Origin of the sequence: Ruegeria discodermiae (assembly GCF_030758345.1) — a bacterium.
Taxonomy (GTDB): Bacteria; Pseudomonadota; Alphaproteobacteria; order Rhodobacterales; family Rhodobacteraceae; genus Ruegeria_C.
Window position 1 is genome coordinate 55,713 of sequence record NZ_JAVAMO010000014.1, and the last position, 57,671, is coordinate 113,383.

Here is a 57,671-nt window from a genome sequence, read left to right on the forward strand (position 1 = left end):
CAAGATTGTCATCGAAAATGATAGAGCTGTAGGGGTCGAGTACAGCGACAAGACGGGCCCGCACCGAGTGCGCTGCGATGGAGAGGTTTTGCTCGCTGCAGGTGCTCTGGTTACACCCAAAATTCTAATGCTTTCGGGGATCGGACCAGAAGCGGAACTGTCCACTCATGGCATAGACATTGCCTGTCCATCCCCCGGCGTCGGCCAAAATCTGATAGATCATCCCGAAGTGCCGATTACCGCGTTTGCAAATGGTCCTTACGGTTATTTCAAGCAAGGCGACGGCTGGCGGATGCTGCGAAACGGTATCCAGTTCAAATTGTTCGGCACTGGCCCCATTACATCCGCTGGCGTAGAAGCCGGAGCCTTCGTAAATCCAGCCAATCCGGACGATGACCCTACGATTCAGGCCTTCTGCGTGCCAATTGTTTACCTTGACCGCGATGCACTTGATGAAGTGAGCGATAACTATGGTCTCACTGTGACGACTGTTGTGGTCAAGCCTAAATCCCGAGGCGAAGTTCGTCTTCGTTCGTCTGATCCGAGCGTGATGCCCAGCGTCTCACCAAACCTCCTGAAACACGAAGACGACATGGCTGAAATGATCCGCGGGCAACGGTTCTTCCGAAGGGCTTTTTCGGCCGGGCCGCTTGCAGAACGTATAAAAGAAATCGTGATACCATCAACAGATGATGACGAAACTCTCCGAGCGCACTGCAAGCGCTTCGTGAAAACAAACTATCATCCAGCTGGAACGGCCAGGATGGGAAAAGATGGAGACCCTATGGCCGTACTTGACGCGCGAATGCGCGTACGCGGCATCGAAGGGCTCAGGGTATGCGATATGTCGGCCGTTCCCGACATAAACGCCGGAAACACCAATGCGCCCGCAATGATTCTCGGAGAAAGATGCGCTGACCTTGTCTTAGAGTAAGCTTTGACGGTTCCGTAACAAACTCTGGCGTTGATTGGATGAAGTCATTCAGCAGACTAAACAAACTAAGTTAAGTCGAAGGCCGTTCATGATCTCTTTCAAGGGTGCTGATTATCCGAATGAAGTTATGCTGTTCGCCGTGTTTTTCTATGTCCGATACGGGGTGTCGCATCGGGATCTGGAAGAAATCATGCACGAGTGAGGCGTGTCTGTGGATCACCTGACGGCATAGTGGCTGCACTCGAGATAGAAGTCGTTCTTGCCCTGTTGTGCTTGTGGGTTGCAGGCAGTGGGAGGCAAAAAAGGCTGGTATCACACTTCGCGTTATCGCGTAGTCTCCGGATTTGCACCACAGTGCAACTAGATTTTGTTTGTTGGCCATCCGCTCCTGGAGATCGGGTGGTCGCTTTATGCTTTCTGTCTTCAAGTCAGTCTATTTAGGCCAGGATTATTGGCGGTGAGTTATGACGTGAAAACCCTCGTCGGATGATGGTGGAACAAAACACTGCGCGATACGCCGAAACTGATCTTCCGTCGTAGCAAAGGCATGCGAGCCCTCTTGGTTACGCTTGTGTAGCCGGGCCAAGCATAGCTCATCAGGTACATCCAGAAAGTGGAGTATCTGCGCCGCCCCTGTACCTTTGATCAGCCCACGCGCCCACCTTCGGTTTTCGATTGTATTTGCCGGGAAATCGAGGACGACCGAAACCCCGGCGACCAGCATTGATGTCACATGTGGGCCCATGATCTGCCCAAGTTTTGATGCACATCTCACATAGTCCTGTAGTGATGACATCTCCTCGCCAAACAGTGCGCTCAGCCATTGATCCTCTGATATGAGAATTGCTGAATTTTTACGTGCCAGTTGTGCCGCCAGAGTGGATTTTCCGGAAGCGACTTTGCCGCACAGCAGGTGGAGTGTTGGTGTAACATGTGACATTTGAGGCTTTCTAGGTGTTTCTGCTTGTCCGATCGCTCAGCTGTTCCGCAAGCTGATCGAACACTAGTCGGATCCGCCGCGCCGTGTGCAATTCTGAATGCGTAGCCAGCCAAATCGGGAATTTGAAAGGCTCTCGGTCCGGCAAAACGCGCTCAACACCGGGTGTCAACGCGGCTATATCGTCCGACATCACACTGACACCAAAACCGTGGCGCACCATCTCCCACGAAACGATCCCGCTTTGCGAACCGATTCGGAAGTTCTTTCTTGTGACGTCGATGCCAGCTGGGTTTAGAAAGCCGACCATCGTGTCCACATCTCCAAAACCCACGAAGTCCAGTTTGGCGAGCTCGTTTTCGTTTCTGGGTCGCCCAACCTGTTCAAGGTAAGAAGGCGCCGCATAGAAATGTGCTGTGGCCTCTGCCACTAGCTTTGCAATCAGATCTAATTGCGTCGGTCGGACATGTCTGATGGCAATATCAGCTTCGCGCCGCTGAATATCTCGTAGGTCATTTGCAGCGACAACATCAATCTCAAGTCGTGGCGCCGCAATCCTGATCTGCTTCAGAATCGGCGGCAACTGAAAAGCTGACATCACGTCGGATGCTGTGATTCTGACTTGGCCTTCGATAGCTTGTGATTGGCTTGTCGCTGTCAGTGAGATTCTGTTCGCGACATCTGCCATTTCTTTGACGTGCAACAAAAGCTCAGTGCCAGCGATTGTGAGTTTCAGCGATTTGCCGACCCGTTCAAACAAGGTGATGCCAAGCGACTGCTCCAGCGCTGCAACTTGGCGACCTACCGTAGGCTGAGTTTGCTCAAGCACGCGTGCAGCCGCAGAGAACGAGCCCTCCTCCGCTGTTGCGAGAAAAGACCGCACCTGGTTCCAGTCGAAGTTGATGGCCTTCCAATTCATGCATTTATGCATAACAGTTCTACGAATTCTGGCAATTCCATAAGATCACGTTTAAAAGTATTGGGTGCGCCAACCAACTCATAATGCGAGAGCTACAATGGCTGCTTTATCCAAAGATGCTGCTTTCTGGAGCAAAATATCGCGCAAGTATGCGGCTGATCCTATCCGGAACATGGAAGGGTATTTGAACACGCTTGAGCGCACGAAGTTGTATCTGAATGCCAAAGACAACGTACTGGAAATTGGCTGCGGGACGGGTTCAACGGCGCTACTGCTTGCGGCGCAAGTTGCTCATGTAACCGCGACTGATCTCGCCTCAGGCATGATCGAGATTGCGAATGAAAAGCGCGCGGAAGAAGGATTAAAAAACGTCACATTCAAGGTGGCCGAGGTCCTGGAGCATCGACTTGATGAAGGATCATACGACGCTGTCCTCGCGCACAATCTGCTTCATCTTGTGCCTGACCTCGATGATGCGCTCGCGCATATTTCTTCGCTGACGAAGCCCGGTGGGGTTTTCATTTCAAAAACCGTTTGTGCGCCGCAGAACGGGGGCGTCAAATATACGATGATCAGTCAGATCGCGATCCCAATCATGCAGGCGCTTGGGAAGGCGCCATTTGTCAATTTCATCTCAGCGGAAGAACTGGAGCGGAAAGTTGTCGACGCGGGCTTCAAAATCGTAGAAACCTCGGATCAGGCCGGGATGCTACCAAGCCGATACATCGTTGCGCGAAGGTCTTGAGCACGTTGTACCTAGAATCCACGGGACATAAGATTGACGCTCTGGGCAAAACAGATCGGGCTTGCCTTTGGTTCTCCAAGTTGCTGCGTATTCAATGAGAAAGGACGTGCGCTGCATTGCGACAGACACCGATCTCAGGCCCCTTCTTCAAAACGTCTACGTTCGGCCTCCATGGCACGGCGCCATTCTTTGCGCAGCAGGTCCATACGGCGGGGAATGGGCATATTGAGCACCTCAGCCGGCTGTGTCGCAATCTTTGGCGTGGTTCAAAGCTAACGCTTTGATTGGGTGTAGTCATCCAGCGAGCCCTGCGAATTGACGGAATCCGTTTGTCGAAGGCCCAAGCTGCCCCTTGCGGATCATGTTGGCAGTCTCGATTCCTGCAAGTGTCGCTGCTGCTGAGACGAAGCTTTTGAAACCGAGCATAGGCCTCGTAAGCCGTTTGATGGACCGGTGATCCTGCTCAATAATGTTGTTTAAGTATTTTGATCTGACGGTGTCAATCGTAACCGGTATCCGCAATCGCTTGAACATTTTGTTGATCTCTTTGATCCCGGCCGCATTGCTCCTGCTTTGGTCAATGGTGATCCCAGCTACGCGTCGCCATCGATGGTGGTCGTAACCTCAAAAAGCGCCAACGATGCAGCGTCTCCGATGCCCGCTTTGAGCCCATACCTGAAGTGCTCCGGTCCGAACCCTCGCATGTGCTCAAATATCACCGACCTAAGACATCATGTGCGCCGCAAAGAGAAATGCGGCCATTCGTTCACAGCAAGGAGAAATTGGGGCTTTGATGTCTGAGACGCGGACTTTGCCTTCATCTAACGCTCCAGATTCGACGTCGGTTGTTCTGAAAGCCCTTAGATCAAATATAATTCAAGCATGACGGTTGAGCGCTTCGATTCCACCATTGATGAGCTAACGCAATGCCCGTCGGCTCTTCAGCGGTTCCTTGGCCACTGCAGCGCGTTGCAGAAAGAGCAGCTCGCCCAACATCTCGTGGACCGCTGCTTTTTTCGGGGTAGGTTCCAGAAAGTCAAACAGACGCAACAAGTTTGCCGGGTGTTTTACGACCAATGCTGCCAAACGCTCTTTCGCGGTATCGACCTCATAGGCCGCAATCATTTGCGCCGCGGCTTGCGTTGGGGTCAGCAGAGCATAATCCTGTGGCCGCATCGATGTTTCCCGCAGCGCGTCAAACGGCGATGCACCGAGCGCACGGAATTTCGGCATATGGATGCGTATGTCAGCAGCGCGGTTCTCAATCACCGAACCGGATCGCTGAAAGTATTCGAAAGGGGCGAGTTTTTTAAATGCGCGCCTTCGCATCGGCGCGGACAACATATCAAGATCTGCACGATCGTAGCGCAAATCGTCAAAGACGGAGATCAACCTCAGTCCAGCGTCGGCTACCATCAAGTAGGGATCGGCGTTCAGTACCGCCACCATGTCGGCAAAGTTTGCATGCTGCTGCGCAGCTTCATAAGGTACAACCAAGTCAGTCTTCCGATCAAAAAGACGTCTAAGTTGATCTATCATCAAGTCGAACCCTTCATTCGCTTCGACGCGACGATCCTCAATTGGTAGTCGCAGACAAGCAGATAGGCTTTACGAGGTGCAAAAGAACCCTAAGTGCTGAGTAGGAATCCTTAGGTAAAACTATCATGCTGCAAGACAAGAAATCAGAAACCGATGCCGAGCGAAGAAAGGCGCTGCTGCGGCGCTTGTTATCTGACCTGAGCCGGGCCAATCCCGAACTCTACTATCATTCGACGAGCCAGATTTCTCGGTTATTGAAGGATCATATTTCTGATGGCAAATCGCTAAACGGAGAAGATCGCAAACTTATGGAATCGCTCACCTGCCGCGACCTCGAAGTCCTCCTTAGTCTACATTAGCGGCAGAAGTCCCAGTCTTTCATTTTGAAGCGCAAATAGTGATAATCTCGGAATAACAGTCGTTCGTTCAAATTGCAGCATCAGTCAAGTTGAACGCGAAACCTCCTTGCGGCGACGCAGCGCGGCGCACCCAATCCCAATTTCGAGACGAGACATTGCGACTTCTGCGATAATCTTGTCGCTCTATTTGCTTAGCTTGGCTGGCCGACATTAAACTATCTGAAGCGGTCGTATGTACGAATCGTAACGACCGCCGACTGTGAGCCCAAACTTCGCGATATTGTTGGGCGGTCAAATGGCTACTTCAAAGAAAATCAGCTATTCTAAGTGTAACTCGATTGAGCTTTCGGCACACCGCTGGTCAAATGAGAGAGTTTCCCATGATTATTCGACACCTCGTTCTCTCTATTTTCCTTGCGGTCAGCCTGCCCTCACACACCCTGGCCCAGGGAATCGGCGCGGCGCCAGCCGAACTTGATGACGGCTGGATGGTCGCGGAACCTGCAGAAGCCGGTCTCGATCCGGACGCTATGGCCAGACTCGTCGAAATGATTGATGCAGGCGTGACCGTGCCAAACGTTCACGCCTTGCTGATCGAATACAAAGGCCATCTGGTCTTTGAGCACTATTGGCCCGGAGATGACTGGACGTTGGGTGAAAAGCCGCTTGGATACGTTCAGCATGGCCCCACCACACAGCACGATATTCGGTCGATCAGCAAGAGCGTGACCTCGCTGCTCCTCGGTATCGCACTCGACGAAGCCGGGGAAAATGTGCTCAAGCGCCCAATTACAGATTTTTTTCCAGACAGAGATAATTTCGGAAATGGGTTGGACACTGTTACTCTTCATCATGTCCTGACCATGACGGCCGGACTAAATTGGAACGAGAACTTCGTTTCTTATGCGAGCGATCACAACGACTTCAGAATGCTCGTAGCCGCTGGCGATCCGATCGGGTTCGTGTTGGCTAAAGAGGTTCGCGACACTCCCGGGAGCCAATGGACCTACAACAATGGGCTGACGCTAGTCGCCGCCAGAGTAATCGAGACAATAACGGGGGAGCCATTGGCAGATTATGCCGACAAGGTGCTTTTTGCCCCACTCGGCATCACTGACTACGAATGGCTCAGCCGCCCTTCATGGCAATCCAACACCGTTCCCGATGCTGGCGGGGGCCTGAGAATGCGTGCCCGCGACATGGCAAAAATTACCTCGCTCGTCCTCCATAAAGGAAGATGGAGAGGGCAGCAGATCGTCTCTTCAGGTTGGATATCGACGTCGACCGCCCGTCACGTTCAGGACAATCCGTGGGGGCCGCCGGGCGTCTACGGATACGGCTATTACTGGTATCCAGGCGTGCTCATCAGCGGTCAGCGCGTCGTTCGTGCCGCCGGATGGGGCGATCAGCGGCTCTATGTCTTGCCGGACAACGGTCTTGCGATCACGCTTTTTGCTGGAAACTACGAGAAGGGCTCGCGCGGCATTGGTGAGCGAATACTGGGTCGAATTGTCCGGGCGCAGCGATAGCGTGATAGGCCGTGCAGATTTACCTAATGTACACGGGCCGCCGTTTCACTTTGTAGTGCTTACAGGCGAGATTGGACATCCGCCGCCACGCGACGAATTTCGGCTTCGTCCGCCCGGCCGTCATCCGAACGCCTTCCAACAAAAGCCCAGAGTGAGCCCAAACTACCAAATGCTGCACTTTGCGCTAACGTCTGGTTACTGCGATAGCCCAAGTATTCCTCGATGTGTTGAACAGACGACTGAAGTTCGCGGTATCGAGAGCGCTGACAGACTCAGTCAACCGGCCGTTAGTTTGGTTTTGGAGCGAACAAGAGCTTCAGGTATGTTCGAAACAGCATGATTTGCTCGGAGGCATTGTTGTGCTCTCGAAGCGCGCGTTGAAGTACCAAGCCGCCCTCGACCACCCCGGAGACCATATCGCCCAAGGCATCCATATTGACTGGCTCTCTGGGTTCATATTTGGCTGCGATTTCTTCGAACATCCCCCGGAAGCGTTTGCGCCACCCCAATATGGCTTGGCGGTTCAACTCTCGCACCCCCTCATCGAAGAGCCTGTCCTGATAGGCCGTGGACGCAATCACGCACCCTGGGTGACCCTGGGGCATCTCCTCAAGCATTTCGGCCAGCAACTTCAAGCCGATCAGCATGCAGTGTAGCGGATCATCGTTCAGTTCGCGCGCGCGCGCAAATAGATCGTCATAAAGCACGTCTTCGGTTTCGATATAGCGCTCGAGCATTGCCCGGGCCAAAGCGTTCTTGTCTTTGAAGTGGTAAAAGAAGCCGCCACGCGAAATTTCCGCGCCTGCAACGATCTCTTCGATCGAGGTGGCCTCAAACCCTTTGTCCAGAACAGCCGCCTCGGCAATATCGAGAATCCGGCCACGCGTGTCGACTTTTTGCTCCAATGTCGGCCTCCCCCTGTACCACGAGTACAGTTGACCTTGTCCTGGCGAAAGGTGGGGTCAGTCTGCTTCGGGTTACCCCCTGAAATTACAGCAAAAAGACAAACTAAACAACCGGACTACGCGGCAACTATCTGTCGCGCGAAAGTTCGGGGTATCCCCTTGTCATCAACGAACAAGGACAGCTTTGATGCGTATTCAAAAACTAAAGGAGACCCGCCGTTTCTTCCTCTCTGACGGAGGACTGGAGACATTCCTGATCTTTGACAAGGGCTACGATCTGCCCTGCTTTTCGGCGGCAGTTCTGCTGAACACCGATCAAGGCCGAGCTGATCTACGCGCGTATTACCAACGCTTTATCGATATCGCGAAGGCGTCTGGTCGTGGTTTTATCCTAGATGCACCAACATGGCGCGCCGGCACGGCTTGGGCGGGACCACTTGGTTTGACGCTGAAAGAAGTGATGGAGACCAATCAAAGGGCTGTTTCCTTCGTGTCCGTGCTACGGTCTGAGCATGAGACGGAAACTTGTCCGATCCTGATCAACGGGCTCGTTGGACCAGCAGGTGACGCCTATGCGCCGGACGCCGAGATATCGCGGCAGGAAGCGCTGCTTATTCATGCGCCACAGATCCATGCGCTCGGCAAGGCCGGTGTCGACATGATCAGCGCCATGACGCTCACTTACGCAGGTGAAGCCATCGGCATCGTGCAGGCGGCAAAAGAGATCGATGTACCAGTTGCTATCGCCTTCACGCTGGAAACCGACGGACATCTTCCATCAGGCCAGCCCCTTGGCGAAGCGATTGTGGAGGTCGATGCCGCGACCAATGGCGGCCCGATTTATTACATGATCAATTGCGCGCACCCCGACCACTTCCGCGAGACCCTCGATACGACCGCGGCCTGGACTCTGCGCATCGGCGGTATCCGGTCCAATGCGTCCCGTCAAAGCCATGCTGAACTGGACGAAGCCGAGGTTCTCGACGACGGCGATCCGGTGGAGCTTGGCAAGCTTAGCACGGAGCTTCTGTCGCGCCTTCCGAACATCCGAGTACTGGGCGGCTGCTGCGGCACCGATCACCGGCATGTGGGCTGCATAGCGGGTCATGATCATCCGCTGACAGCTGCTTGAACTCTTCTCAATCAAATCTTCCTGAAAGGACTTCTAATGTTTAAGACACTCATCACCTCCACCGCGTTGTCGCTGGCAACTCTCGCTTGGGCCGAAGCTCCCACCGCGTTTGACGTGGCCGAAGAACACACACGTATCTTCATGTCTGCGCAAACCGTGCACGAAAACGGCATGCCCGCGCACGGCAATGCTTTTGTAAGCCAAGGCTATGTCTATCCTGAAGGCACGCTCGCCGATGGCACCGTGGGTGTCCTGGAAGATGGCAGCCCCACCTTCCCCGATCTCGTTCTGGGAACTTGGACCTGCGATGGATACTTCGTTGGGGAAGGTGGCAACGCTACGACCGGTGTCTGGATCATTAGCCGCCAGACCTTTGCATTCAAAGATGGCGCGACCCTCGTGACACAAGGTACAGAGATCGCCGATATCGGTCAGCCCAACCTGCGCCCAGTGACCGGTGCAACTGGCGATTTTTCGGATATCGATGGTGGTTTGATCCAAACAACCCTCGGGTTCAACGACTTCTGGGGCCTGAGCGCGACATACGCGTTTGAAGCGCACGAGATGGACGCGGCAAAGGCAAAGGATGCAGCTTTCAGCACCGAAGGTTATCAGTCGATCACGGGTAATGAAGATGACCACCTGGAATGGGATTCCGGTGCTCCGGTCGGGCCGATCTTTGGTAAACGCTTGATCCCGTCAACATGACGCCAAATGCAAACGGTTGGGTGGCAATGCCGCCCAACTAACACCCCAAAGTAAAAGAGAACAGAAGAATGAACACTCAGGCCAACGACTTCATCCGGCAAGCCGATTCCTCGGATGCCGAAAGCCTTGCCAAACTGATCAATCTTGCGGGCGAAGGCATCCCGAATTGGCTGTGGACCCGCGCCTGCGTCGAAGGCCAAACACCGCTCGAAATCGGTATCGAACGCGCCAAGCGCAAGACCGGCGGATTTTCTTACACGAATGCGCTTGTCGCAGAGTCGGGCGGCAACCCGATCGGCATGGTGCTGAGCTACGCGATCACCCAGGTCCCAACCGAAAACCCGGATGATTTGCCTGCGCCGATTGCCCCTTTTGTCGCGCTTGAAAAGCTATCGGCGAACACCTGGTTCATCAATGCGCTGGCCGTCTTTGCCGAAGCACAAAACCAGAGTGTCGGATCACAGCTATTGGCCGCTGCAGAGAACCTCGCTTGCTCGAATGGCTTCGACAAGATGAGTATTCAGGTCTACGCCCAGAATACTGGCGCCGTGCGCCTTTATGCACGGCATGGCTACAAGCAGGTCGCAAGCGATCCTGTACGTCTGCACCCAAGCCCGCCCTATTACACAGGCGACGTTCTGCTGCTGATGAAATCTCTTTCCGGTGCAGCCACTTGAACTCCCAACACACTCCGAAAGATATCGCGATGACTTCTTATGGATGTGTCGCAAACTTTGGGCCTGGATTGACGAGCATATAGATTTCGACTTTTGGTGTCCGCGCATTGTTCTCCAACAGGTTTCAGCATGATTTCCTTGAAAGGCTGCCATTTTCCCAAGGGTGCGGTTATGTACGCCGTTTACTTCTACCTGCGGTACACGGTTTCTTATCGCGATTTGGAAGAGATCATGGCTGAGCGCGGTGTGCGAGTTGACCACGCCACATTGAATAGGTGGGTTGTGAAGTTCTCGCCGATCGTCGCAGCTCGCGCGCAATCTAAGAAGCGCCCAACTCAGAGTTCATGGCGCATGGACGAAACCTACATTCGTGTGCGCGGGAAGTGGATGTATCTCTATCGAGCAGTCGACAAACACAGCAAGACCATTGATTTCATGCTGTCTGAGCGACGAAATCGTCCAGCAGCTACTAGGCTCTTTACCAAAGCACTGTCGTCAAACGGGATCCCAAACAAAATCGTCATAGACAAGAGCGGCGCAATTGCAGCTGGCATTCGAGAAGTGAACAGGACCCTGAAGCGGTTCGGCTGCCCAGCCAAAGTACAAACGATCAGGTCCAAATATCTCAACAACCTGATTGAGCAGGATCACAGATTCATCAAGCGACGCGTGCGGCACATGTGCGGGTTCAAGTCGTTCAGATCCGCGTCGGCTACTTTGGACGGCATTGAGGTCGCCAACATGATCCGCAAGCAGCAATTCTCCAGCACTACCACGTCGGGCTTTCGGCTATTTGCCGAGATCGCAGGATAGGTGTGTCCGGTAGGTCGCTGGCGTTGGCTGTTCTAAATGTTTGCGACACATCCCTGGCATCCATATGTCATCGAAGAAGACGGACGCGCGATACGGACCGGTAACAACAGCGCTCTCACCCAGCCAGGCGACAAACAGATCACCGGATCAGTGCATCCGAACCTTACAGATCATCGCTTGATAGCAGAAGGCGTCTATCGCGCTATGACTTCACAGTAGCGCGTAACTTGCCAAAACTCATACGTTTCGGTCATTGGCGAAAACGACCGTTTTGTCCAATGAGTTACGGCAAGGGGTTTTGGGCATGTGTGCGAGGTATTAGGACGCAGGCAATGCTGTCAGGTTTCGATTGAGGCGACACGTCTGATACCAGCCTAAACTGCATCCAGAGCACCGCGTGTCCTGCGGCGTGGCGATGACCAATTCTGTGCCACCTCATCTGAAATCCAGATCGTCACGTCGCCACGCTGCCGGAGACTTTCGTTGTATTCCGAGCTGTTCGTGACTCGGTACTTTGCTTTGGGAAATTTGTCGCGACGGGCATCATTGAATTTGTAGGGCATCTACCGTCGCTCGCGTCAGAGAAAACGCTGGAACTACCGCGACAGCTCGATCCCTGCAACACGCCCCTCAACAACATAATCGAGCAGGATCACCGGTTTATCAAGCGGCTCACGAGGCCGATGCTCGGCTTCAAAAGCTTCGCCTCCGCTGAAGCGACACTTGCAGGCATCGAGACCGCCAACATGATCCGCAAGGGGCAGCTTGGACCTTCTACAAACAGATTCCGTCAATTCGCAGAGCTCGCTGGATAACAATCGCCTGCCAATGCCCTAGCTCTGACCGACGCCAGAGTTTGCGACACAGCCCATTGTGTGATCGTCAGGATGTCAGCCGACGATGAGATCATTCGCGAACATGACATCCTCGAAATCAGACACACCATAAAGATCGATCTGATCGCGCCCTCCCTCGAGCTTGATCCGAATTGCGTGGCTGAACTCACGAACGCTTGCGATTTGTGCGCCAGCCAGGTCAATGAGGTCCTCAGACGTGTTGAAGTCGAGAATGATTGTCGTGTCCCGCGCCCGGTCTTCGGCCAGTTCCGCCGAGAACATGAAGGTGTCGGCCCCATCACCGCCCCAGACGATGTCGCGTTTGCCATCGCCCGCCCGGATGATGTCATCCCCGGCACCGGCAAAGATCAGATCGCTTCCGCTGCCGCCATCGATGTCGTCATTGCCCTGGCCTGTCAGTATCTTGTCCTTGCCGCGCCCGCCGGTGATCAGGTCATCTCCTGCACCGGCATACACGAAGTCCTTGCCGCCCATTGCATCGATCTGATCCCGACCCTTGGTGCCAAGCAGGATGTCACGGCCATTGGTTCCCGCGATCAGGTTGAAAACAGGGTCAAAGTCGAAACTCACGATGACAGGGTCATGATCGGAGTTGCGCGCCGGATTGTCGCCGTCAAACAGCGTAGGGTCGCGACCGAAATCAAGATTGTAATCCAGCGCATCAGCTTCATCCGCGTTGATGTGCCATTCCGTCACCCCGGCAACGCTGGCGGTAAGCGCATCATTGGCAAGAACGTAATCCAGTGTGCCGATCTGACCATCAAAGACAAAGGAATAAGCATCATCGCCCAGCTCAGCCGCCGCAAGGTCGGTATAGCCCGCATCCGAAAGCACAGTGAGCGGATCTTCCTTGGCGTAGGCATTCAGGTCGCCAAGGATCAAGACGTTCTCAGACCCCTGACCGGTTGGATCGCTGGCCAGCCAGTCGGCCAGAATATCCGCCGCCTCGGCACGGGTGGCGTTGTTGTTGCCCTGACCGTCGCCCTGATCCTCATCCGCTGCGATACCGGACAGTGACCCTTTGGATTTCAGATGGTTGACCGAAACCGTAAGGGTCTGCCCGGTGTCCAGATCTTCGAACGTCTGCGCAACCGCGGGTCGGTTCAACCCACGTCCTGCCCCCAGCGGATCAATGAAGTCCCGCCCTTCAAAGGTTTCGAGAATGGCCATTTCGCCCTTCAGGCCGACCTCGTCGATCTTGTAGATCAGGCCGTTTGCAATGGCGTCGCCACCAACAAATTCCTGACCGGGATCAACAAAACCATAGATCTCGCCGCCAAGCTCGGCATTCACCCGGTCAACGATGTCTTGAATGGCAAATGTGTCGCCTGCAAAATCATTCTCAATCTCCACCAGCCCCAGAACGTCAGCGTCGATTGCGACGATTGCGTTGACCAGCTTGTCGGCCTGTCGTTCGAATTCTTCGGCGGTATCGGCGCCGCGCGGGTCCGAGCCATTGTCGGTCGTCGCACCCGGCTCATCAATCGTGGTGAAATAGTTCAGCACGTTGAGGCTGGCGACCTTGAAATTGCCACCGATATCCTCGGGGGTTTCGGGGCGCGGGTTGGCCTGCTGATAGGTCCCCTCGGCCGCATTGATACGGAATTCGTCGAAGGAATATCCCAGAACACCGGTGACCGACGACACGCTGTCGCCCATGCGGAAACTGTCATCGGCGCTCAGCACGCCATCATTGCCGTCTATGATCCGCAATTCATCAGGGTTCTGAACGGTCGAGCCATCGTCCAGAACCAGAGTCCGGGCGGCGATATCCTGCAGATGCTGATCGAAGCCCGCCGCGTCGGGGGCGTTTTCCTGGGTGAACTGAACGGGCCTGCCATCAGACGTGATGTTATACTGCCCGAAGCGGTCCAGATTGAACAATTCCGAGACGGTCATATCCTGCGCCACGTTCACCAACATGCCTTCATAGGCTTCGAGGTTGGCGACATAATTGCCGTCATCATCCAGCATGATGCCAGCGGTGGGAAACACAACCTCGACCGAGGAGGGCACCAGCTGCTCTGTCTCGAAAACAGCGACCGTGGTCGCGGTGATCTGGGTCTGACCGAAGTTTTCCCCGACGACACCGGTGACCTGAACCAGATCACCCACATTGACATCGACCAGAGGATTGAAGCCATCGAAGATGAAAATCCCTTCGGATGTCAGCGGGTCTGCATCAGTGTCCGCATCTTCCTCCTGCAGGTAGAACCCGTTCAGATCCCCCTGACTGCCCAGCAGCCCATCCTGAAAATCCGCGGTCACGATCGCGCTGACGGTCACGGTCTGACCTTCCAGCAGGCTGCGGTCATCCACACCGATCTGGGCCATATCTCGGGTGCCGCCGCTGCCCTGAATTTCGCTGATCAGCGTGATCTCGACAGGCGGTTCGATAAAGTTGGAGCTGCCCGGCGTCGGGGTCTGCGCGACAAAATCACCGGTCTCGTCCGGCTGGCGCGCCAAGGCGTCGCCCGTTGCGTTTCCGTTTTCACCCTCGTTGAGCTGGGTGCTTTGCCCAAGGGCCGCCAGCAGTCCGGCATCATCCGTATCATTGGTGTCGTAAACCACTGCATCCAGCAGGTTGTCTGTTGTGGGCGTGGCAGGCGCGGGCCCCTCGTAGAGCGCAACCGCATCGGCGCCGTTCTGCAATCCGTTGGTGGTGAAGGCCACCAGATCGACATTGGGCACATTGGCGGACCCGATGACAAATAACCCGTCCGCATCGGTCGAGAACCCGTCCAGCGAGATGGTATCGTAAATCGTGTCGCCGTTGCCGTTGTAGAGCGCCACCGTCAATCCGTTGAGCGAGGCGTTTCCAACGCCCCCATCATAGATCTCGATAAATTCCGCACTGTCTGTCCCGGCCTGATCCGCGTCGATTTCATTGATCACGAAATCCGGGGCCACGACCACATCCTCAAACGAGGCTGTCGGGAACGGGTTGGCCGCGCTGGCATTGGTTACCTGTCCATCAAAGGCGTTCGGCCCGGAAAAGCTCCATTCGGAGATATCGAAAACGGGACTTGCGGTTGCGCCTGGATTGCGTGCAGCCCACCCGTCGAGATATTCCCAGGGCTGCCCGGTGCCATCGACATTGATATCACCAAACAGATCAACAACAGACCCGTTTTGAAATAGCTCGATTGCGTCATCCCCATTCACCGACAGCGCGCTGGTGGTGTAGTCGGGCCCAAACCCCATGAAACTCGTGAAGCCCGCCGCTTCGCTCGACACATAGAGATAGGTTCCGGCCGTTGCGGTTACCGCGGGAAAGGTGAACTCTTCCCCATCCGACCCGCCGCCATTATTCGCCGATCCAATGCCGTATTCCGAGAGATCCGCGATATCGGCCGCCACATAGAGCTCCACCGCCTTCGGCACTCCTCCACTTAGGGGGCCATCCAATACGCCGGTAATAATCAATGACATCTTTCTCTCCCGTTATTGGCGGCTGCGTCAAAAGGCAGTCCGTAGAAACCCATGGGTCCGAAATATTAGAGGCGCGTAACAAGCAGGTGTCTCAACATGTCAGCTGGAAATCATGGCGATTACGAGCAAGACGGCAAGCGCATAAATGGGTGATCCAGCCAAGCGGGAACAACGGCCTATGGTTCACAACAGCCAACCCTACGCTGCTTCAAATTACAACAACTAAAGGTAGATGTCCCCGACATCCTTCATCGTGCTACCACAATCGGGATGTGTCGCAATTGGATCTGTTGCGAAGTTTTGACCGACCATAGTTATAGCTTTGTACCGGCGGGCTAAGCCGCCAGCTCTGCGAATTGCCGAAACGGACAGATTCCGGGTGTGATTTGGCCTTTGCGGATCATGTGCGCCACTTCGATTCCTTCGAGCGTTGCCGCCGCTGAAGAGAATGACTTGAACCCCAGCATTGGCCGAATGCGTCTCTTGATGAAACGATGATCCTGTACCACGATGTTGTTGAGGTATTTCCGCCTAACCATCTCGATTGGGATCGGGCAACCAAAGCCTTTCAGCATCTTGTTGATTGCTTTGATACCAGCGGTGTTCGCACCGCTTTTGTCGATGACGATCTTTCGTGGAAGACCATTGCATTCCAGCATTCGAGCAAAGAACTTTGTGGCAGCCGGTTTATGTAGTCGATTTGAAAGCATGAAATCGAGCGTTTTGCCGTGTTTGTCGACGGCTCGGTAGAGGTACACCCAAGCGCCTTTTACCTTGATGTAGGTCTCGTCCATTCGCCATGAGCGGTCACACGATGCCTTTCACCTGCGCGCTACGTCGGCAATTGCTCCGGCGTATTTTGTCACCCAGCGGTTCAGCGTCGTGTGATCGACCGCAACGCCACGCTCGACCATTATCTCTTCAAGATCACGGTACGAGGCTGTGTCGAAAACGCTGGCGTCGGTCAGAGCTATCGCATTGGCAGGCAGTTGTCATCCAGCGAGCTCCGCAAATTGACGGAATCCGCTTTGCGGCGAAACGCTTCAGATCACCCGACGCAGCATGTAGGCCAGTTCCGAACGTCGCCGCACACCCAGCTTGAGGAACGTGGCCTTGAGATGAGCCGCCACCGTCCAATGGCTGATTTCCAGAAACAGCGCGACCTCTTTGTTCGAAAAGCCCTTGGCGACCAGCCGGGAGACTTCGAGCTCCCGTGCCGAAAGCAAATCGAATGCCGAAAGGTCCGAGGTCGCCGACAGCATGACCCGGTCCAGCGTGGGTGAGTCTTCGATGATCTTCCTGTAGGCCGCGACAACCATGTTCACTCCCTTCGAAATGTCATTTCATACAATAGGTCTCAGACCGAGCGCCTGCGCCTGACCGGCTTGAAATCGATGATATGGGCGGTTCCTTCGGCCTGGGCACGCTTGCGCAGCCCCAGCGAATTGGTGCTGGTCAGCCAGTCGTCGGCTGCATCGACGGTCGCTTCGAGCAAGGCTTCGAAATCCGTGCGGACATCGGTAAGGATATAGTCCTCGGCAAGCCAGCGCAGGATGTCCCGGCCAGTCACCGCCATGCGGTGTCGTTGCGACGTGATCGGCCGCTCGCCCAGATGGCGCTGCAGCGTGTCTTCCAACACTTCCCACGGCGTGTCGGCGCCAAAAAGCCGCTTGATGTCCTCGGAATTGAGGATCTCGAACGCGTCGCGCAGAAGCACCATGACCTCGGACCGCAGCACTGCGATATGCCCATAAGACACCTGTTTCAGATTGTGCCGCAGATCCAGCCCGGCGCGGCGCACCACTGACATGGAGCCAAAGCTCTCGCGGGTGTTGTCCGGGCGCACGACCTCGGAAACGCGTTTGTCCTGGAAGAAGTTCGAGACGTTTCGGGTGAAGTTGGTCATCAGCGGATGAAAGGCCGAGTTGGGCACCGAGCCGGCGGGCGGTCTGCCGTCGGTATATCCGAAAACCTTGCGGTAGGCCGCCTTGCGGTCCGACAATGTGTAGCGCAGGACGCGCTTGCGATCATACTGGAAGAGCGCCATCGCGCCGCGCCCCTCGGAGAGACGTACTTCGCCCGATTTGAAGAGCTGCTGCAGCTTGAGTACCGCGCGGAACGTGCCCAGACTTTCCATTTGATAGAGATAGTAGAGATCGGCAATCGCCGTGATCCTGTCACGATTGATCTGATCGTCGTAGTCGGGCACCAGCGGAGAGGAGGCCGACTGGCCAAGCGTGGTGGCAACCGCGTCACCCAGCCCGATCATCGGCATCATGCCCCCGTCGTTGCGCGGGGCGCCGGGCGGGGCCTTGAGGGCGGTCATGATGGCGTCTTCGGCCTCGGCAACGTATTGGTTGATCAGTTCCGCCTGCCCCGGCTTTTCGGTCAGTTCATCGCGGGCCTCTTCAACCAGTTGGCGGCGTAGGCTCTGGAGCCGCCCGAGGACACCGTTCAGTTCGCCAAGCGTGTCAATCCTTTCGTCGGTCATCTTTCATTCCTCCGTATCGCTTGGCACCTGGTCCGCTTGGGCAAGTGTGTGTGCCAGCTGGGCCGCCGTCTTGATGTGAAAAGCCAGTTCCTCTAGCTGCCGGGACGGACCCGGCAGTCGATAGGCGAATCCCAGGCGGGCACTTTGCCGTGTGACTGCATCAAGCGCCTGCTTTTGCCGGTCCAGCTCATCTGCGAGGATGTCCAGATCCCCCTGTTCCAGCGTCGATGACAGGTTCGATGCCGCGGTGTAGGGATCGGCCACCTCGACGATCCAGTCGAGGATCTGACCCAGCGATAGCGCCAGGCGCGGCAAGGCCTTGGTACCACTGCTTGATGTCCTTGCCTGCTCGAATATCGCGTCGATTTCGATCTTGATGCCGGACATGAAGAAATGGACATCCTGTTCCGGCAAGGACGAACCGCTGCGCACCAGAATATCGCTCAGTTCGCGCGCCGAGTCGCGGGCGACAGTCAGGCTTTGTTCCAGCCGCGCCGCCGTGGTCCCCAGCGAATGGGCAATGGGTGTCACGACCCGGATCGCCAATCTGGCGAAACCGGCCGCGACCTCGGCGATTTCACGCCGGATTTCCTCGGATTGTACAACCGACCGGCGCAGCCCGACCTCGTCGTCATCGGGTACGGGCTGGGGCAGATCAATCTGAAGGTGGCGCAGGTCGTCGAACCTGCCGAACTGCTCCACGAGTTCCCGCTCCAGATTGGCATAGTCGAAGAAGTCCAGCAGCGCCTTGACCGCGCGGCGCAGGGTAAACCAGGCGCGAGGCAGATTGACGCCGATGGGATCGGCCATGACCTCGTCGAGCTCTTCGAACCGGTCGGCGACAATACCGCGCGCGTCGCTCGCGGAAGGAACGCCCGGGCGGATGCGGAATCGCACCATCTTCGGCAACCGGTCGAGGATGTCGAGGATGTTGTCGGCTTCAGCCCGGACCAGACGGGCAGCAACTCGCGCCGCGCCGGACAGGAGCAGGCTGGTCCCCTTATCGATGTCGTACAACCGGCCGTCTTCCGTGCGGCCAGGCACGTAGATTACATTGCCGTCGCGTTCAGTCGCGCGATAGGTGTCAAGAAGACCCTCGATCAGATCGCTGCGGGCACCGCTGGTTTCTGCACCGGTCGCAAACTGCACGCCGCTATGTGGCAACCCTCTTGCGTCGAGGCTGGCCATCAGTTGCTGCGAAACCGAGCGGTGCGCGCCGCTGCCCGTGACACCGGCCCGCGCGATCACGCCGCTTCCGGTTGCCAGGAACGAAAGCTGACGTCCGATCCCCTGCAATTCGGCGACGATTCCAGCTTCCTCGTCATGCTGTGCCATATCGGCCTCCTTTCGATCTGTCTGTGCCGCCCGGCGGACCGCCGCCTGGAAGATGTCTTCGGCCAGGCCGGCCGCCGCGCTGATGGCACCCAAGAGTTTCTTTCCGTCCTCGATGAAGGACTTGTAGGGGTTCCTGTGTATTCCCACCCGGCTGGAAAGGTCCTCGGTGACCTCGTCCACGACCGCGTTCAGGTCGTCTGTGATCGCCTGCCGGGCAACGGCCTGGCGAATATGGGTTTGCAGGGCTTTGGCCTGGGCCCGCGTCTCGGACGCTCGCCCGGCCTCGATGGCCGCCCGCAGCGTGCCGATATTGTCGCGCGCCGCGCGCGCACCGTCTTTGGCGTCGGTGATGGATTGCGCCTCGCCAGCGTCCAGGCGCGACTCCTGCAACGCCTTTGCAAAAGCCTGGATATCGTCCAGATGCCCGACAAGCCGGGTCAGATCGGATGCAATACGCTTTGTCGAATTTCCCTTCGCCACGTCACCCCCTCCCCAAAGCCAGATAGAAATTACGAGAAATACTCGCGGCTTTGTTTCGGTGAGCCCTAAATGCGGCGCGCGCCGCTGAAATCAATAAACGTTCGGGCAAAACGCCGGTCGTTTCACCCTTGACCAGCCGTTGCGCCGCTTCGTGGACCAGTTTAGCATCTTTGGGGCTGTACCTCACAACTTCTGCGAGAGCTTTTCCACCGTAGGCGGTTTCTGGCTGAAAGCAGGAAACCTGAACGAGGATGTCGCAAGCGGCGTCAAAACTCTGTGCAAAGGGCGCTGGCAACGAACGCCTTAGCGCAGGTGGATAAATCCGATTCCAGGTTGCTTCGAACCGATCGGCCTGGCGGGAAAACCCGATCCGCCGCAGAAGGCGGCAATTGATCGGTACCCGCACAAGCGGTGTGGGATGGACGCCATCGGGGTTGAACCGCATGGTGGTCCGGGGCTGCTTGGCGACCACATCGATAAGCGATTCCACATAGGCCGGACCAATCAGGAGACAGCCGGCCAGATCCGCATAAGCCTCCTTGTGCCAGCGTGTCCAGGTGTCGATGGCCTCGTCGGGAATCTTGCCGTTCATGGCGGCGCGGATGCGTTTGGGCAAGACCTCCCACATCCCCAGGTCGTTCTGCAAATTATGCACCACTTCGTGCGGCACGGCACCCAGGGTCCACGGGTTCTGGACCCGATGCTGTGGAACTTTTATCAATGGAAAGGGATTGGGGCGTTTGCCCAGCGTCGTCAGACGCACGCCGCGCCGATACGTGGCCGGGCCGCTGCCGTCTTCGATATAGGCGAATGGCGCGGGCGCCGGAATGCTGCGGGCCACGCCCAACCCGTTCCAGACCGCCTGGTAGCAGTCGCGCCCGATCCGATCCAGCGGTTGTAAGAAGCGCCCGTATCGCCCGTGGCGCTGATCGAAAATCCCGCGATAGAACGCCATCAGCCGCTCTGCTTCCTTCGTCTGGGCGTAGATCTTGTCTTTTAGCCGAAGCAATGCCCCGAACTGCCCGGGGTCGGCCCGCTGCGCCAGGGCTTCGCCGAGCTTGCGCATCTGGCCGATATCCTGCGCGAGCCGCGCGCGCGCCTCGCCCGCAAGACGGTTGGCGGCCCGGATATGGGCAGGGCTAGGCGCGTGGGCCGACGATCCGAACTCGTCTTCGCGAAAGGGTGCGAGCCCTGCCAGATATCGTTCTGCATTGGCGATCTGCCGATGAACGAACCACGCGGGCGAATAGACCGCGCCCGGAGCGCTCGCCCCGGTCGGCGCCACGCGCGCCATCGGTGCGACAATCGCATTCATGACCCGGCTCCCAGGCGACGTTCAACCCGCAGAAGATAGCGCGCGGCCTGGCGCAATGCCTTGGCGCAATCACGCCGCGATGACATCCGCCCGCCCTGGCGGCGAGGCCTTGAAGCCTGCAGGAGGTCAAGTTCGAATGCTGCCTCTTCGTCGAGGTCGTCATCCTCGTAGTCGTCTTCCAGGAATGACTCGTCGTCCTCGTAAAACGCATCGTCGTCATCAAGGAAGTCGAGATATTCATCGTCATCTTCGCCGGAAACGCCGGATTTGATGGTCAACTCTATGAACTTTTCAGCGACCGACAGCTTCTGATAGATCTGCTTGCCCAATTCTGCCGCCTGCGCTTGCGAGTATCCCCGTTTGCGCCCGATCGGAGCGGCCAGCGCAGCCGCAAGGGCAGACTTTGCGGGGATCTTCAGCAGATCGCCAGCTGAAGTGGCACCGGCAGCATTCTCGGTGATCAACTGACTGAAGCGGTTGAAGTAAGCCGATGTCATTGCGGCCATAAGTGCGCTGGAAATGACGGTGCCGAACCTCGGCTCCCAGTGCCCGATGATCAGAGGCTTAATCCGCCGATCCCAAAGTCGCCTTGCATCTCGCTGCGCGGCTTTTTTTGCGGCACGGCGCGCATCTCGTTCCATTGCTCGCCGAGCGCTGGTGAGGATGGTCCGGTTGTCCTTGCGCACTGCCAAGCGGCGGGTCTTCTCGCGGCGGCTGGAGGAACTGCCAAAGTCGGCCTCGTCATTGTAGGCGGGCTCGCTCATCCCGTCGTCATAGGCATCGTCTTCTTCGAAGGCGGCGTCCCGAAAGCGGTCTTCATGGAATTCGTCGGGCATGATCCTCGGGCTCCTGAACTGGGCGTCCGGCCACGCGAAATGCCGTGGTCGGGGAATGGTTGCCAGAGGCCAGCGCCCCCGGCACCCGCTTGCTCAATAGTACTTTTCGGCGCGGGCAATCGCTGCCCTGTCCAGCCGCCGTTTCTTGGCGGCGTTGCTGGCGAGTGCGCGGGCGAGGCGCGACTGCGACCGCAAGGTCCGTTTGGCCTGCTTGGTCATGACGCGGGCGGCCGTGGCCTTGGTGACGGGCTTTCCCTTGCGCGCTTTCTGATTCAGCGTCGCTGCCGTCTTCTTGACGATGGTGGGCAGGGCGCGGATCAGTTGCTTGCCGCGCGGGTCCGACGCCATCGTCCTGGCCACACGTCCACCGGCACTGGCCAGCGCAGGTGCCACCGTTTTTACGGCCAATGGCGTTTTTGACATGATGGTAATGGTGATCGCCCCACCCAGAGCCTGCGCATCCGATGGCCTGGACTTGGTCGCCGCCGCTGCCATCGCCTCTGCCATGGCGTCATCCAGCGCCGGGATCGGCATCACGGCTTCCATTTCGTCTTCGGTGTCGAATTCGTCCTCGTCTTCGAGGTTCTTTACGATCCCGCCGATCTTGCCGCCGACCGCGGCACCTGCAGGTCCGGCAATCGCCCCACCAATGACCGAGCCAATCTTGCCGGCATGCCGCTTGGCGATGGGGGCGAGCTTCCTGGCAGCGCGCTTGGCCGCACTTCCGACCTTGCGTGCGATCTTCTTCAGACTGCCCCAGAATTCATCGCCTTCGAAATCCTCAAAGTCCTCGAAATCCTCATAATCTTCCTCGTCGTAATACGACTCGTAGTCGCCCTCATAAGACTCGTCTTCGTCGTCATAGTCGTACTCGTGATCGAGTTCATCTTCGAACTCCAGTTCCTCGTCGTGATACATATCAAGTTCTTCATCTAACATGCTGACCTCCGCTGCTGGACGTTGAAACCGGACGCGCGGCAAGCGCGAACGCCGATCTATAGAGTCTACCTGCGGGGGACCGTCGGCAATTCCGCATCCGGGGTACCCAAAATGGGTTACCCAAGGTCAACTTCCCCGATGGCTAGCTTGTTGAAGCTATAGCCGCCGCCTCCAAATGCAGGCTAGCATCGCGCCGGTTCCGCAAGAAACGGTGGAGATGTCCCATGCTTGAGTACGAATTCGATACGTTGGATGAGTTGGACGACTTCGACGAATTTCAGGACTCCGACCTCTGGTTGGGCGATTACCAGGCACCTCCGCCCGCCCCGGCCCCAAGCCCCAACCTGGTGCCGGTCGCAAATACGCGCAGCGTTCCATACCGCTGGGTTTGCAAGATTCTCGTGAAATACCCGCGCAGCGACCTGAATTTTCCGGTGGCCGGCTCGCCGATCAGAGGCGAGTGGCTGGCCGGCACCGGCGTGCTGATTTCCTCACGCCATATTCTGACCGCCGGACACAATGTCCGCGCGGTAAAGGGCAGCAAACGCTACAAGCCGACCGAAATTCACATCGTCCCGGCCCAGGTGCCTGCGGGCGATCTGGCTGCCAGCGCTCCTTTCGGGGTCTGGCGCTCGTCAGCGAAACAAACCCATGTACCGGCAGGACTTTTCGATTCCAACCGCGACAAGGCCCGGTTGTTCGACTATGCGTTGATCCGGGTCAGTCGCAAGAATTTCAAGAGCCTGGGAAAAATCCGCATTCCCGGCAAGAAGGAGAAATTCGGCTGGTTCGGGTCGAATGCTGGAGATTCAGTCAAGAAGTTCACCAATCTCTTTGGCGATACGATCGCTCATCGGAACGTCAACGTCGCCGGATTTCCGAAGATGGCTGGCGGCGTTCGCCAGATGCGACGGGGCTTCAACCTTATTGACGCGGTGCGACCCCCCTTGGGCCCGGGTGGAGCGCGCGCGCCGCTTCTGCGCTATCGCATCAGCGCGCAATCCGGGCTGAGCGGCGCGCCCATCTGGCTCAAGGAATCCAACGGCAAGAGGAAGCTTATCGCCATTCACAGCGGGCGGGTGGGAGGTAACTCCTTCGGGCTTCTGATACGCTCAACGGTCCTGAGTTTCCTCGCCCAGCACGGTGTTCCCGCTGATGAGCTGCGCGTGACCTGAATCCGCAAAATGATAAGAATTGAGGACTTTCATCGGCGGTGCCAAAGGTCGAACAAATGCCAACTGGAACGCATCTCAATAGCTCGATCACGCGATCGGTTTCCCAATCAAGAGAAGCCATCTGATTTCACTTATTTTTCCTCAAAGACTACTGATAATGTTAAGGAATGATGGGCCGGATTGAAGTTATCAATTGTATAGCCCAGTGCACTGTGTGGTCGTTTGGTGTTGTAGTGCTTCCTCCATTCTTCGATGATGATCTTCGCTTCTCTGAACGAGTAGAAGATTTCCCCGTTCAACAGTTCGTCGACTTGCTTCAGCTAGTTGCGGTGGAGAGAGGCTTTGTAGGATTTTGCCATTTTGCGAGCTCAACAGATTGACGGAACTCGCAAACACAGGGTTCGAGCTGGCTTGGGGCAGAAACAGGCCCGCCTGCCCCATCACCTCTACTCCCATGACCGGTTCCAGGTTGAACTACGCTTGAAGCGGTTCGAACTGGCAGGTGAAATGGCGCATAAGCCTGGGTTGGCGCGTAATACGGAAACCACTCAAATTGTCCTTTATCCGCGCGAGTTCCTCAAACACCTCAATCAGATAGTCCGCGTGGCTTTGGGTATATGTCCGGCGCGGAATCGCGAGACGCACAAGGTCCATAGCTGCGGCGGTTTCCCTGCCGTCGGGATGGATGCCGAACATCACCGTTCCGATTTCGCATCCGCGAATGCCACCAAGCTCATAAAGGGCAACGGCAAGCGTCTGCCCAGGGTACTCCAGCGGCGGGATATGGGGCAACCAGGATCGGGCGTCAACAAAGACCGCATGCCCGCCAGCCGGCTTCACAACCGGCACCCCTAATGCATCCAGCCGTTCGATGATGTATTCGTTGGTGCGGATCCGATACCGCAAATAGTCCTCTTCCACGATTTCTGCCAGCCCCTGGGCAACCGCCTCCAGGTCGCGCCCCGATAGGCCACCATAGGTGGGAAAGCCCTCGGTTCGGATAAGATGATTGCGGGCCTGTTCCGCCAAGTCGTTATCATTCAGAGCAAGCCAGCCGCCGATATTGCCAAAGGCGTCCTTCTTGGCGCTCATGGTCATCCCATCCGCCACAGCAAAGCAGTCACGTACGATGTCTGGAATGGCGCGCGCACCTTGTCCCTCTTCACGCTGCTTGATGAACCAGGCGTTTTCTGCAAAGCGGCAGCCGTCGATGATAAAGGGCTTGCCAAACTTACGTGCAAGCGCTGCGGTGGCTTGAATATTGGCGAGGCTGACCGGTTGACCTCCGCCCGCGTTGTTGGTGATCGTAGTCATGACGCATGGCACGCTGTCGCCATTTTCCAGCAGATAAGCCTCCAGAAGAGCCAAATCCATGTTGCCCTTGAAAGGATGCGCGCTTTGCGGGTCTTTTCCTTCAGCGATCACCAGATCATGGCCCTCAGCACCAGACGCCTCGATATTGCCACGGGTTGTATCGAAATGGGTATTGCTGGGTATCTTCTGACCCTCCCCACCAAAGATTGAAAACAGGATAGCTTCGGCGGCGCGCCCCTGATGTGTTGGGATGACATGACGGAACGGCATCAGCCTTTTGACGGCCTTCTGAAACCGGTAAAAGGACGGCGATCCGGCGTAGCTTTCGTCACCGCGCATCGTGGCAGCCCATTGCGCCGCGCTCATCGCGCCTGTGCCGCTGTCGGTCAGCAGGTCGATCAGAACGTCGTCGGAATGCAGCCCGAACAGGTTGTAATGGGCATCACGTATGAGCTTTTTGCGCTCATCACGTGTAGTGACCCGAATTGGCTCGACCGATTTGATGCGAAAAGGTTCAAATATTGTCTTCATATCAGGGCTCCTGAATTCGGCCCCAAGACATCGTGGCAACACATACACGAAAGGGCCGAAGCGCCGCGGTTGTCCTCAGCCGGACCGCGCTCAGCGCCCAATCTGTTGCGAAAGCAAACTTACCCGCCCAGCAAACCATGTCAATTCACCGTGGGTCAGCCTTGTTCTAGCTGGTTCTGTTGGTTTTTTGGGTTCCGTCGATTATCTGGATTGAGATGCGCCCCCTCGCAGGCTGGATTTCGGGATGTGTCGCAAACTTTGTTCTGTTTCAGAGCGATTACTGTGAGTGGCTAGAGTTGTCCAGCGAGGTCTGCGATAGAACCGCAACAGATCCTTTAATCCTGTTTCCAAGGCAATCCTGCCTTCTTCCATCCATTGACAAGACCACGATGACCTTGTGCATTCATTTCGCCTTCCATGCCAAACGCAACATTGGTGCAATGCACACTCACGCCACGCGCCTGCATCTGGCGCGAAAATTCATCTGCGGCGGAAATGGCCCGGGGACCGGCCCGGCACAGGAAAAATAAACGAGCTGGCATCTCGTCACCCAAGTCATCCAGTAGATCGGACAGAAAGCCAAGATTTTGGGTCATACGTGGCCAGATATGCCATTCGACGCACAATAAGCGACGATCAATAGAAGAAAGATCAGGGCGACCCACAAAATGCCATTCCGGATGCGTTCGAACGTCTACCATAACGGCATCTGGTATTGCTTTTAGTGCGTCCCAAACCTCGAGAGGGTGCAATTCATCAACAACAGTGTGGCTATTTACTTGTGTATATTCCATCGCATACTTCCTCTCGCGGATACTAATGAAGCTAGGAAAAAGATCTCGGCCTCACAGTAATTGAAACCAAACTAAACAGAACGGTGAGCAATTGTGTTCCTGAGTTGTTTGGGAGAGTAATTGAACAGTTAGGAGCGTTGTTGCACAACTCCCGGTTTCGTTGGCTAAACCTTCTGTTCGTGATGTTGAGACAGCTTTCCCATTATGAAGCCTACGACCATAGTCGGCGAGTGCCGCGCGATCGTAGTTCAGGTAGACCTAGATGGAGTGGATACCCCCGCTCCAATGCATTGCAATGTGCCAGAATGATGATGTACCGCTGCGCGACGAGGACGGTACCCACTCCATCTAGGTCGGGCGCCGCCAGGATTTAGTCCGACGGCGCTGGACCTGCGTCGATGTTGCCCCTTTTACGCGGCGCGTGCTTCAGCGGGTGGCTCTTTTGCACCCGTCATAAACGCCACTGCATCTGACATTGTGTAGTCTTTCGGATCAATGGTGCACAATCGCTTGCCCAATCTGTGGACATGGATGCGGTCGGCAACTTCGAACACATGCGGCATGTTGTGACTGATCAGGATGATTGGAATGCCGCGAGCCCTGACATCCTGGATCAGTTCCAGCACACGTCGGCTTTCTTTGACGCCCAAGGCTGCCGTGGGTTCATCCATAATGATGAACTTCGAGGCAAAGGCCGCCGCTCTGGCCACAGCTACACCCTGACGCTGGCCGCCCGAAAGCGTCTCTACCGCCTGGTTGATCGACTGCACCGTCATGAGGCCGAGCTCGGTCAGCTTGTCGCGGGCAAACTTTTCCATCGCGGGGCGGTCGAGTTGGCGCAAGTATTTGCCCATGAAACCAGCTTTCCGGATTTCGCGGCCCATGAACATGTTGTCGGCGATCGATAGCGCCGGGGACATGGCGAGTTGCTGGTAGACGATTTCGATCCCCATATTCCGCGCGTCGATCGGTGAGGTGAAGTTGACCGGTTTGCCTTCGATCAGAATTTCGCCTTCATCCGGAATAGTGGCGCCACAGATCGCCTTAACGATCGAGGATTTTCCGGCGCCATTGTCTCCGATGACGGCCAGTATCTCACCCTGGCGCAACTCGAAATCGGAATGGTCGATCGCGGTGACGTGGCCATAGCGCTTCACGATCCCGCGTCCCTGTACAACAGGTGTCGATGTGTCAGTCATTATGCTGATACCTTTCTGATCCATTGGTCAACCGCGACAGCGGCAATGATGAGAAGTCCGATGAGGAGGAAGGTCCACTGCGCATCGGCCCCCATGAGCCTTAATCCCAAGGTGAACACACCGACGATCAACGCTCCAAAGAGCGACCCCAGAATCGATCCTCGCCCGCCAAAGAGCGAAATACCTCCGATCACAACAGCCGTGATACTCTCGATATTGGCCAATTGACCTGAAGTCGGGGACACCGAGCCAATGCGCCCGATCAGAGCCCAGCCCGCAAACGCGCAGATGAGGCCTGAGAGCATGTATACAGACATCAGCGTTTTGTGGACGTTCACACCCGATAGCTCTGCAGCTTCAGGATCGTCGCCCACGGCATAAACATGTCGTCCCCACGCGGTGTGTTTGAGCGCATAGGCGAGCACAGCCACCAGAACCAGCATGAACACGACGCCAACAGTCAGAACCGCGCCTCCAACGCTGAACTTCGTCCCAAAGAACTGCAGGAACGCGGCACTTTCCTCGATTTCCTGGCTCCGGATGGTCTCGTTCGCGGAGTAAAGAAAATTGGTTGCAAGAACGATTTGCCACATGCCCAACGTCACGATGAACGGCGGGAGCTTCACCCGGCTAACGAGCCAACCGTTCAGTGCGCCAATAGCCGTACCAACCGCTAAACCGCAGAAAACCGCGATCGGTGTCGGGACGCCATAGCGGAACGTGAACTGTCCCATGATAACTGACGAGAAGACCATGATCGCCCCAACACTGAGGTCAATGCCCGCCGTCAGGATAACAAGGCTCTGTGCGGCGGCGACTATGCCTACGATCTGGACCTGCTGCAGGATCAGTGTCATCGCAAAGGGCGAAAAGAACTTCGATCCCAGCAGGAGTCCGAAAACTATGATCGCCGCAACAAGTACGATGAGCGGTACAAACGATGGATTGACATGTAAGACATGCTGGATCTGGCCCACAAGACCACGTCTGTGGTCTTCAAATTCAGCTACCGTCTCCGTCCGGGCTGCGGCAGCTTCAAAATCCTGGGCACTTTTGTTTGTGTCAGACATTACTCCTCCTTTCGCGACGGATGGACTCCAGATCGCGTGGTAGGTTTCAAAAGCATTTATTTGACTTGAAGGATCTGGGAAGGCACAAACACGCGCCTTCCGCTTATCCTGAGGGTGTTAGCCCCAACAGAGCTCAAGACCTCTTGCGACAGAGATCGATTCAAGCCCATCGACTGGCTGATCTGTAATCAAGGCAACACCAGTGTCAAAGAAGTCTTTGCCCGGCGTGTTTTCAGGTTTCACACCCTCATCGGCCCACTTCTTTACTGCTTCAACACCCAATGAGGCCATGAGTAGCGGATATTGCTGGCTGGTCGCCCCTATCACACCCTCTTCGACATTCTGAACCCCGGGACAACCACCATCCACGGACACGATCAATACATCGTTTTCGCGTCCGATCGCCTTTAACGCTTCATACGCGCCTGCAGCAGCGGGCTCGTTTATTGTATGGACGACGTTGATGGTCGGATCTTTGGCGAGGAGGTTCTCCATTGCACGGCGTCCGCCTTCTTCATTGCCATCAGTTACGTCGCTGCCCACAAGACGGGAGTCCGACTCGTCACCGATGACGTTTGGATCATTAAGATCGATACCGAAGCCGTCCAAGAATCCCTGGTTTCGAAGAACATCAACTGTCGGCTGGCTTACATTGAGATCGAGCGTAGCGATTTTTGCATCAGCAGCCGCGTCGCCCAGCGTAGCTTTCGCCCACTGCCCAATCAGAAGGCCAGCCAGATAGTTGTCGGTGGCAAAGGTTGCGTCTGCCGCATCCGTCGGACTCAAAGGTGTGTCGAGAGCAATGACGAGGATACCGGCATCACGCGCCTGTTGAACAGCCGGAACAATCGACCCGGTGTCCGAGGCGGTCAGCAGGATGCCCTTTGCGCCATCCAGAATACAGGTTTCGATAGCTTGAACCTGTGTCTCGTGGTCGCCATCGACTTTTCCGGCGAAGGCTTTGAGGGACATACCTAGCTCTTCAGCTTTCGCGCTGGCACCCTCCTTCATTTTTACAAAGAAGGGATTGGTGTCAGTCTTCGTGATCAGGCAGACGGTCTCACCAGCAGCGTGAGCACACGATGCGGCAACGGCAAGAGCCACTGCAGATGCACTTAGAGTTAAGAGACTTTTCATTGTTTCCTCCCGTTTGATTGCGGTCGAGGCAGGCCTATCCCGCCCCAGGCCTACACGTGTCGAGCGCGGTAGGTCGCCCTCAAGAAAGCTCATCGGGCTGATTCTGTCAATTAATAAATCAACTTTATTTATTAATTATAAAACCAACCTTTCCAATGGGATGATTGTGAAATATTACGAAGGATATGATGAACTTGGACTTCAGAGAGCTGTCAGGCGGAGTGAACCAGAGCGGCGTGCGCGACTATAACGAGCGCCTGATCCTTACTGTGTTGCAGCGCCGCGGCCCGACACCGGGTGCGGATATCGCCCGCATCACCGGGCTGTCGCCGCAGACGGTCTCGACCATCACACGCAGGCTCGAAAAGGACAAAATTCTCAGGCGCGGACATCCAATCCGTGGAAAGGTCGGAAAACCGTCGATACCGATGGAACTGAACCCCGATGGTGTCTTTTCCATCGGATTGAAGATAGGCCGGCGAAGCGCCGAATTGCTGCTGTTGGATTTTGTAGGAGTGCCCCGCAAGCAATTGTTCACATCGTATGACTATCCGTTTCCCGATGCCGTGTTTGGGTTTCTAAGAAGCGGGTTACAGAAGCTGCTCTGCGATCAACCGATCAAGGCAAGGGAACGGGTTTGCGGGATCGGTCTGGGAACGCCCTTCGAGCTGTGGAGGTGGCATGATCTGACCGGAGACGCGGCGGAGAAGTTTCGGTCTTGGAAAGATGTCGATATCTTGGCCGAAGTCACCGCGGTTACCGATCTCCCAGTCGTTGTCGTCAACGACGCAACGGCAGCTTGCCATGCTGAGCAACTCTATGGACGTGGGAAGGAGTTTCGTGACTATGCATACTTCTTCATCGGTTCATTCATCGGCGGCGGCATTGCTCTCAACGGTTCGGTCTATGAGGGCAATCAAGGAAACGCTGGCGCATTGGGTTCGATGCGGACAACGGGCCCGCTCGGAGAAAGCCATCAGTTGATCGACGTAGCCTCGCTCCACCTGCTTGAGGCACGGTTGGTTGCGGCAGATGTCGATCCGCGGGTGATGTGGCAGCGTCCTCAGGATTGGAGCTCGATAAATCGCTATGTAATGCCGTGGCTCGGGGAGACCGCCCAGGAACTTGCAAAAGCCTCGCTTTCGATCTGCTCGGTGATTGATTTCGAGGCCATTCTCATCGATGGCGCTTTTCCGACTGACATACGCGATGAGTTGGTTGCGCGGGTGAGCCGCTACCTTCTAAATCAGGACAAACGCGGGCTAATCACGCCAAGCATCCATGCCGGGAGTGTCGGCGAGAACGCCCGAAGCATAGGTGCTGCCAGCAGCCCAATCTTTAGGCAATTTCTGCTCAACACAAATGCTGGGCTGTCGATGAATTGAGCATTGGACAGCGACAGAACGACCTAGGTCCTTTTGGCGTGGTGAAGGTCTCTCCGGTTGGTTTCGGTTGGGCAGGCAAGTCCATATCGGGGCTTTGTCGCAAACTCTGGCGTCGGTCAAAGCTATCGCATTGGCAGGCCGCCGTTTTCCAGCGAGCTCTGCAAATTGACGGAATCCGCTTGTCGAAGCTCCCAGCTGGCCCTTGCGGATCATGTTGGCGGTCTCGATGCCTGCAAGTTTCGCTGCTGCTGAGACGAAGCTTTTGAAACCGAGCATAGGTCTCGTGAGCCGCTTGATGAACCGGTGGTCCTGCTCCACAATGTTGTTTAGGTATTTAGATCTGACAGTGTCGATCTTAGCCGGTATCCGCAATCGCTTGAAGATCTTGTTGATCTCTTTGATCCCGGCCGCGTTGCTCCTGCTTTTGTCAATTGTGATCCGTTTCGAGATTCCATTGTTGCATAATGCATTGGCGAAGAACTTCTTTGCAGCCTTGGTGTCTCGCTTCTCGGAGAGCATTAAATCAAGGGTTTGACCATCACGATCCACGGCACGATAGAGGTACACCCATTCACCGCGAACTTTGATGTAGGTCTCATCCATGCGCCAGGATTCAGCGGTGCCAGCCTTCCGTTTCTGAGCTGCGCGAGCGGCCAAGGGTGAATACTTCACAACCCAGCGGTTCAGCGTCGCATGATCAACCGATACTCCACGTTCTGCCAGGATCTCTTACAGGTCACGGTAGGAGACGCCGTACCGAACTAGAAGTAGATCGCTAACAGGATCACCGATCGCGGGTAATGCGCACCTTTGAAGTCGATCATCGGACATTCCTAATCTCTGTCAAAGACCAGCCAGCCATTGGATCAAACCGCGCGAAGGTGCAACACGCCGACCAAAGTTTGCGACACAGCCGGTCAGTTTCGAGAACGACGCATTGGATGGGTCAGCCGCGTTTGAGCCGCGGCTGACAAATCACGTCAGGGTCTATGACTTACTTCAATCAAAACACCGTGGACACATACAAAAATTTTGCAATTGCGGGGAAAGTCAGGTGTGCTTGGATTCGCTCGCCAATGACAAAGCAGTCATTGACATAAGACTGGAATCCTACTTCGGTCGGCACGTTTTCCTATAATCAACATCGGACGGCAGATACGTTTCCCATTCTTCCATGGTCAGGTTCCGGTTAACCATCCGGCAGGCGCGTTCAATGACTGGGACGGCAGGTATTTCCCAATATGCTGCTCCTCTGTCGTCTGTGCCGAGCGCAGCGACGGTTGTTTCGGACACAAAACGCACGTCAAATATGTTTCGCGCACCAATGAGTGGATGCTTGATCGCCCGGCTGGCATCATCAGGCCAGATTGCCAGCCCACCGCGGTCCGCATTCACCGTCAGACTACCGTTGCTTGCGCTTGGTGGCTCGGCATTCTCATCCTGTCTGTTTGTCTGAGTCCCGCTGCCGGCTCCACTTTGCGAAAGTTCTGGAATTTCTACAACGTCATCGCCGCTCAGATTCCAATCAAAAATCCTACCGTCAACGTCAAATATGCGAAGGGTGTTCAGGTTTGACCGAAATTCCAATTTACTGACTGCAGCAGGCAAAGTTGTTTTTCTGGCGCGCTGCGCCTTGTCGCCCAAATGCCAAGTCGCAACAGAATTGCCGTCACCAGCTGCCGCCAAGTACATACCAGTCTCGTCAAAGGCGAGACGCCTGACATCACCGCTGATCTGCTGGACGTTGTCGTGAAGCAATGTTCTGGTCGCGATCGTCCACATGGCCATCGAATCGTCCGACGCCACCAATAGTCGCGTACCGTCGTGGCTGAAGCGGGCACGGGTTCGCCTGTTTGTGGGAAACGCGAAAGTCTCGGACACCGTGTTTGCCGCCAACGACCATACGACATAACCGTCCGCAATTCGGATCGCAATTGAACCGGCATCGGGACTTATCGCAAAACTGTGGATATGCATTATCGATTCACGGGCCTGCGACTTCTCCGCGCGTATCATGTTGATAGGTAAGTAAATTTTTGTATTGCTTTCCAGCTTGAGAATGGTCATGCCAAACGGCGTTTCCATTGCAAGGATCGTTCCGTCCGACGACAGCGCCATGGAACCAATGGTCGGTGTACTAGTCTCCTGCGCGCCTTCGGGAAAGAAGTTTGCAGACCGATATAGTGCGCTCTGCCAATTATCGGTAACGCGGGTCCATATTAGGATCTGTTGGCCATCGGAGATAGCGACACGGTTACCGGCAGCGCCGAGGCTTAAGAGATATTCCTCGCCGTTCAGGGGCACGTCAGGCGATAGCCGTTCGATGAACGTGTCGCGAACCTCTGATGGCTCCTTCAGTAGCTCGGACAGTTCCATTCCTAGACCTGCTGCTCGCCGCCGCGCGCCGTTTAAGTCCACCAGGATAATGTCGCCGTCATCATAGGCTCCTGCCAGCCACTTCCCCTCGTTGTCAATTGCGGAAGCGATCGGTATGGCCTGCACGTTACCCGTCGGATTGTTGATGCGTAGCTGATCCTTTGCCTTTACGTTAAGGAACTCGATCCAGTTATTGCGGCCGCCTACTCCCTGCCGCGCAACGTATTCATGATTGCCAGTGACAAAGCGATCCGGGTTCACAAAGGCCCCGCCAAATTTTATTGTCGAACGCGCGTCCACCGCGTTTTCCCAGAGGACAACATTGCCGTAGCTTGTCGTTTTGACCGGTGCTCCATCTGCATCAATGTAAGCGTCAAGGAGTCTCGCCAAAGCACCGGGTTGACCCGATAACACCTGCTCGGGCGCGTTGGTCTCCGCGATGTTCCAAAAAATGACTAGCCCATCGGTCCCGCCGATGGCTAATTTTTTGCCGTCGGGACTTAGTGCCATAGCGCGCACGCGTCTGCCGTCATCTGTACCAGCCAAGCCACCCAATCTCCGGGGGATACTTAGATCCCACAAATACAATTCGCCATCTTGGGCCCCGGTGGCCAGAGTGCGACCGTTCGCGTGGACTGCTATCGAACGCGTTTGACCAATTGGGATTTCTTTCTGGGTTAGGGGTTTCGCGCGATCCACTTCCCACAAAGCAAGTTGGCCGCCTCCGCCCGTAGCGAAAAACGCCGTGCCGGGGATGAAAGAGACACCGGGGCGATCCCCGAGCAGATCCTTAACGAGTTTTTCGTCGAATGGTGTCTCTTCGCGTTCTCCTGTGCGCAAGTCCCAGATGGAAAGCTGCCCAAGATATTCCAGGATTGCTACAGGTCGATCAGGATGGAATGCGGCAGACCCAACGAGTTCCGGGCGGTCCGGGTCTGATGTCACTTCTACCCAGTCTTTTCTTTGGAAGTCCCACCGAATGATGCCATAGTAGCGGCAGGCTGAAAATAACTCTTCCTCTGCCACGAACGCTCCGACCGCCCAGGATACATCGCAGCCATTTGGAATGTTCTGAGATTTGCCCTCCGGAAGCCCGTCCGAAAAGATCTCCAAATCTTGACTGTGCCCGGTCGTTACCAGCAACTTGCCGGAGCGGTCATAACCAAATCCTGTCAAGCCACCCTGGAGATCAATATCGCTTTCCAACGCAAAGGAGTCCGTGCTCCATACCTTCACATGACCACCGAAGTCTCCTGACAACAGGTGCTCGCCCGTCGGTGTAAAGCTCAGCGCGTAGATTGTTTCATCGTGTCCCGGCAGGGGGCCTCGCAAGAACGGGTATCTCTCGATCATATCGAACAACACACTCTCGGCCTCGCGGGTTGCTGCGCGTTGATACCCTTCCGCGCTGAGGAGCATGGCGAGTTCGAACTTGTCGTCAGACAGTGCGAGTCTCGCGTCGGAGGCAAGTTTGCGGGAAAGGGCAAGGTTTGCCTGCTTGTCCGCTTCTTGTTGCGCAAGCTCAGCGTTGTCGCGCGCTATATTGGCCTGCACCAAACCAAAAACCGCAACCCCCGCAACAATCAGCAAAACGAACGAGGCAGCAACCGAACCCCAAACGATGCGGCGGCGCTGGCGGTCCCTGCGTCGTGTTTCGGCTTCCGCAGCTTCGATGCTCGCTAGGATGTACGACCGTTCAGTGGCAGACAGTTGATGTGGTCTGTCCGCCATCCAACCGCGCGCGCGATTGAGTTTCAGACCTGTGAGCAAGGCCGCCGGTTTATCAGCCGTGCGCGCTCGCTCCCAATCCTTGATATCGGCCTGAAGTTGCTGACGTCCCAACAAAAATTCGCGCGCATCGTCGAGCCAGTTTCGGAGGCGCGTCCATTTGCGCAGCAAGGCTTCATGCGCCACCTCGATCACACGCCGATCATCCTCCTGGCGAATGACCAGAAGACGGGCTTTGGTCAAACGCTCCAAAAGAATATGCGCCATGCCGGGCAGTTCATCCCAGAAAGCAGGGCGGCGGACGTATTCGCCCTTGTCATTTACCCAGACCATCGCGGGAACAAACGCGGACCGGAGCGCGGCCAAATCCTCTGGACCCGGTTGTGTTTGGTCCAGAACGTCGTCGGCGGCCTGACGGACGGAATTCTCTAGCGGTGTCAGGCCTGCTTGCACATCTCCAAGCGCGTCGTAGTCTTCGTGACTAAGACAGCCATCCGCCCCAAATCGGTCGTAGAGTTCCCGAAGCGCAAAAGCTAAGAGCGGCAGGGCATCCTCGGTTTCGGCGTCCTTTGTGGCCTGCATCACCAGACTGTCCTCTACCCTCAGTCCCGCAATTCGGGCGGGTCCTTCGATGATCTGCGGAATGCGGGAAAGCGGCAGAGGCCCCAAGGAGAACTCCTCATACCGCGCCTTCAGCCGCTGCGCTGACTGCAGTTTCTCCAGAAAATCCGATCTCTGCGCCAAGACGACCAAAAACGGCGACTCTTCGGCCCCAAGCTCGTTCAGAATGTCGAAGAACCGGTCCGCCTCGGCAGGAACCGATATCCCAAACAACTCCTCCGCCTGATCGACCGGAAGAAGGATTTGAGCTTCGCTGTGTCCGCGCTGAATCCGCAAGTCAATGGCAAGATCGCGCAAGGTCGCGCTAATGTCGCCGCAGCGCAAGGCCTCTCTCCACTCGCGCCACTGCGTTCCCTGTAACATGGCAAGTGCAAGAGTCCGTGCCAATTCGTCTACAGGCCGGGTCTGCGGACGCATGGTTGGCAACACAAGCCAATTTCTGGGGTCGCGCTTGATCCGAGGAAGGACGCCTGCCCGCAGAAGCGAAGACTTACCAGATCCAGACGCACCCAGCAGGGCGAGAACCTTCGGACCGCCCTGTATTCGACGCGCGTTCAACCGTTCCATCAAACGGCGGATGTCATCATCGCGACCAAAATACAGCGCCGCGTCTTCCTCCTGGAAAGCGCTCAAACCGGGATAAGGAGGCCGGCTGTTATCCCACCGGAACCCACCCTGCGCATTTAGCGCAATTTGCGTCAGTTCCTTCGACAGTCTCTGAAGGCCGCTCTCTCGATCGGCGCTGAGATCGAGTGTCTGAATGTCGTGCCCAATCGGTGCATGTCCTGGCTGGTCTTCGACAACTGGAAAAATCGGTTTCCCCAACGCACGGGCCTGCGTGTATTCCGCAAAGCACCATTTCGACTCGACCCAATTCTGCGTCTGAAGGATGATCAACGCTTCGGAGTTTTCAATCTCACGATATAGGACCTTCTCCCAGTTCGCTCCGGGTGGGATCCCGGAATGTTTGTCAAAGTCCAAAAATGGGGTTTCGAAACCTTCAGAGTGGAGCCAAATCTTCATCGCTCCGGCGAGTGCGTTGTCGCGACTTGAATGAGAAATGAAGACCCTGGCCATCGACCTGCTGAAATCAAGAAAACTCTTTCCATCAATACTATCAATCGGGGAAAAATGCACGTTGCCGAGCGTCAAGTGCGCGATAGCGCCAGAGCTCTCTGTCCAACGACGCGGCAAAACAAATGGGCGCAGGAACACTCACCCGCCACATTCTCCATTTGACCTTTTCCCGATATCCGGGCCGTTCGAACTGGAATTTTCCACTATTGAACGGAAGAAGTAGGAGGAAGACCTCTGAAGCCGAAGCGCTTTTCAGAGGCAAAGATCACCAGCTTGCTGAAGGAGAGCGAGGCTGCCACGAGTACCGATAACTTCCGTGGGCGTCACGGCATCGACGAAGGCTGGTCACAATCGCAAATGCGATCATCAAGTCCGGCAATCCCTGGCAACTTCAGTTGGGAGAATAGACACACTTGCAGGTGGTTCTTGTATGGACTTAAAACCTGATACGAAAACTGGCGCCTTGCTTTGAGGCCGTTACCTCGATTACTGCGCCCGCTTGTTTCAGTACAGCGGCGACAATGGATAGGCCCAGCCCGGTGCCGCCCTGATCCCGTCTCGTCGTGAAAAACGGGTCTGCGATGCGCGAACTGTTTCGCTGGGAAATACCCGTGCCGTTTTCGGAAACAATTAGGCTGTTCGAATCCGCATCAAAACCTATGTCGACGCGCGTTGTGCCGTGCTGGAACGCGTTTTGTAAAAGATGGTGCAGAACAATCTGACCTTGATCTTTGGACAAAAACAGGTGCGTTCCTGGCTGGGCATGCAGTTCGATAACCTTCTCCGAAAACGCGGCTGACGCAGCTTGGACAATATCAGCCAGTGACGTGGGGGTCGGATCGGTTTGAACGGCTTTGTCGCAAACTTAAGCGTGGTTCGAAGCTATCGCTTTGCCTGGACAAGTTTATACTGCGAGCTCTGCAAATTGACGGAATCCGTTTGTCGAAGGCCCAAGCTGCCCCTTGCGGATCATGTTGGCTGTCTCGATCCCCGCAAGTGTCGCGGCGGCAGAGGCGAAGCTTTTTAAACCGAGCATCGGCCTCGTAAGCCGTTTGATGAACCGGTGATCCTGCTCAATAATGTTGTTTAAGTATTTTGATCTGACGGTGTCAATCGTAACCGGTATCCGCAATCGCTTGAACATTTTGTTGATCTCTTTGATCCCGGCCGCATTGCTCCTGCTTTGGTCAATGGTGATCCGTTTCGGAATGCCATTGTTGTGCAGTGCATTGGCGAAGAATTTCTTAGCGGATTTCGTATCTCGCTTCTCGGAAAGCATGAAATCAAAGGTTTGACCGTCACGATCGACGGCCCGGTACAGATAGACCCACTCACCGCGAACCTTCACATAGGTTTCGTCCATGCGCCAAGAATCCGCTGTCTTGGCCTTCCGTTTCTGCGCCGCGCGAGCGGCCAAGTGTGAATACTTCACGACCCAGCAGTTCAGCGTCGCATGATCAACCGACACCCCACGTTCCGCCATGATCTCTTCCAGGTCACGATACGAGACGCCGTAGCGAACGTAGAAATAGACCGCAAACAGGATCACAGATTGTGGATAGTGTGCACCTTTGAAGTCGATCACTGGGCATTCCAAAATAGCGTTACAGACCAGGCACCTGTTGGATCAAACCGCGCGAAGGTGCAACCTACCGGCCAATGTTTGCGACAAAGCCCAATTTCTTATTTATTCTCTGATCCTTATTCCTGCAGAAGCTCGTGGATATTGAGATCCAACTGTGCCGTAAAGCCCGTGTCATTGCCAGGGTTGGCGGCGCAATGGCCCCATGGCGAGTCGTATGGACGGAAGATGGCGTTAGACATGTGGTGGGCTTCGATTTCATTGTCTTCGGGCGGGAAATATAGATCCTGCATACACGGCATCAGGATCGCACGAGCCTTGATCGCACCCAGTGCTTGCTTGTAATCCCCATTGTAGAGCGGTCCGGCAGAGATGTCGCCAGCTTGCCAGGTTGCAAGCTTGGCCAATAGGTCATTCGCGTCCCAGCCCAGCACGTGGTCGCGCTCCCAATCCTGCATCAGCTCTTCGATGGTTTGGAACCCGAGTTGGCGATAGAGCCCCTCGCGGTAAAAGGTCTGAGAAAAGGCCCAACCCGCGTACACGCGCCCAAAAGCCTTGAGACCTGCCTCGGGCGGCTTAACATAGTTGCCATCTTTCCAATTCTGATCCGCGCAGAGGGCGGCCTTGACCCCTTCGAGGAAGACGAAATTATGCGGTGAAGTTCGGGCCGACGCGCAAAAGGGCAAGATCGCCTGGACCATGTCCGGGTATTGCGCCGCCCATTGGTAGGATTGACAGCCCGCCATTGACCAGCCAGCGACAAGGGCGATTTTTTCGATCCCCAAGTGATCACGTATCAGCCGATACTGGGCGGCGATATTGTCCCACATCTGTACCAGCGGAAATCGAGGTCCGTCCTGCGGAGCAGGTGTATTCGATGCCGACGACGAACGACCATTGCCAAACAGGTTTGGACTGACAATGAAATGCCGCGCCGGGTCAATCGCGCGACCTGGGCCAAAGAAACCTTCGTTCCGAGAATTTGTACCTGTGTAAAAGGTCGGCAGGACGATGACATTGTCACCTGTTGCCGACAATGTGCCATAGGTCTGATAGGCGAGCTTGGCGTCCTTCAAAGTGTCACCCGACAGGAGTGGTAGGTCACCCAGTTCGTATATCTGAAATTCCGCCATCATCTGGTCCTTCCCAGGTTCAGTAGAGCCGCAGATATTCCTTCACTTCCCAATCCGTGACTGATTGATGATAGCGCTCCCACTCGTCGTTCTTGTATTCGAGGTATGATTTACGCATTACTGGCCCCATCACATGTTCGGCCATTTCGTCACTGCGCAAGGCTTCGATCGCATTGAGCAAGGTCCGCGGCAAACGCCGGATCCTCAGCTCAGCGAGTTCAGTTTCGGTTTTGGAATACAGGTCGAAATCTGTTGGCTTGCCTGGGTCTACCTTGTTTTTGATGCCCATAACTCCGCAACTCAGATGCATCGCCATTGCCAGATAGACGTTCATGGTCATGTCGCAGGCGCGGTTTTCGATGCAATGGCGGCTCTGCGGCAGGCGGAACTGGGCCGAGCGATTGTTGAAACCATAGGTGATATTGGTCGGGGCCCAGGTGACTGTGCCACCCTCAAACCCACCGACACGAGGCACCAACCCGTTATAGGAGTTCACCGTCGGACAAGTGATCGCAGTGATCGCTTCGGCGTGCTGCATCAATCCGCCGACGGCCCATCGGCTTTCGTCGCTCCATTCTCCGTCGGGGGTTTCAAAGATGTTTTCACCGGGACGGCTTTCATGCTGCATCGACATGTTGATATGCGCACCGGACCGCCAGTCGCCGACTGTCGGTTTTGGCATGAAGGTGACGAACATCCCGTGCTTTTTGGCGACCTCTTTCAGAGTTATGCGCAGGAATGCCAGCCTGTCAGACATCTCAAGCATGTTAGTGTAGTGGAAATCCAGCTCGAACTGCGAATACGCACCCTCGGCCACCACGTCATGCAGGTTCCAGCCCTGACCCTCAATGATGTCGATCATGTCTTTCAGAAATGCCATCGAGTCAATCGAGTATTCAACGTCGTAGCCAAAAGCCTGACGCCGTGGTCGGACACCGCGCGCCGGGTCGTCGTCAAACGCCTTTACCGGCTGACCGGCTTCGTCGTATTTCATTACGATGAACTCGGGTTCTACCCCGGCATAACCGGTGTACCCTTCCAGCGCAGCTTCGTGCATCGCGCGTTTCAGGGCCTGACGCGGGCAAACGTTATAAGGCGCATCTTCCCAGTAGAGGTCCGAGAATATGATCGCCATCGAAGTGTCCCAAGGACAGACATATACGGCGTCAAGATCCGGCACGACCACCTGATCGCTGTCAGCGGGGCTGAGTTCGGGCACGTACGAAATCGAATGCACCGCGAATTGTGGCCCTTTTCCAAGACATAGGGGTTCAAAGTCGCTCATTGGAACTGGTTTAGTTTTTGGAATACCGTGCAGGTCAATCCAAGCTGCCATCACATACTTAACACCTGCCTCTTCCAAATGCTGATGAACTTCTGGAATACGTGAGCGGTTTCGCTCAACAGCGTCGTGGAATGTCTCGTAGTAGATACGGGTGTTGGCATTGTCCTTGGGCATTCGGCGTCCTCCCATCGAATGGCAATCAGATTTGGTCCGCCGAGGGTAACGCCCCGACGTTTGCGCTGGTTTCTGTTGTCTTGTCGCTCAGCGAATAAGTGCTCAGCCGGGTACAAAATCGTCAGGGTCAATGCCTGGAACCTGGGTGATCCCGGCAAGCTGTTTCCAGTTGTGAGGGTAAGCGGCATAGAAGATCACGCACTTGCCGTCCGCCTCGTAGGAAATGTGATTGTCCTTGGGGACAAACAGCACGTCACCACGATTGCAGACATAGCTCTTGCCGTCGCAAACCAGCCGGAACGTACCCTCAAGACAATAAATGATCTCATCGCAGGTCAGATCCCACGGCACCTTGATGTTGTTCAGTACATTGATGCCGCCGCACATGGACTTGCTGAATTCACTGGTCACCATCGGTTTGATGTAGGTGTCACTGTCACCCATCGAGTCGTAGCGGTTTTGAACCAGATCGAATTTGAAAAGTTGAGGTGTGTCACCCATGTGATAAGCCTTCCTGTGCGAGGTGTTTCAGTATGGATTCGTTCAATTCGACCTTGTAACCGTCAGGGTCCTCGCAAAAGGCGATGACCCTTGTGCCGTTTTTCATCGGTCCCGGTGGGCGAATGATGTTTACCCCAGCCGCAGCCAGCTGTTCGCATGCGGCATAGACATCCGGTGTTTCGATGCAGATGTGACCCCAGCCGTTACCCTTGTCATAAGGCATGTCCTGATCCCAATTGGCGGTCAGTTCTAGCGTTGGAAACTCGGCCTCGGGCCCATACCCGATAAATGTGTTGGTGAATTTGCCTTCGGGGTAATCCGTGCGCCGCAGCACCTCCATACCCAGAATTCCGCAATAGAAGTCCAGCGACTTCTCCATATCTGTGACCCGCATCATCGTATGGGCCAGACGAAACCCTTTCGATATGGGTTTACTCATTGATTTTGTTCCTCTTAATTTATGCGCCGGCCACGTCACGCTCGATCAAATCCTGAAAGGCGCGCACGCTATCCTCCCAGGCAGGCGACAACAGGCCCCCATCCTTGGCGACCGGGGATTTGCGGCCCTCAAACATGCGCTCAACCATCTCGTGGTCTTCTTTATGGACATCCCACCATAGGTTCCTGAGAGCTTGTACTTCCTCGGCGCTCAATTTTTGGCCCTCGGTGGTATAAAGCGCTCGGTATTGGCGCATTTTTCCGGGGCCAATGGGCACGTTCAAATAAACGCCCAGCTGATCCGGGAAATAACGACCCAGAATGAAATTGGGATACAGCGTCAGATAGCGAGAGCTGACACCCAAGCTGCCGGATGTGCCCAGCTCTTCATTCAGGTCCACCGCGCTGCCAATACAGGTACCATCGATGATGGTATAGTGGTTTTCCAATGGCTGATCGGTGGTCGAGGCATGTACGAACTGGACATGGTAGGGCTCGATAAAATTCTCCATGATCAGCTTCCAATTGGTGTCGATCTCACCAAAATTGAGCAATCCAATTGGCTCCAACCTTTCAAAGTCCATCCCATCGAGGTGGCTGAACAAGGGTGCGGCATAATCTTCGAAATCCGGCGCATTCCCGTCCAGATTGACGAAGATCCAGTCGTGCCAGACATGAGTGCGGACCGGTTTCAGTCGATGGTTTTTGATGTCGAAACCGTCGAACTCCTGCTTTCCGGTTCCGGCAAAGTGCGGTGCAGCTCGCAGGCGGCCATCCAGATCATAGGCCCAGGCGTGATAGGGGCAGCGGATCAGCTTGCCGACATTCTTGGGTTTGTCGACCAGTGTCATGCAGCGGTGCAGGCAAACATTGTGAAATACATGTATGGCACCATCACGGCCGCGCACCGCCAACAATGGCAAGTCGGCGCAGGTAACAGGATGTGCGTCGCCGGGATCGGCTATTTGATGGGCAAACCCGATGAACACCCAATTCTTGGCCAGGACGGTCTGGCACTCCCGCTGCCAGAACTCTTCGCTGCGATACGCCTCAGCGATCAGCCCGTGCTGAGGCCCGGCAACTGCCCCTGCGCTTTCCTTGGCAATTGTCATTACTCCTCCCTTCGACGCTGCCCACTTGCGCCCGCCGTTGGAGAGCTAAGCGCAAGGTTTTCACCGTTTCTCGCGGATGGTCTGCTCGCAGACTTGTCCCTCCGCGCTGGTTTGATGGTCATTGCGAATATCGCATGTTTATGTTCCTGGAATCCGATATCCGCTGATTTTTTAGATCTTTAAGCAAGAATCAGAAGAAATCTGGTCAAAAAACGGCACAACAGTACGAATTTCGAATTTTGTGGCTGAATTCGTAGCTTGGTTCACTATTTCACCAGAACATTGCTGAAAACTCGACAATAGCCACGCAAGATGGTGCCTGGAAACTGCGGCTTTGAGGTCAAAAGATGTCGTTTTCCGCACTTCTGTGCATAGGTTTCCCAAGGGGTAATTGCGGAATTCGATACCCCAACTTAATCTGAGTTACGAATACAGCAAACGAGCATCATGCACATGTCAGTCAAAAAGCAATCTAACTTGCGCGTCACTCAGAGCATTCGATCCCCAAGGGATGATTTGAACCAGCAAATCATCCGGCTATTGCAGCAGGATGGTCGGATGGCGTTTTCTGAAATTGCGCAGCAGTTGGATGTATCCGAGGGGACCATTCGTAACAGGGTAAGCGGGCTGCGGGACAACAACATGTTGCGGATCGTCGCGATGTCTGATCCCGTAGCCACGGAATACACCACCGACGCAATGATTGGGTTGAATGTGGCCACAGGCGTGACCCCGCGCCAGGTGGCCGAGCGCCTTGAAAAGAACCCTCGGGTGGTTTTCATTCTATGGGTCGCAGGGCGCTACGATTTGATCATTGAACTCGTCAGCGACGATAGCGATGCATTACAGGATTTTCTTGAACAGGAAATCCACGCAAGCGATGATATCGCCAACGCCGACGTCATGCCGGGGCTGAAGAATTTTAAGAACCAGTTCCTGCTAAAGCAGGGTGTGAACGAGTGACGAGAAAAATTCGATCACAGAAGTATAGGAAGATGTGTCGCAAACACTGTCGTCGGTCAGAGCTATCGCATTGGCAGGCCGTCGTTATCCAGCGAGCTCTCCAAATTGACGGAAGCCGCTTGTCGAAGGCCCAAGCTGCCCCTTGCGGATCATGTTGGCTGTCTCGATCCCCGCAAGTGTCGCGGCGCTAGAGGCGAAGCTCTTGAAGCCGAGCATCGGCCTCGTAAGCCGTTTGATGAACCGGTGATCCTGCTCAATAATGGCCGTGTTGCACGGATCATAAGTGAGGCGAGATTGCCCCAAACCCCATAACTCTAGAAGAGGCGTTCATACTTCGCACCACCGAGACTTGTCATACGGTTGAGCGCAGTTGATGCAACTTTAGCTTCTGCTATCTGGCGGTCGAGCTCACGCGCTTGCAGGCGATTGCCTATGACCTGTTTCCATCTGCCGATCTGGGCTTCAACCCGCGATCTCTGGTTGTATCCCTATCAGCTTAAGACGAAGAGCCGTTTGCGCAGTAAACCCATCACCAAACCTTAGCCAAATTTCAGCAATATCTACCGCATAGCCTTGCAGTTGGTCATGGTGGCCGAACGACACGACGGGCTGAGTCGCAAACTTTGGTGGGCATGTTGCACCTTCGCCCGGTTTGATCCAACTGGTGTTTGGTCTGCAACGCTATTTGGGAATGTCCGGTGATCGACTTCAAAGGTGCACATTTTCCACAATCTGTGATCCTGTTCGCGGTCTATTTCTACGTTCGCTACGGCGTCTCGTACCGCGACCTGGAAGAGATCATGGCGGAACGTGGGGTGATGGTTGATCATGCGACGCTGAACCGCTGGGTCGTGAAGTATTCACCCTTGGCCGCTCGCGCGGCTCAGAAAAGGAAGACCAAGACAGCAGATTCTTGGCGCATGGACGAAACCTATGTGAAGGTTCGCGGTGAGTGGGTCTATCTGTACCGGGCCGTCGATCGTGACGGTCAAACCTTTGATTTCATACTTTCCGAGAAGCGAGATACGAAATCCGCAAAGAAATTCTTCGCCAATGCACTGCACAACAATTGCATTCCGAAACGGATCACCATTGACCAAAGCAGGAGCAATGCGGCCGGGATCAAAGAGATCAACAAAATGTTCAAGCGATTGCGGATACCGGTTACGATTGACACTGTCAGATCAAAATACCTCAACAACATTATTGAGCAGGATCACCGCTTCATAAAGAGGCTCACGAGGCCGACGCTCGGCTTCAAGAGCTTCGCCTCTGCCGCCGCGACACTTGCGGGAATCGAGACAGCCAACATGATCCGGAAGGGGCAGCTTGGGCCTTCGACAAGCGGATTCCGTCAATTTGCAGAGCTCGCAGTATAAACTTGTCCAGGCAAAGCGATAGCTTCGAACCACGCCTAAGTTTGCGACAAAGCCCCTCACAGATCGTTCGATTCCGAAGCTCGGGGTGAGGGTTGGACTTGGCCCAAGCCACGCAGCGATCCTCGAACCAGGCGTTGAGCTCGACGTAGCTCTTGAACTTCGGTCATGGGACGAAGAACCGGCGGCGCACAACTCCCACCTGTTTCTCCACGTGCAACTTCTCCCAGCCCGAGGCAGGTGTGCAGGCCACCGGGTCAACCTAGTAGTGCCCGCACATCTGCTGGAAACGGCGGTTGTAGGCGCGATCACGGCCAAGGAAGATCGTATCCACCGCGGTCTTCATGTTGTCGTAGATCCCCCGAGCGCAAGCTCCGCCAAAGAAGGCAAACGCCTTGTCGTGAGCGTCGAAGACCATCTCCTGTGTCTCACGCGGATAAGCTCGCACGAACAGCATCCGGCTGTGGCAGAACCGGACATGGGCGACCTTCACAGTGGTGGTTGCGCCACCGATCACTACGATCTCGTGGCTCCAATCGAATTGGTAGGCCTCGCCCGGATCAAAGATCAGTGGCACATAGGCGGCGCCGGATGCCACCTCTTCCTCCTTGGACCACGTGGCCGCGTATCGCCGGACCGCATCATAGCCACCATCATATCCTCGAGCCCGGAGTTCCTCGAAGATGCGGATGCGGGTCAGTCGCTCGCGCTTGGGCTACCGCGCGTTCACCGACAGCATCTCGTCGAGCATGTCTTTCCAGGGCCCGATCTTCGGCAACGGCTGAATGGTCCGTTCGTAGGTGAGCTCCGTCGCATCCGACCGGATCACCCTGCGAACCGTATTCCGCGAGACTCGCAGCTCCCGACAGATCTGCTTGATCGACTTCTTGTCCTGAAAATATGCCCACCGGATCTTTGGAGTTCGTCCCGATTTCCGGCATTCGCCGCACTTGCTCGAACTCGGCGGTATCAAATATCAGGACTGCCGGACAAGATAGACACTGGCTGCGAGTTCCCGAAAGGCTGCTTTGAGGCGCTATCCGGCAGCGCGCAAAGGGATCGAAGCGCGGAGCTCACGTGCGATTTCGTCAATGAGCGCCTTCACGGGTTCGGTTCTACTTCTGGGATGGATGCGAGCGACAAAGGTAATGTCAGGCGGGGGTGGAAACACACCCTCGATGATCTCGATTCCCTCAGACAGGTGCATCCCATTCAACAGCGCTACCCCAAGCCCAGATTGGAGGGCGGATTTTATTCCGGCGGCGCTGGGGCATTCCAACACCTTTTCAAAGTGATGCCCCTGCGCTTGGCCGTCAGCGAAGCCCCATTGCCTGTAAAAACAGTTTTTGTCGAACGACAGAAATGGAATCGGCCCCAAGGGGTTCAGGGACAGATCAGGAGATTTCACCCAATGCAGAGTGTCGTCAAAAAGAACGAGGTCGCCTTTCGCGACATCGGCATTGAAAATCTGCATCACTGCAACGTCCAATTCACCTGCCTCGAGCCAAGCTTGAACATTCAAACTTTGGCTGGTTCTGGTCCGCACGTTGACTGCGGGGTAAAGCCTTGTGAAACGCCCGAGAATCCGAGCGATGTCGCTGGTGGTCGTATCCTCCGTCATGCCTAAACGGATGGTCCCGGCAAGATATTTCTTACCCAAATCAGAAAGGGCTTCGTCGTGCAGGTCGACCATCCGGCGCGCATAGTCACAAAGACGCTTACCTGCTTCGGTGAACAATGGCCCACCCGCTCGACGCGCGAGAAGGTCGCAATCCAACGTTTGCTCCAAACGTCTCATCTTGTGACTGACGGCGGATTGCGACAGCGCCAGATGTTCGGCTGCCCGCGTAACACCGCCGTAGTGAGCGATGGCGAGCAGAGCTCGTAAGGAATCTATTTCAAGTCTCTTAGACATTCTCCATTCCCACCATGACAAATTATGATCATTGCATGAAAATCATTCATTTGCTTCATATGGTATCGCTTAGCTAAGCTTTGCGAAAGCCAAAAATCCAGAGCATCGCCATGACCCACCTAGTTAATCAAAATGTCATCATCAACGGCACACGTATCTCTCATGGTGTGCATGGTGAAGGGAGCCCCGTGGTACTTATTCACGGCACACCGTCCTCCTCATATATCTGGCGCAACATTTTGCCCTCGCTGGTCTCCGCTGGATACAAAGTTCATGTCTACGACCTGCTGGGATATGGGCTGTCGGAACGCCCTTGCGACCCGGCAATCGACACGTCCGTCACCGGCCAAGTGCCAATTCTTGAAGGATTGCTCGACATTTGGGGCCTGGATGATCTGCACGTCATCGCACATGACATCGGCGGTGGCATTGCACAGCGCTTTGGCATCCAATCGCCCAACAGGGTTCGCTCGCTCAGCATGATTGATGTAGTGAGCTACGACAGCTGGCCCTCGAAGCGCACGAATGAGCAGATGAAGGCCGGTTTGGACAAGCTGATCAAAGCACCAGACGCCGATCATCGTGAGCATTTCCGCGAGTGGTTCTATTCGACGGTTCAAAACAAAGAGCGTTTGGCAGAAACGTCGATGGAGACCCTTTTGGATTTCATCTGTGGTCCGGTTGGCCAGGGAAGCTTTTTCCAGCATCAAGTCATGCATTACGACCCCAAGCACACAGATGAAGTTGCCCCGCGTTATGCCGAGCTTGGCAAGAACCCAGTTCAACTGATTTGGGGGGCTGATGATGCGTGGCAGGTTGTCGATTGGGCGCATCGTCTGCACGACGCAATCCCAGGCTCAGAACTCCATGTGTTGCAAGACTGCGGTCACTTCTCACTGGAAGATCAACCCGAGAAGATTTCAGCCTTGCTGGTAGACTTTCTGCAAAGGCAGCGCTGAGCAATGACAGAAATCGCACAAACGAATGTCGTTGGGCGCGACACGCGAAAGCTCACATCTCTTTTCGAGATCATCGGTTCCGTCTTGGCAATGGTTTATGCGTTGTCGATTGCGCTCAACGTAGGGGCGGAAATGCTTGGATTTTCGCTGCTGCTTGTATCTTCAGCTCTGTTCGCGGGGTGGGCAATTTTAGATCGGCGTTGGACTTTCCTGCTGCTCCAAGTCTTCTACGCAACTTCGGCAATTATTGGGTTGATCCGTTGGGCCTGACGACGCGTCAGCGAAATCGTCAATACCAACAAGAAAGAGAGAAACTGTGAAACTGACGGACTTCAAGGTTCTGGCATTCGACGTTTATGGCACGCTGATCGACTGGGAAAGCGGCATGGTCACAGCTCTCAAACCATTGACGGACAAGGTCACACAAAACCTGACACGCGACGACGTTCTGGAAGCGCACGCCTACCATGAATCCACGACGCAATGCTGGACACCCAACAAAAAATACTCCGATCTTCTTGCAGTCGTTTGCCGTCGTTTGGCTGAAGAATGGGGTGTCGAAGTGACTTGGGAAGAATGCCAAGCATACGGCCTCTCGGTGCGCCAGTGGCCTGCATTTGACGATAGCCGTGACGCACTCACCTATCTCAAACAACACTACAAACTGGTCGTCCTGACTAATACCGACAGTGTAAGCTTTTCAGGATCGAACGCGCGGCTCGGCGTTCATTTTGACGGCGTTCATACCGCAGAGGACATTGGTAGCTACAAACCCAATGATCGCAACTTCGACTATATGCTGGAAACCCTTGCCCGGCAGGGCATCGCAAAAGAAGACATTCTTCACACCGCCGAAAGCATGTTCCATGACCATGGTCCGGCCAACAAACACGGGCTCCAAAATTGCTGGATTTACCGCCGCCATGAAAGGCAAGGGTTCGGAGCAACAATGAACCCGGGTGAGATGCCCAGCTACAATTTCTGTTTCAACAGCATGGCCGAACTGGCGGATGCACATAGGGCGGAGTTGTCGGGACAATAAAACTACACCGGGCTGCGAAGCCGACATTCGCTGCTGCTGGTCGGTTGGGCTCTCACCCGCCATTAGATCGACCGCAACATGTTAGTCTGTAAGGTCAGGCACCCCCATCATGGATGGCCCATAGCCAACCTTGAGCGCCTTGTTCGAATGCTGCGACTGCAGCTCGCTTTCCGCTCATTCGCTGCGAGCGCGAAATTTTTGATAGGTCGAACTCGCAAAATGCGGGACAAAACCGCCGTTGGATCTTCCCGCTTTGCTGACGCAGCATTCGTTCGCACACGCTGCACAGGATATGCTGCTCGGCAGTCGATGTCGTGAGAGCGGTCATTGCTAAGCGATTTTGACGGCCTTGCCCAAACCGTACTATCGCCGCAAAGCGATTGGACGCGAAAGACGCGGAACAAAGCAATAATTGACGTCAGTGCACCGATAGTCATTCACCCGCTTGCGGCACGGGCGTCAATGGCCAAAAAACCTGCAATAGAGCCGTCTATCTACATCAGGCAAAGGTTGTTGCGATCGGAGAAGTCTGGGATTTTGAAACAGCCTTGGAAACCTCTTGTCCAAGTCTGTCAGATCCCGAGTTTAAGTCCGCGAGGCTTCAAACGCGGCCCATGCCGTTTCAAAGGCGTCGAAATCGAAACCGTCCGCTTGCGCAGGGGTCAGGATCAACTTCTCGGTTTCGAGCAGTCTGAGAATCGCTTGTTCCAGCTGATCCACAACCTCGGGCGGAATAACCAGCGCACCATGGCGGTCGGCATGCACAAGATCGCCGTTCTGGATCTTCAAGCCAAAGATCGAAACCGGGGTGCCGATTTCGCGCACATGCACAAACCCGTGGCTTGGCCCGATCGACCCGGCGACAACCGGGAAATCATCCGGCAGATCGCCCAGATCGCGCATCACACCGTTGGTCAGCGCGCCACTGATGCCGAACCCCTTGTGCACGGTGCTGTTGATCTCGCCCCAATAGGCGCCGATGCAATCAGGATAGTCCAGATCCTCAACCACAGTCACGGCGGGGCCGGTCCCGGTTGCCATATGCCGGTAATAGTCCATCCGGCGTTGGCGGATCACCTCTGGCGGTTCTGCCGGCGGGTTTACAGCGGCAATCTTTGCGGTGCGGGCATATCCGACCATAGGTTTGGCATCGGGGTCCGACCATAACATGGTTCCGCGGGTAAACGCGTTGAACCCACGCTTACCCTGCGCCACTTCAATCGCATTGCAAACCGTTGGTGTATCGACCGAACTGAGCAGATCCAAAAGGGTTTGTTTCATATCGCCTCCAACCAGCGGATCAGAGCCGCCGTTGTTTTCTGTGGTTGTTCCAATGTTGGCAGATGGCCTGCCTTTTCGATGATTTCCAACCGGCTTTGAGGCATCAATGCGTGCATCAACTCATGGCGCGAGACCGGGCACAGAGTGTCCTCTCGCCCGCATAGCACCAGCGCGGCACCATCAAAGGCGCGCAAGGTTGCGCTTTGATCCGGGCGATCTCGTAGTGCCTTGGATTGATTGACAAAAACATCTGACCCGAGATCAGTAGCCATTTCCATACACAAGTCCAGAATAGTGCTGCGATTTGGGCCATCGGTCAGGTAGTTGGGCTTCATTTCTTCGGCCATAACGGTGCGCAATTGGCCACGCATGACTGCTTCGATCTGCGGTTGGCGTCTGGATTTAACCTCATCTTTCTCGGCCAGTGGATTAGTATCCAACAGGGCCAGACCGGCAACTCGACCGGGGGCTTGACGCAGAACCTCCATCGCGACGATCCCACCCATGGATAGCCCAGCCATTGCAAAGCGCGGGGGGGCGTAGGACAGCACTTGTGTAGCCACAGCCTCCACCGTATCGCGCCCGCCAATCGGAGCGGTTACAATCGGTCTGTGTCCTGACAATACCGCGATCTGCGGAGCAAACAGTCGCGCGTCGCACATCATGCCTGGCAATAGAACAAGTGGGATCATTTGAGCAGGGAAACCCCTTCGGACAAAGCCCCCAGCTTGGCATAGGCGATGTCTGGATCGACCGCGCCGAAGCCGGCAAAGGTGCCAAAGCCACAATCCGATCCGGCAACCACACGATCTGCGCCGACGATATCGACAAAGCGTTGGGTACGTTGGGCGACCACCTCGGGGTGTTCAACGAAATTGGTTGTTGTATCGACTACGCCGGGCACCAGCACCTTATCCTCGGGGATCTCACCTTTGCGGTCGCGGAACACGGTCCATTCATGCGCGTGGCGCGGGTTGGAGGTTTCAAACAATACATAGTGCGACTTGGTGTTCATCAGCGTCGTGAACACCTTGTCCATGCCGATGTCACAGCAATGCGGCCCTTCGTAATTCCCCCAGCAAATATGCACACGCACCTTGTCGGCGGGAACGTTTTGCAGTGCATGATTCAAGGCTTCGACATGCATATCGGCGACTTTGACGAACTCATCATCAGAGAGATCGGTGAACAACATATGGCGAGACAAAGCCAGATCGGGACAGTCAAGTTGCAGATCCAGACCCGCTGCAACGATAGTCTCGTACTCGTCTTTCATGGCATCGGCGAGCGCGGACAGATAGGCCTCGCGCGTTGGATAGAAATCGTTCTGCAGAAACAGGGAAATCACACCGGGACTAGCCGCATTCATGAACCCGCGATCAACCCCATGCTGCGCCATCGCCGCCGTTAGGTTGTGGATATCCTTCTGCAGCTCTCCCTGCCCTCTCGAACGCACTTCACCCACGCACATTGGGCGCGCATATTGCGGGGTGCCGCCATCATCGGCCAATCGTTTCAGAAATCCCGGGAACATCTTGAGGTCAGCCGGAGCGTTGCGCGGACTATCCCCGGCAAATCCGGTGTAGCGGTCCTTGACATAAGTCGCATATGAGATCTTCGAGGTCTCGCCATCCGACACGATATCGACCCCCGCCTCAACCTGCTTGAGCACGGTTTCCGAGACGGCCGCCGTCATTGAGGCATCAAAACCCGCCTGGTTGAACTCTTCCCCACGCTCGCGGGCGAAGATGTAATCCACAACCTCCTGACTGCGTGGCAGGCTTCCAACGTGCGTGGTCAATATGCGGGTCATTCGTTCACCTCTTTCGTCTTGATCGTCTGTGCAACGCGCAGACCAGCGGATGGCGCGCCCCACGTTTGGGCAGGGCGCGCCACTGTCGTTAGCTGCCCGTCCAGGTCGGGCCTGCCGGATCATCGGTGGCCGTGATCCGGTAGAGACCGGCATTCCCGGTCATCGAGGGTTCGGCACTGTAGCTTTCACCGGGCATCACCACGGCTGTGTCGCCATTGGACAGGGTTGTGACGACATCGTTGATCGAAATGCGCCAATGGCCGCTGGCGGGCATCAGCACGACGGGTTTGTCTGCTTTCACGGGCGTAAAAAGGCCCGAACCGCGACCCAGAAAATCAACCTCGAATCCCGGCTTGTCCTTGATCAGGCCGTTTTCACCGATCACGACTGCAGGTTTGTTCGATGACAAGGCCATCAAGTCCCAATACCGCGCCACGTATTTGCCGACCACTTCCTCAACCGGAACCTCTGGGTAGGCTTTCAGTTCTTCTTCCGTCAGCAAAGGCATCGGCTGCACGTTATGGGGCAATTCCTCGCCCTTCTTGCTGTCATACAGCACGCCGTTGTTGCCTAGCATCAGACCATGGGCCTGTGCGTCCTCAATGACCTGCGGAGCCCAGGTCACGCCGCCGCCCGCATCGTCGCCGCCAAGGATCGACATGATCATGCCGTAGTCCTGGCCCACATTTTCGAACCCGCGGAAGATCCCGGTTGGGATGTTGAAGATATCGCCTTCTTCGGCGATGAACTCACCCGCTGTGCCGTAGCGTCCCCAGAAGAACCGCCAGCGGCCTTTGGCGACGAAGAACACCTCGGCTGTGGTGTGGCTGTGCAGCGAGTTGCGGCATTTGGGTGGTTGCCCTGCCGCACCGATGTTGAACCCGATCTTGTCAGTTATATGGACGTGCTGGTCCGGGCTTTCCGAGACGCCACCGCCGACGATCGTAAAGTTCTCTTTTTGGTCTGACCCCGGTGTATGGGCGTCAATGAATGCGGTCTTGCAGGGTTGCAGCTCGCCATAACGAACGATGCGGCATTGAATTGTACTCATGTCTTTCTTCCTTTTGATTGGGGTTTCTTGTTCAAAACCCCAAATCCCGGAGGGCGGTTGTTCAGCCGCCGGGCGCGTAGGCTGGCCCGATGGGCGTGGTAGCGCCGCATCGACTGCCTAGCGTCCAGATTTGACAGAAGATTTGGCATGTTACAGATCGCCGGATTTCAGCAGGATTTGCTTCCAGACAGATGTTTCGTCGAACAGTGTGTATTCGCGGCGCAGACCCCAGGGACCGAACTCTGCGTGGCTGATGCCAAGGACAAAGACTTCGGTTCCGGTTGGTTTTCCAAACACCCCCCAGCCGTCATGTGTGCCATGCAGGGTCCACCGGATCGCCGCGCGAGGAGGCATCATCGGGTCCTCTCGGCCGATTTGATGCTGAATGGTAAAAGCCGCATTCGGGAACGAAGCTCGTAGCCCCATCCAAAACCGATCTACCGGTCCCCGGCTATGTCCGGTTACGCCCCCGGGATATTCCGACTGCACGGCCCGGTCATATTCAGCCTCAACAGCGCTCATATCCGCGTTCATGATCCGGTTCAGGATATCGGTATATTTCTCACCCCATTCGTTGTCATTGCCCGTGCCCTTGTAAGGCCCCGGCTGCTCATTTGACGGTGTATAGGGCTGTACGCAAACCTCGGGGCCACCCTCGCGTGCGATCAGATCGCGGGCGTAGTCTTTGGGGTCCCAGCCCATTTGCTGCACGATGGCGCTCTGGTCCCGGATCAGCCATTCATCATCGATCTTGTTGTTGATCGCGTGGCAGTCGGCCAGGACACGATAGACCAGTCTCTTGCCCGTGGCGTTGCCATAAACACCGTTGCCCATATGGGTCGCGGTCGAGATGATACGGTGTGAGGACAACATCCCCTCCTCCGGGGTGCCCGACCAGATGACATCTTCGCCCAGCAACGTGCGATCGGGAAACTCGGCCAGCGTTGCCATAGTGGCCGCAATCACACCCTGATTGCCAACGACTACGGAACCCGGGGTGCGCACAACGATATCTGCCCCGTAGTAGTCATGCAGCGTGGCAATACCGCGATCTTCCCAGATCTCTTTGGTGATACCGATAATATAGTCGGGAAAGTCTTTGAATTTGGGATCAAATCCCTTCATGTCTTCCATCCTTCAGGTATTCGGGCTGATCCACGAATGACAAGCGGTCCGTCGATCTCAAGCTGCTTGGGCGCGATCCGCGGGTCGTCGATTTTGCTGAGCAATATATCCACGGTTTCAGCCACCATGCGGTTTGCGGGCTGTCGGACCGTTGTCAGGTTGTAGCTGGGCCAGGCCGCAACGGCGACGTCATCATATCCGACCACCGAAACGTCTTCTGGGATCCTCAGGCCCAGCTCGAACCGGAGCGTGTCCATCACGGCGATTGCCATATGGTCGTTGGCAACAAAGACAGCGTCAGGTGGATCCGAGGCAAACATCCTGCGGGCGGCATCTTTCGCTTCTTCTGTCCCAAAGTTGCCTATCTCGCGGCTATGCAGCATCATACTTGCCTCGTTTAGCGCTGCGACAAATCCTGTCTCTCGATCTCGTTGGGTCGAGGCACCTTCCCAGCCGGCAATGTAGCCGATTTTTTTATGCCCAGCGGCCAACAGGAAGTCAGCGACTTTCCGTCCACCGGCAAGGTTATCCGACGTGACCGAAGACATCGATGGATCGTCCTGACCCCGGTTGAACAGAACCATGGGTATCCCGGCTGACTGGCAGCGTGCAGACAGATCGGATGAGAGCGCGACCGAGGCAGTTATGATCCCATCCACCTGAAAATCAAGGATTTCCCCAACGACCTTGTCTATGTTCTGAGCCGAGTTGGAGGCCATGAAAACCAACGCATGATAACCGCGTTCCTGAAGCGAGTTAGTCAGCTTCTCCAGCGCTTCCGGATAGAACTGGTTGTTCAAATACGCCACGACAAGCCCGATGATCCGGCTTTTGCCGGACACCACCGCACGGGCTAGAACATTGGGCCGGTACCCCAATTGGTCGGCAGCTTTGCGAACTTTCGCGACTGTTTTTGCGGATGCAGACGCACCGGGAGTGAATACACGACTGACGGCGGACTGGCTTACACCGGCCAGTCGCGCGACATCCATCGATGTGACTTTTTGCACTGCCATCAATCCGCTGTCCAACCTCCATCCACCATCAGTGACGTCCCAGTCACCAACCCCGAAGCATCCGAGGCCAGATAGACAACCGCACCCATGATATCTTCGATTTCGCCCGGACGGCCCAGTTTGATCTTGTCCAGAATCCAGGCGCGCTTGTCCGGGTCGTCAAAGGTGGGACGGGTCAGATCGGTCAGAATGAAGGTCGGGCAAATGGTGTTCACGCGGATTTTGGCCGGGCCAAATTCCAACGCCATGGCTTTGCTGAAACCCTCGACCGCGAATTTAGTCGCGCAATAAACCGCGCGCTCGCGTCCTCCGACATGGCCCATCTGGCTGGATATGTTGATTAGTGATCCGGGACGACTTGCTTCTAACAGGCCTTTGGCCACGGCTTGCGTCAGAAAATACGCGCCTTTGACGTTGATGCTCATCACCGCGTCGAAGTCTTCGACATGTGTGTCGACGGCCTTGCTGTGGCGTGCCGAACCGGCAGAGTTCAGAAGGATGTCAAAGGGGCCATGTTCGGCCACTGCAGAAGCAGTCGCCTCGATATCGCTTACATCCAGTTCGAGCACATTGGCGGACCACCCGCGCGAGGTCATATCTGCAGCGATCTCTTTCAGGGCATCTGTGCGGCGCGCAGCAAGGGTGACCTCGGCCCCTTGTTCGGCCAGTGCCACAGCGCAGGCCATACCGATGCCGGATGAGGCCCCTGCGACCAGCGCATGTTTGCCATTTAATTTGAAACTGGGTGTCGTGGGGAATTGAGCCATCTTAGACCTCGCCGACCGGAAATGGAATTTCACCCGGCACGCGGGCTTTGTTGAATTCGCGCAGACGCCTAAAGACGTCAACACCCAGCTGCCGATAGGCATCCAACAGGTCGACCAATACCCAATTTTCGCGGATCAAGCCATTCTCAAGCCGCCAGAAATCAAGCGACCTTAGACTGATCTTTTTGTCCGACGGGGCGATGCCCATCCACCCGTCATGGGTGACGGTCTGGATCATGTTGGGCCAACCCGTCACGGCTGCGTAGTCCGCATCGCCGAAGAAATGATGGGTGACTTCCTCGGCATGTTGCCCGCGATCCGGCATGCCGTTCAGAAACGGTATCTGGTGCCAGTTTCGGAACCCGGCGATCCCCCGTGCGGTGCCAATACCAGCAGGGCCGTACCAATTCATGCGCGGGTGCCAGAACCGCTGCATCTTCATCACCTCTGGCCCACCCTGTTTTGGATGTTTAGTAAGGTATTCCAACATGTTCAGGATATGATCACAGGAAACCTTTGACTGCGCTTCATCCCAAGGGCCGGGTACGAGCCCGTTTTGCGTTGATGGACCCGGCACACAGAATTCCAGCCCCAAAGATGGAGCCATCGGCCAGGCGTTAGCCTGCATCATGACCTCGGGAATGTCCCAGAGCGCTTGAACCTCGACCACCTGACCATCGACGATCCGGTAGAATTCGTGGAACCGCATATGGGTCAGGTGACCTGTTGGCGGAATGTCCAGCCAAGCGGCGAAAAAACTGCCGTAGTAGTGCCCCCCACACCCGATCCAGTCATCGCCATGTTCGGTTCGCCCGCCAACAACGATCCAATCGCGCCGTTCCAGATCGG

The 57,671-nt window shown here is 55.7% G+C and carries 48 protein-coding genes and 8 pseudogenes (2 of these 56 cut by a window edge); 17 read left to right on the forward strand and 39 right to left on the reverse strand.

The features are described from left to right. Together Q5Y75_RS21690 and Q5Y75_RS21695 are read left to right on the forward strand one after the other, a co-directional pair. Positions 1-934 carry the 3' portion of a GMC family oxidoreductase gene (locus Q5Y75_RS21690; RefSeq protein WP_306201506.1) on the forward strand. The gene continues 674 nt to the left of window position 1, outside the view, so the window shows 934 of its 1,608 coding nt (coding positions 675-1,608); its start codon lies beyond the left edge, outside the window; it ends in the stop codon at positions 932-934. An 88-nt stretch (positions 935-1,022) separates the two neighbouring features. Continuing rightward, positions 1,023-1,133 (forward strand): annotated as a pseudogene (locus tag Q5Y75_RS21695) (IS6 family transposase); the annotation flags it as partial. 249 nt (positions 1,134-1,382) lie between these two features. Here the strand turns inward: Q5Y75_RS21695 and Q5Y75_RS21700 are convergent. Both Q5Y75_RS21700 and Q5Y75_RS21705 read right to left on the reverse strand, forming a co-directional pair. Further along, entirely contained in the window at positions 1,383-1,874 is a 492-nt protein-coding gene (locus Q5Y75_RS21700; RefSeq protein WP_306201508.1) for a P-loop nucleotide/nucleoside kinase family protein, read from the reverse strand. A 10-nt stretch (positions 1,875-1,884) separates the two neighbouring features. Further along, a complete protein-coding gene (locus Q5Y75_RS21705; protein WP_306201510.1) occupies positions 1,885-2,790 on the reverse strand; it encodes a LysR family transcriptional regulator in 906 nt (301 codons plus the stop codon). A gap of 97 nt (positions 2,791-2,887) precedes the next feature. Between Q5Y75_RS21705 and Q5Y75_RS21710 the strand changes: the two genes are divergently transcribed. Further along, a complete protein-coding gene (locus Q5Y75_RS21710) occupies positions 2,888-3,535 on the forward strand; it encodes a class I SAM-dependent methyltransferase (RefSeq protein WP_306201512.1) in 648 nt (215 codons plus the stop codon). Between the two features lie 294 nt (positions 3,536-3,829). Here Q5Y75_RS21710 and Q5Y75_RS21715 read toward each other — a convergent pair. Both Q5Y75_RS21715 and Q5Y75_RS21720 read right to left on the reverse strand, forming a co-directional pair. Beyond that, positions 3,830-4,123 (reverse strand): annotated as a pseudogene (locus Q5Y75_RS21715) (DDE-type integrase/transposase/recombinase); the annotation flags it as partial. A 330-nt stretch (positions 4,124-4,453) separates the two neighbouring features. After that, entirely contained in the window at positions 4,454-5,074 is a 621-nt protein-coding gene (locus tag Q5Y75_RS21720; RefSeq protein ID WP_306201513.1) for a hypothetical protein, read from the reverse strand. A gap of 125 nt (positions 5,075-5,199) precedes the next feature. On the opposite strand from Q5Y75_RS21720, the gene Q5Y75_RS21725 reads away from it, so the two are divergent. Together Q5Y75_RS21725 and Q5Y75_RS21730 are read left to right on the forward strand one after the other, a co-directional pair. After that, positions 5,200-5,433, forward strand: coding sequence for a hypothetical protein (locus Q5Y75_RS21725; protein ID WP_306201515.1), 234 nt, complete (start codon positions 5,200-5,202; stop codon positions 5,431-5,433). A 380-nt stretch (positions 5,434-5,813) separates the two neighbouring features. Then, on the forward strand, positions 5,814-6,962 hold the full coding sequence (locus tag Q5Y75_RS21730) for a serine hydrolase domain-containing protein (RefSeq protein WP_306201516.1): 1,149 nt from the start codon (positions 5,814-5,816) through the stop codon (positions 6,960-6,962). A gap of 287 nt (positions 6,963-7,249) precedes the next feature. On the opposite strand, the gene Q5Y75_RS21735 is transcribed toward Q5Y75_RS21730, so the two are convergent. Beyond that, complete coding sequence (locus Q5Y75_RS21735) at positions 7,250-7,867, reverse strand: TetR/AcrR family transcriptional regulator (RefSeq protein ID WP_306201518.1); 618 nt, start codon at positions 7,865-7,867, stop codon at positions 7,250-7,252. A gap of 187 nt (positions 7,868-8,054) precedes the next feature. Here Q5Y75_RS21735 and Q5Y75_RS21740 point away from each other — a divergent pair, with 187 nt between their 5' ends. The 5 genes and pseudogenes from Q5Y75_RS21740 to Q5Y75_RS21765 form a co-directional block, all read left to right on the forward strand. Further along, the gene (locus Q5Y75_RS21740) at positions 8,055-8,999 is read left to right on the forward strand and encodes a homocysteine S-methyltransferase family protein (RefSeq protein ID WP_306201520.1); all 945 of its coding nucleotides are present in this window, start codon (positions 8,055-8,057) and stop codon (positions 8,997-8,999) included. Between the two features lie 114 nt (positions 9,000-9,113). Then, positions 9,114-9,707 (forward strand): hypothetical protein, encoded by a 594-nt coding sequence (locus Q5Y75_RS21745; protein ID WP_306201522.1) that lies wholly within the window; start codon positions 9,114-9,116, stop codon positions 9,705-9,707. A 68-nt stretch (positions 9,708-9,775) separates the two neighbouring features. Continuing rightward, a complete protein-coding gene (locus tag Q5Y75_RS21750; RefSeq protein WP_306201525.1) occupies positions 9,776-10,384 on the forward strand; it encodes a GNAT family N-acetyltransferase in 609 nt (202 codons plus the stop codon). A 129-nt stretch (positions 10,385-10,513) separates the two neighbouring features. Continuing rightward, on the forward strand, positions 10,514-11,197 hold the full coding sequence (locus tag Q5Y75_RS21755; RefSeq protein ID WP_306201526.1) for an IS6 family transposase: 684 nt from the start codon (positions 10,514-10,516) through the stop codon (positions 11,195-11,197). Between the two features lie 629 nt (positions 11,198-11,826). After that, positions 11,827-12,012: pseudogene (locus Q5Y75_RS21765) on the forward strand (DDE-type integrase/transposase/recombinase); the annotation flags it as partial. Between the two features lie 75 nt (positions 12,013-12,087). Here the strand turns inward: Q5Y75_RS21765 and Q5Y75_RS21770 are convergent. The 8 genes and pseudogenes from Q5Y75_RS21770 to Q5Y75_RS21805 all read right to left on the reverse strand — a co-directional run bounded on the left by Q5Y75_RS21770 (position 12,088) and on the right by Q5Y75_RS21805 (position 22,882). Next, complete coding sequence (locus Q5Y75_RS21770; protein WP_306201528.1) at positions 12,088-15,486, reverse strand: ExeM/NucH family extracellular endonuclease; 3,399 nt, start codon at positions 15,484-15,486, stop codon at positions 12,088-12,090. A 335-nt stretch (positions 15,487-15,821) separates the two neighbouring features. Further along, positions 15,822-16,424, reverse strand: a pseudogene (locus Q5Y75_RS21775) (IS6 family transposase); the annotation flags it as partial. Between the two features lie 105 nt (positions 16,425-16,529). Beyond that, entirely contained in the window at positions 16,530-16,805 is a 276-nt protein-coding gene (locus Q5Y75_RS21780; RefSeq protein WP_306201530.1) for a response regulator transcription factor, read from the reverse strand. Positions 16,806-16,843: 38 nt separating this feature from the next. Beyond that, on the reverse strand, positions 16,844-17,977 hold the full coding sequence (locus tag Q5Y75_RS21785; protein ID WP_306201532.1) for a hypothetical protein: 1,134 nt from the start codon (positions 17,975-17,977) through the stop codon (positions 16,844-16,846). 3 nt (positions 17,978-17,980) lie between these two features. Next, the gene (locus tag Q5Y75_RS21790; RefSeq protein WP_306201534.1) at positions 17,981-19,792 is read right to left on the reverse strand and encodes a hypothetical protein; all 1,812 of its coding nucleotides are present in this window, start codon (positions 19,790-19,792) and stop codon (positions 17,981-17,983) included. Position 19,793: 1 nt separating this feature from the next. Beyond that, the gene (locus Q5Y75_RS21795) at positions 19,794-21,086 is read right to left on the reverse strand and encodes a hypothetical protein (protein ID WP_306201536.1); all 1,293 of its coding nucleotides are present in this window, start codon (positions 21,084-21,086) and stop codon (positions 19,794-19,796) included. Positions 21,087-21,103: 17 nt separating this feature from the next. Beyond that, entirely contained in the window at positions 21,104-21,943 is an 840-nt protein-coding gene (locus Q5Y75_RS21800; protein WP_306201538.1) for a hypothetical protein, read from the reverse strand. A gap of 93 nt (positions 21,944-22,036) precedes the next feature. Beyond that, complete coding sequence (locus Q5Y75_RS21805; protein WP_306201540.1) at positions 22,037-22,882, reverse strand: hypothetical protein; 846 nt, start codon at positions 22,880-22,882, stop codon at positions 22,037-22,039. Between the two features lie 224 nt (positions 22,883-23,106). On the opposite strand from Q5Y75_RS21805, the gene Q5Y75_RS21810 reads away from it, so the two are divergent. Beyond that, a complete protein-coding gene (locus Q5Y75_RS21810) occupies positions 23,107-24,057 on the forward strand; it encodes a trypsin-like serine peptidase (protein ID WP_306201542.1) in 951 nt (316 codons plus the stop codon). A 131-nt stretch (positions 24,058-24,188) separates the two neighbouring features. Here the strand turns inward: Q5Y75_RS21810 and Q5Y75_RS21815 are convergent. From Q5Y75_RS21815 to Q5Y75_RS21840, 6 genes and pseudogenes are all read right to left on the reverse strand, one after another. Beyond that, positions 24,189-24,365 (reverse strand): annotated as a pseudogene (locus Q5Y75_RS21815) (integrase core domain-containing protein); the annotation flags it as partial. 166 nt (positions 24,366-24,531) lie between these two features. Next, a complete protein-coding gene (locus Q5Y75_RS21820) occupies positions 24,532-25,902 on the reverse strand; it encodes a tryptophanase (protein WP_306201544.1) in 1,371 nt (456 codons plus the stop codon). A 335-nt stretch (positions 25,903-26,237) separates the two neighbouring features. Next, positions 26,238-26,696, reverse strand: a complete 459-nt coding sequence (locus Q5Y75_RS21825) for a rhodanese-like domain-containing protein (RefSeq protein ID WP_306201545.1) — start codon at positions 26,694-26,696, stop codon at positions 26,238-26,240. Between the two features lie 410 nt (positions 26,697-27,106). Then, a complete protein-coding gene (locus Q5Y75_RS21830; protein WP_306201547.1) occupies positions 27,107-27,895 on the reverse strand; it encodes an ATP-binding cassette domain-containing protein in 789 nt (262 codons plus the stop codon). Beyond that, complete coding sequence (locus tag Q5Y75_RS21835) at positions 27,895-28,965, reverse strand: ABC transporter permease (protein ID WP_306201549.1); 1,071 nt, start codon at positions 28,963-28,965, stop codon at positions 27,895-27,897. Before Q5Y75_RS21835 ends, Q5Y75_RS21830 begins: the two co-directional genes overlap by 1 nt. Before the next feature lie 117 nt (positions 28,966-29,082). Then, on the reverse strand, positions 29,083-30,102 hold the full coding sequence (locus Q5Y75_RS21840; RefSeq protein WP_306201551.1) for a sugar ABC transporter substrate-binding protein: 1,020 nt from the start codon (positions 30,100-30,102) through the stop codon (positions 29,083-29,085). Positions 30,103-30,287: 185 nt separating this feature from the next. Between Q5Y75_RS21840 and Q5Y75_RS21845 the strand changes: the two genes are divergently transcribed. Then, positions 30,288-31,487, forward strand: a complete 1,200-nt coding sequence (locus Q5Y75_RS21845; protein ID WP_306201553.1) for an ROK family transcriptional regulator — start codon at positions 30,288-30,290, stop codon at positions 31,485-31,487. Between the two features lie 150 nt (positions 31,488-31,637). Here Q5Y75_RS21845 and Q5Y75_RS21850 read toward each other — a convergent pair. The 9 genes and pseudogenes from Q5Y75_RS21850 to Q5Y75_RS21890 form a co-directional block, all read right to left on the reverse strand. Next, a pseudogene (locus Q5Y75_RS21850) lies at positions 31,638-32,311 on the reverse strand (IS6 family transposase); the annotation flags it as partial. Between the two features lie 286 nt (positions 32,312-32,597). Beyond that, positions 32,598-37,427, reverse strand: coding sequence for an nSTAND1 domain-containing NTPase (locus tag Q5Y75_RS21855; protein WP_306201555.1), 4,830 nt, complete (start codon positions 37,425-37,427; stop codon positions 32,598-32,600). A gap of 298 nt (positions 37,428-37,725) precedes the next feature. Further along, positions 37,726-38,028, reverse strand: a complete 303-nt coding sequence (locus Q5Y75_RS21860; RefSeq protein WP_306201557.1) for a sensor histidine kinase — start codon at positions 38,026-38,028, stop codon at positions 37,726-37,728. 165 nt (positions 38,029-38,193) lie between these two features. Continuing rightward, positions 38,194-38,874 (reverse strand): IS6 family transposase, encoded by a 681-nt coding sequence (locus tag Q5Y75_RS21865; RefSeq protein WP_306201558.1) that lies wholly within the window; start codon positions 38,872-38,874, stop codon positions 38,194-38,196. A gap of 116 nt (positions 38,875-38,990) precedes the next feature. Then, on the reverse strand, positions 38,991-40,007 hold the full coding sequence (locus Q5Y75_RS21870) for an alpha/beta fold hydrolase (RefSeq protein ID WP_306201560.1): 1,017 nt from the start codon (positions 40,005-40,007) through the stop codon (positions 38,991-38,993). 16 nt (positions 40,008-40,023) lie between these two features. Next, positions 40,024-41,463: a glutamine synthetase family protein gene (locus Q5Y75_RS21875; protein WP_306201562.1), complete on the reverse strand. Its 1,440-nt coding sequence runs from the start codon at positions 41,461-41,463 to the stop codon at positions 40,024-40,026. Positions 41,464-41,565: 102 nt separating this feature from the next. After that, complete coding sequence (locus Q5Y75_RS21880; protein ID WP_306201564.1) at positions 41,566-41,964, reverse strand: cupin domain-containing protein; 399 nt, start codon at positions 41,962-41,964, stop codon at positions 41,566-41,568. Then, positions 41,957-42,403, reverse strand: coding sequence for a lactoylglutathione lyase (gene gloA, locus Q5Y75_RS21885; RefSeq protein ID WP_306201566.1), 447 nt, complete (start codon positions 42,401-42,403; stop codon positions 41,957-41,959). The genes Q5Y75_RS21880 and gloA overlap by 8 nt, the downstream gene beginning before the upstream one ends. Positions 42,404-42,422: 19 nt before the next feature. Then, positions 42,423-43,514 carry an aromatic ring-hydroxylating oxygenase subunit alpha gene (locus Q5Y75_RS21890; RefSeq protein WP_306201568.1) on the reverse strand — a complete coding sequence of 364 codons (1,092 nt, stop codon included), beginning with the start codon at positions 43,512-43,514 and terminating at the stop codon, positions 42,423-42,425. A gap of 453 nt (positions 43,515-43,967) precedes the next feature. On the opposite strand from Q5Y75_RS21890, the gene Q5Y75_RS21895 reads away from it, so the two are divergent. Further along, positions 43,968-44,477, forward strand: a complete 510-nt coding sequence (locus Q5Y75_RS21895; protein WP_306201570.1) for an Lrp/AsnC family transcriptional regulator — start codon at positions 43,968-43,970, stop codon at positions 44,475-44,477. Between the two features lie 84 nt (positions 44,478-44,561). Here Q5Y75_RS21895 and Q5Y75_RS21900 read toward each other — a convergent pair. Beyond that, positions 44,562-44,738: pseudogene (locus Q5Y75_RS21900) on the reverse strand (DDE-type integrase/transposase/recombinase); the annotation flags it as partial. Positions 44,739-45,175: 437 nt separating this feature from the next. Here Q5Y75_RS21900 and Q5Y75_RS21905 point away from each other — a divergent pair. Further along, entirely contained in the window at positions 45,176-45,856 is a 681-nt protein-coding gene (locus tag Q5Y75_RS21905; protein WP_306201572.1) for an IS6 family transposase, read from the forward strand. Positions 45,857-45,917: 61 nt separating this feature from the next. Here the strand turns inward: Q5Y75_RS21905 and istA are convergent. Together istA and Q5Y75_RS21915 are read right to left on the reverse strand one after the other, a co-directional pair. After that, positions 45,918-46,823 (reverse strand): annotated as a pseudogene (istA, locus tag Q5Y75_RS21910) (IS21 family transposase); the annotation flags it as partial. Positions 46,824-46,889: 66 nt separating this feature from the next. Further along, on the reverse strand, positions 46,890-47,768 hold the full coding sequence (locus Q5Y75_RS21915; RefSeq protein WP_306201574.1) for a LysR family transcriptional regulator: 879 nt from the start codon (positions 47,766-47,768) through the stop codon (positions 46,890-46,892). Positions 47,769-47,878: 110 nt separating this feature from the next. Between Q5Y75_RS21915 and Q5Y75_RS21920 the strand changes: the two genes are divergently transcribed. The 3 genes from Q5Y75_RS21920 to Q5Y75_RS21930 are packed head-to-tail and all read left to right on the forward strand — an operon-like array spanning position 47,879 to position 49,769. Beyond that, a complete protein-coding gene (locus Q5Y75_RS21920) occupies positions 47,879-48,727 on the forward strand; it encodes an alpha/beta fold hydrolase (RefSeq protein WP_306201575.1) in 849 nt (282 codons plus the stop codon). Positions 48,728-48,730: 3 nt separating this feature from the next. After that, entirely contained in the window at positions 48,731-48,997 is a 267-nt protein-coding gene (locus Q5Y75_RS21925; protein WP_306201576.1) for a hypothetical protein, read from the forward strand. Positions 48,998-49,043: 46 nt separating this feature from the next. Continuing rightward, positions 49,044-49,769: a haloacid dehalogenase type II gene (locus Q5Y75_RS21930; RefSeq protein WP_306201578.1), complete on the forward strand. Its 726-nt coding sequence runs from the start codon at positions 49,044-49,046 to the stop codon at positions 49,767-49,769. A gap of 585 nt (positions 49,770-50,354) precedes the next feature. Here the strand turns inward: Q5Y75_RS21930 and Q5Y75_RS21935 are convergent. The 8 genes from Q5Y75_RS21935 to Q5Y75_RS21970 all read right to left on the reverse strand — a co-directional run. Beyond that, positions 50,355-51,050: an RraA family protein gene (locus tag Q5Y75_RS21935; protein WP_306201580.1), complete on the reverse strand. Its 696-nt coding sequence runs from the start codon at positions 51,048-51,050 to the stop codon at positions 50,355-50,357. Then, positions 51,047-51,742: an alpha/beta fold hydrolase gene (locus tag Q5Y75_RS21940; RefSeq protein WP_306201582.1), complete on the reverse strand. Its 696-nt coding sequence runs from the start codon at positions 51,740-51,742 to the stop codon at positions 51,047-51,049. Before Q5Y75_RS21940 ends, Q5Y75_RS21935 begins: the two co-directional genes overlap by 4 nt. Then, positions 51,739-52,863, reverse strand: a complete 1,125-nt coding sequence (locus Q5Y75_RS21945; RefSeq protein WP_306201584.1) for a cobalamin-independent methionine synthase II family protein — start codon at positions 52,861-52,863, stop codon at positions 51,739-51,741. Before Q5Y75_RS21945 ends, Q5Y75_RS21940 begins: the two co-directional genes overlap by 4 nt. A gap of 88 nt (positions 52,864-52,951) precedes the next feature. After that, positions 52,952-53,914 carry a cupin domain-containing protein gene (locus Q5Y75_RS21950; protein WP_306201586.1) on the reverse strand — a complete coding sequence of 321 codons (963 nt, stop codon included), beginning with the start codon at positions 53,912-53,914 and terminating at the stop codon, positions 52,952-52,954. Between the two features lie 150 nt (positions 53,915-54,064). Then, entirely contained in the window at positions 54,065-55,039 is a 975-nt protein-coding gene (locus Q5Y75_RS21955) for a nuclear transport factor 2 family protein (RefSeq protein ID WP_306201588.1), read from the reverse strand. Continuing rightward, entirely contained in the window at positions 55,036-56,055 is a 1,020-nt protein-coding gene (locus Q5Y75_RS21960) for a LacI family DNA-binding transcriptional regulator (RefSeq protein WP_306201629.1), read from the reverse strand. The genes Q5Y75_RS21955 and Q5Y75_RS21960 overlap by 4 nt, the downstream gene beginning before the upstream one ends. Next, entirely contained in the window at positions 56,055-56,822 is a 768-nt protein-coding gene (locus tag Q5Y75_RS21965) for an SDR family NAD(P)-dependent oxidoreductase (RefSeq protein WP_306201590.1), read from the reverse strand. Before Q5Y75_RS21965 ends, Q5Y75_RS21960 begins: the two co-directional genes overlap by 1 nt. 1 nt (position 56,823) lies before the next feature. Then, positions 56,824-57,671, reverse strand: partial view of an ester cyclase gene (locus Q5Y75_RS21970; RefSeq protein ID WP_306201592.1) — the 3' portion only. The gene runs 205 nt beyond the window's last position; only the last 848 of its 1,053 coding nucleotides appear in the window; the start codon falls outside the window, past its right edge; it ends in the stop codon at positions 56,824-56,826.

Bases quoted from the DNA above. Each gene is read 5' to 3' on its own strand.
- Q5Y75_RS21700 (WP_306201508.1), bottom strand. From the start codon at position 1,874: ATGTCACATGTTACACCAACACTCCACCTGCTGTGCGGCAAAGTCGCT.
- Q5Y75_RS21705 (WP_306201510.1), bottom strand. From the start codon at position 2,790: ATGAATTGGAAGGCCATCAACTTCGACTGGAACCAGGTGCGGTCTTTT.
- Q5Y75_RS21710 (WP_306201512.1), top strand. From the start codon at position 2,888: ATGGCTGCTTTATCCAAAGATGCTGCTTTCTGGAGCAAAATATCGCGC.
- Q5Y75_RS21720 (WP_306201513.1), bottom strand. From the start codon at position 5,074: ATGATAGATCAACTTAGACGTCTTTTTGATCGGAAGACTGACTTGGTT.
- Q5Y75_RS21725 (WP_306201515.1), top strand. From the start codon at position 5,200: ATGCTGCAAGACAAGAAATCAGAAACCGATGCCGAGCGAAGAAAGGCG.
- Q5Y75_RS21730 (WP_306201516.1), top strand. From the start codon at position 5,814: ATGATTATTCGACACCTCGTTCTCTCTATTTTCCTTGCGGTCAGCCTG.
- Q5Y75_RS21740 (WP_306201520.1), top strand. From the start codon at position 8,055: ATGCGTATTCAAAAACTAAAGGAGACCCGCCGTTTCTTCCTCTCTGAC.
- Q5Y75_RS21750 (WP_306201525.1), top strand. From the start codon at position 9,776: ATGAACACTCAGGCCAACGACTTCATCCGGCAAGCCGATTCCTCGGAT.
- Q5Y75_RS21755 (WP_306201526.1), top strand. From the start codon at position 10,514: ATGATTTCCTTGAAAGGCTGCCATTTTCCCAAGGGTGCGGTTATGTAC.
- Q5Y75_RS21770 (WP_306201528.1), bottom strand. From the start codon at position 15,486: ATGTCATTGATTATTACCGGCGTATTGGATGGCCCCCTAAGTGGAGGA.
- Q5Y75_RS21780 (WP_306201530.1), bottom strand. From the start codon at position 16,805: ATGGTTGTCGCGGCCTACAGGAAGATCATCGAAGACTCACCCACGCTG.
- Q5Y75_RS21785 (WP_306201532.1), bottom strand. From the start codon at position 17,977: ATGACCGACGAAAGGATTGACACGCTTGGCGAACTGAACGGTGTCCTC.
- Q5Y75_RS21795 (WP_306201536.1), bottom strand. From the start codon at position 21,086: ATGGCGCGCGTGGCGCCGACCGGGGCGAGCGCTCCGGGCGCGGTCTAT.
- Q5Y75_RS21800 (WP_306201538.1), bottom strand. From the start codon at position 21,943: ATGCCCGACGAATTCCATGAAGACCGCTTTCGGGACGCCGCCTTCGAA.
- Q5Y75_RS21805 (WP_306201540.1), bottom strand. From the start codon at position 22,882: ATGTTAGATGAAGAACTTGATATGTATCACGACGAGGAACTGGAGTTC.
- Q5Y75_RS21810 (WP_306201542.1), top strand. From the start codon at position 23,107: ATGCTTGAGTACGAATTCGATACGTTGGATGAGTTGGACGACTTCGAC.
- Q5Y75_RS21820 (WP_306201544.1), bottom strand. From the start codon at position 25,902: ATGAAGACAATATTTGAACCTTTTCGCATCAAATCGGTCGAGCCAATT.
- Q5Y75_RS21825 (WP_306201545.1), bottom strand. From the start codon at position 26,696: ATGGAATATACACAAGTAAATAGCCACACTGTTGTTGATGAATTGCAC.
- Q5Y75_RS21830 (WP_306201547.1), bottom strand. From the start codon at position 27,895: ATGACTGACACATCGACACCTGTTGTACAGGGACGCGGGATCGTGAAG.
- Q5Y75_RS21835 (WP_306201549.1), bottom strand. From the start codon at position 28,965: ATGTCTGACACAAACAAAAGTGCCCAGGATTTTGAAGCTGCCGCAGCC.
- Q5Y75_RS21840 (WP_306201551.1), bottom strand. From the start codon at position 30,102: ATGAAAAGTCTCTTAACTCTAAGTGCATCTGCAGTGGCTCTTGCCGTT.
- Q5Y75_RS21845 (WP_306201553.1), top strand. From the start codon at position 30,288: ATGATGAACTTGGACTTCAGAGAGCTGTCAGGCGGAGTGAACCAGAGC.
- Q5Y75_RS21870 (WP_306201560.1), bottom strand. From the start codon at position 40,007: ATGATGGCGGAATTTCAGATATACGAACTGGGTGACCTACCACTCCTG.
- Q5Y75_RS21875 (WP_306201562.1), bottom strand. From the start codon at position 41,463: ATGCCCAAGGACAATGCCAACACCCGTATCTACTACGAGACATTCCAC.
- Q5Y75_RS21880 (WP_306201564.1), bottom strand. From the start codon at position 41,964: ATGGGTGACACACCTCAACTTTTCAAATTCGATCTGGTTCAAAACCGC.
- gloA (WP_306201566.1), bottom strand. From the start codon at position 42,403: ATGAGTAAACCCATATCGAAAGGGTTTCGTCTGGCCCATACGATGATG.
- Q5Y75_RS21890 (WP_306201568.1), bottom strand. From the start codon at position 43,514: ATGACAATTGCCAAGGAAAGCGCAGGGGCAGTTGCCGGGCCTCAGCAC.
- Q5Y75_RS21895 (WP_306201570.1), top strand. From the start codon at position 43,968: ATGTCAGTCAAAAAGCAATCTAACTTGCGCGTCACTCAGAGCATTCGA.
- Q5Y75_RS21915 (WP_306201574.1), bottom strand. From the start codon at position 47,768: ATGTCTAAGAGACTTGAAATAGATTCCTTACGAGCTCTGCTCGCCATC.
- Q5Y75_RS21920 (WP_306201575.1), top strand. From the start codon at position 47,879: ATGACCCACCTAGTTAATCAAAATGTCATCATCAACGGCACACGTATC.
- Q5Y75_RS21925 (WP_306201576.1), top strand. From the start codon at position 48,731: ATGACAGAAATCGCACAAACGAATGTCGTTGGGCGCGACACGCGAAAG.
- Q5Y75_RS21935 (WP_306201580.1), bottom strand. From the start codon at position 51,050: ATGAAACAAACCCTTTTGGATCTGCTCAGTTCGGTCGATACACCAACG.
- Q5Y75_RS21940 (WP_306201582.1), bottom strand. From the start codon at position 51,742: ATGATCCCACTTGTTCTATTGCCAGGCATGATGTGCGACGCGCGACTG.
- Q5Y75_RS21945 (WP_306201584.1), bottom strand. From the start codon at position 52,863: ATGACCCGCATATTGACCACGCACGTTGGAAGCCTGCCACGCAGTCAG.
- Q5Y75_RS21950 (WP_306201586.1), bottom strand. From the start codon at position 53,914: ATGAGTACAATTCAATGCCGCATCGTTCGTTATGGCGAGCTGCAACCC.
- Q5Y75_RS21955 (WP_306201588.1), bottom strand. From the start codon at position 55,039: ATGAAGGGATTTGATCCCAAATTCAAAGACTTTCCCGACTATATTATC.
- Q5Y75_RS21960 (WP_306201629.1), bottom strand. From the start codon at position 56,055: ATGGCAGTGCAAAAAGTCACATCGATGGATGTCGCGCGACTGGCCGGT.
- Q5Y75_RS21965 (WP_306201590.1), bottom strand. From the start codon at position 56,822: ATGGCTCAATTCCCCACGACACCCAGTTTCAAATTAAATGGCAAACAT.